The following is a 57671-nucleotide window of genomic DNA, read 5'->3' as shown; positions in this document are numbered from 1 at the left end:
AATACCATATTGATGGTATTCGTGTGGATGCTGTTGCTTCAATGCTATATCTGAACTATGCCAGAGAAGAGGGGGAGTGGACACCCAATGTCAATGGGGGAAATGAAAACCTTGAGGCTGTCGCATTTTTACGTAAACTCAATGAAAGTGTTTATGCCGAATTCTCTGATATTATGATGATCGCTGAAGAGTCCACGGCATGGCCGATGGTCACACGGCCTACAAGTATCGGTGGTCTTGGATTTGGGTTTAAATGGAATATGGGCTGGATGCATGATACGCTAAAGTACATGAGTTATGACCCTATTCATCGTCAGCATCATCACCATCAACTCACTTTTAGCCTATGGTATGCTTTTGATGAGCATTTCATGCTGCCCTTAAGTCATGATGAGGTGGTACATATGAAAGGTTCCCTGATCAACAAGATGCCGGGTGACACCAATCAGAAATTTGCCAATCTGCGAACGATGTATGCGTATATGATGGCACATCCGGGTAAGAAACTTCTTTTTATGGGAGGTGATATCGCTCAGTATTCCGAGTGGAACTTTGAGGAAAGCATTGATTGGCATCTTCTTGAAAATCCATATCACGCCAAACTACAAAAGATGCTAAGTGATCTTAATCTGCTTTATCGTAATGAACGTGCTTTGTACCAATATGATGAAAAGCATGCTGGTTTCGAGTGGATAGATGACGGGGACTATCAGCATAACTGTATCAGCTTCATGCGCAAAAGTGATGATCCGAATGAGACAGTGTATGTCGTGAGTAATTTTGCAGATGAGACATGGGAAAACTATAAGATAGGTGTACCTTATGAAGGTGAGTATGTGGAGATATTTAACACTCAGTCCAGTTATTATGAGGGGTGGAATATCGGTAATTCAGGACCTCTTAAAGCGATCAAAGAACCGATGCACGGACGTGCATATGCGATCAGTTTGACATTGCCACCTTTGGGAGTGATCTATTTGAAAAAAGTATAAAGAAAATTCAGATACCTGATAGAGGAACCTAAAAAAGTTTATTGACCATTGCCTGTGCTTCTTGTTGTATCTGTTTTAGATGCGCTTCATCGATGAAACTCTCTGCATAGATCTTGTAGATCGGTTCAGTTCCTGATGGACGGAGTGCAAACCATCCGTTCTTTGCGACCACTTTCAGTCCTCCTATAGCGGCTCCATTGCCCGGGGCATTGGTCAATATAGCTTCAATAGGTTCACCGGCAAGTACTTTTTCCTTTACATCATCTGGAGAGAGTTTTTTAAGGATACTTCTTTGTTGGGCATCCGCAGGTGCATCGATACGGGCGTAGATAGGAGCACCAAACTTTTGGGTTAACTCTTGATAATGAACACCAGGGTCTTTTCCTGTCACTGCCAATATTTCAGCAGCCAGAAGTGTCAGGATAATACCGTCTTTATCGGTACTCCACACCGAACCGTCTTTACGTAAAAAGCTTGCACCGGCACTCTCTTCTCCGCCGAAGAAGATACGTCCTTCTATAAGACCATCAACGAACCATTTAAATCCGACGGGTACTTCGATCACTTTTTTATGTAAGTCATTCGCAACACGGTCAATCATAGAACTGCTTACCAGTGTTTTTCCTATGCCCAGATCACTTTTCCACTCGGGACGGTTCTGTGCCAGGTAATGGATGGCGACACTTAGGTAATGATTAGGATTCATAAGACCGACACTTTTTGTGACAATGCCATGACGGTCAAAATCAGTATCATTTCCAAATGCAATGTCATACTTTTCTTTTAGTGCTACCAGTCCTGCCATAGCATAAGGGGAAGAACAATCCATGCGGATCTTACCATCCTTGTCACAATGCATAAAAGAGAATGTAGAATCCAATGTATCATGGAATACCTCCATATTGAGTCCGTAACATGTTTTGATCGCTGCATAATATGCCATACCTGAACCGCCCATGGCATCTGCACCGATGAGAATACCTGATGCAGCAATGGCATCCATATCTATCACATTTTCAAGATCATCGACATACGGAGTCACATAGTCGTATTGGGTAACATTCTTTGCATATAATGCCTCTTCAAGGGGTATTTTTTTGACATCTTGGAGGTCATTTTCTAAAATTTCATTGGCACGTGCTTCTATCCAGTCCGTTACATCTGTATCTGCTGGTCCACCATGCGGGGGATTGTATTTAAATCCTCCATCTGTCGGTGGGTTATGTGAGGGGGTGATCACGATACCGTCACAGAGCTGTCCTTCTTTTGTATTGTGTGTCAAAATAGCATGTGATATGACAGGTGTGGGTGTATATCCGAACTCTTTGGCTATATAGAGATCGACACCATTGGCTACTAAGACTTCAATGGCAGTGAGTTGTGCCGGATAAGAGAGTGCATGGGTATCCATCCCCATAAAGAGGGTACCCGAAATTCCTGCTTTTTTGCGGTAGTCACAGACAGCTTGTGTCACAGCAAGAATATGCATCTCGTTAAAGCTTTTATGCAGTGAAGAACCACGGTGCCCAGAGGTTCCAAAGCTGATACGATGTGCACGATTGTGTATGTCAGGTGTTTGCGTGTAGTACGCACTGATCAATTGAGGGACATTGATCAGTATAGACTTTGGTGCAAGTTTACCTGCATTTGGATGAAGACTCATGATTAACCTTTTTTATATGTATAGATATTGAATTATGATAGTATAACATCTGTTTAGGTACAAATATTACAGTACTATTGATTAAAATTGACGCAATATAATATATCTATGCTATGATTATTTAGATTATAATGGATGAAAATACTATGTAGGTAGAATTTACAATTCAAAGGTAAAATATGAATGTAGAGTCACTTGAATCTGCTCTTGAAAGGCATTTTGATCTTATTGATCAAATCATTCTGTCACGTCAAGATCCTATCACAGGGTTATTACCTGCGAGTACAGCGGTAAATGCCCATGGAGATTATACCGATGCTTGGGTAAGGGATAATGTCTACAGTATTTTGAGTGTATGGGGACTTTCACTTGCCTATCGAAAATTCAATCCTGACCACCATCGTACCTATCTTTTGAGCCAAAGTGTGGTCAAATTGATGCGTGGCCTGCTCACTGCTATGATGCGGCAGTCAGACAGGATCGAAGTATTTAAAAAAACACACAATTCCGTAGATGCACTGCATGCGAAGTATGGTACAAAAACAGGCTTAGCCGTGGTCGGAGATGAGGAATGGGGGCATCTGCAGCTTGATGCAAGCTCTCTTTTTTTATTGATGGTCGCGCAAATGACCGCTTCTGGACTACATATTATCTATACGATGGATGAAGTTGATTTTGTACAAAATATGGTGCACTACATCAGCCATACCTACTGTACCCCTGATTATGGTATCTGGGAGCGCGGAAATAAGATCAATCATGGAAATACAGAGGTCAATGGCAGTTCCGTAGGCATGGCAAAAGCAGCACTTGAAGCCTTGGACGGTTTTAATCTTTTTGCCGATCTGCCAAACCACGAAGCGGTGATCCATGTGGTTCCCAGTGATATCGCACGTTCTCGTTTCACGTTACAGGGATTACTGCCTAGAGAATCCAACTCCAAAGAGACGGATGCGGCACTACTGAGTATTATCGGGTATCCTGCCTATGCGGTTGAAGATACAAAACTGGTCAAGCGTACACGTGATAAGATCATCAAAAAACTTGCAGGAAATTACGGGTGTAAACGTTTTTTGCTCGATGGCCATCAAAGCAGTATCGAAGATGCAACCCGTTTACACTATGAACCTTCAGAGTTACGAGAATTTGAACATATTGAATCAGAATGGCCTCTATTTTTCACCTATTTACTGCTGGATGCACTGATACGTGATGAGAAAGAAGAGATCGAGCGATGGAAGCAAAAACTGCAACCGCTTTTTGTGGAACAGGATGGGAAAAAGCTTTTGCCCGAACTCTATATCGTTCCCAAAGAGAGTATCGCGGCAGAAAAAGAGGATCCTGGAAGTCAAAAACGTGTTGCCAATGAAAATATACCACTGGTATGGGCACAGAGCCTCTATATGCTCTGCGATATGATGATTGACGGTCTTTTGACTCCGGAAGATATAGATCCGCTCAAACGTCACCAACGTATCGGACACAGTTTCAATACAAAACCTCTGGTCCCGGTGATCGCTGAAAATGCTTCGGTGAAAGAAAAATTGGTAGCGCTTGGTTTTGAAAGTGAAACGATCGAAGAGATCAAGCCTATACGGATCTTACATGCTGATCAACTCTCCATGCTTCATACATTTTTGGGTCAAAATAAAAAACTTTCTTTAAGTGGTAGGGAATTGATGGTGGCTAGGACCATGACGACTGCAAGGGTTCACTTCTATGGAAGTGTAGAGATCGTTTTTCTTCCTTATTATTTTAATCCGCATGGATTTTATTTTTCAGCTGACAATCAATTATTAGTAGAACATTTTCGGGCATCATTAAAGTTCCTTGCTATGCAGTGGGATGCAAGAGGCAACCCTATCATACCGTTTTTTGTTCGTGAATCGATGTTTTCTGATGGTGAACGAGGTGCATTGGTTGAACTATTGGATGATATACAAAAAGAGCAGAGTGGTACGATTACTCTTCAGACAGGCCCATTGAAAGAATTATTGGGTCTAGCATGTATAGAACGTATACAAGATATTCACGGTTTTACATTTCAAGCTGCAGAAATTGTGTCAAATAATAGATTGGGCATCTGTTTGAAGGAAACTGAAATCCATACATACTTGAGTCCAGAGGAAATACAGTCTCTTAGAGATCAGGATGACGCGGTACTCATAGAGATACTTTTGGGTGAAAAAAATCGTTTATATAAAACCTATGCACTTGAAGAAATGTGGCAACGTAAGGGTGCAGATTTCGTATTTTCCGTGAAACAGGAAAATGTAACATTGTCACTCTTTGCTCAAAATCTTTATGAATTAGCTACCGTGTGTCATGAGTGGAATCTGGTACGGCGTATCGCTGATCTTACCAAAAAATATGATGACCGTATCGAAGATGTATTGCTTGATATAGTGATACGGCAAAAGCGTCTTGCAGTAGGACGGTCATACAGTGGAAAAGCGACATTTTCAAAACCGCATGAAAGTAGTGATATCGTTAAAACGATCATGGAATATTGTGGTAATAATACAGCAGAGAGTGTCTTGACACAGGAGATCATTTTACATCTTGGATATATGATCAGAAATGAACCTGAACTTTTTGAAAATATGCTAACGATTCGTACCTGGTACTTTATTCAGTTGCTTGTAGGACAGATAAGCAGGGAGGAGAACCTGCATATGGCCGATGCTTATGAAACGTTGCTCAGTTTAGCTCCTCACGCAATTTATGACCGTTTGCATAGGGTATTAAAATCATTTAAAAGAGAGGTCTCACTGTTTCTTGTTCATGAAAATTTACATGCATCGGGTACACCTTCCTTTGAATCGATGAAAGAAGGTCCGGCCGTTAGGGAGCTTGGCAAAGTCACTGACTGGTCGCAATGGAGATATGAAAGGGGTATGGTAGGTCCGCTTTCCCCTGTTTTCTATAAGGATATATGGTATTTGTTACATCAATGCAGCGGCTTGGTCATTGGAGATAAATATAATGTACAAAACAGGATCGGTTCGGAACTGACATTGGAATCAACAGCAGGTGAACAAAGTTTTGCCTTGAAGATCGATGCACTTTTGCAAAGTATCTATGCCCCTGATTACCGCCAGTTGAATATTGAACTGGTCGAGAGCCTGGCAAGACTTTTTAAGGAAAACCCTGACCTCCATCTTGAAAATGATCTCATTATGGATGTACTCATAGGTCATGCGGTACGAATATCTTGGGAAAAGGATAATGCTTCAAAGCATTATAATGAACATCGTTCAGAAGCTTGGAAAGCATTTTATCAACGTTCACCTGTAGAAACAGATAAAGCATTCTTGGAAGCCTTTATGTTTCTGTTATCACCGCAGGATTTCCTTGCATGATCTTACAGTATAGAAGTATAGGGAGTTAGCATGATTTTGGCAGGAGATATAGGTGGTACAAAAACGAATCTCGCACTTTTTGAGCACAAAGATAAGAGACTGAATGTCATAGCACAGCATCAGTTTTCCAGTAGGGAGTTTTCAGATCTTAATGAGGTGATCATGCTATTTAGGCAAAAGACTTCACTGCCATATGTAGATGCGGCATGTTTCGGTATCGCAGGACCAGTTATTGATGGGCGCTGCCGTACGACGAATCTACCCTGGGATATCACGACATCAGATTTGCAGGAACATTTAGGAATTCAAAAGGTACGTCTGCTGAATGATCTTGAAGCTACAGCCTATGGTATGTTGTATGTTCATGAAGATGAATTTGTGGATCTAAATCCCAAAGGTCGTCAGATGGATGGAAATCGGGCAGTGATCGCTGCAGGTACTGGACTGGGAGAAGCGATGTTGTATTATGATGGAAGTGTCTATCATCCTATCGGTTCAGAAGGAGGGCATAGTGATTTTGCACCATTGACACCGCAGCAGGATGCACTGTTGAAATGGATGCGTAATCGCTATCCAGGACATGTGAGTTTTGAAAGAATACTCTCAGGCCCGGGGATCTATACACTCTATGAATTTTTAGTGGAAAACGATTTCTCCGCACAGCCCGTATCTATGTTGAACATACCCGAAGGGAAAGACCGTAGTGCAATGGTGAGTGAGTGTGCACTGAAGGAACACAACCCGCTCTGTATGGAGGCATTGAGACTTTTTGCAGAGATCTATGGTGCTGAAGCGGGAAACCTAGCCTTAAAAAGCATGTCACTTGGTGGAGTATATATCGGCGGTGGTATTGCTCCCAAAATCTTACAAATACTTGCCAATAACCATTTCATGAACGGTTTTTTAAGTAAAGGCCGTTTTAATGAGATGTTACAGGCAATGCAGGTGAAAGTCTCTTTAAATCCAGAAACTGCATTATTGGGAGCTGCCTATTATGCACATGATAGACTTTAAGGGCATACCTTTTTCAAAACCTACATTGCATAAAATATAGGCAAAAAAATGATTATATATGATTATATTGGGTTATAATGATTGATAGATAGTAACGTGTTATAATAAAAACGTGGCCTAAGAATTTGATAGAACAGTGATTTTACGAAGAGCGTGAAAGGAAGGTGGATCAAATGGATACAATGGAAAGTTTATGTGATATTACAATTTTTGGAGGGCATGGGGACCTGGCATTCAGGAAGTTGATGCCTGCATTGTACCATTTGAGCAATAGCGGTTATCTGGATGAGAAGAGTCGTATTATCACTGCCACCAGAGTACCAATGAGTAATGATGAACATTGTGATCTGGTGAAATCCAAACTCAAGGAGTTTTTATCTGATGATGCTTTTGAAGAGGAAAAATTTGAGTATTTTAAGGCACAGCTTCATGTCGTAACCATTGAATTTGACATCTTAGAGAGCTATAGAGGGCTGAAAGCGTTACTAGATGAGTATCCGGAACGTCAGAGGGTCAATTATCTTTCTACGGCACCTGATTTTTTTGGTACGATCTGTAAGTCTATGAGCAACTTGGAGCTCGTTACACCGCAAAGCAGGGTCGTGCTTGAAAAACCTATAGGAAGAGATCTTCAATCCTCACGTGTGATCAATGTTGAAGTACTGAAGTATTTTACAGAATCACAGATCTACCGTATCGACCACTATCTGGGTAAAGATACCGTACAGAATATCATGGCACTACGTTTTTCAAATAGATTTTTCATGCCGCTGTGGAATTCAAACCATATTGATCATGTACAGATCACTGTGGCTGAAAGTGTCGGTGTTGAAGGACGCTGGGGATATTACGATGATTATGGTGCAATGCGTGACATGGTACAAAACCACTTGATGCAGCTACTTTGTCTTATAGCCATGGAGCCGCCTTGCTCACTTGATGCGGACAGTGTACGTGATGAGAAGGTGAAAGTACTCCGTTCGCTTCGTATGATGACACCTGCGGACATCGAACAAAAAACAGTACGTGCACAATATGCAAAAGGTTCAAGTGACGGCAAGCCTGTACCGGGTTATCTTGAGGGAGAAGGTGTGGAAGAAAGTACCACTGAAACCTTTGCTGCACTTCGTGTAGATATAGACAATTGGCGATGGAACGGAGTACCTTTTTATCTTAGAAGCGGTAAACGTATGAGACGTCGAAATTCTGAGATCGTGATTCACTTTAAAGGTGTGCCGCACTCTATTTTTGCCAATCAAGGTAAATGTATTTGGGAAAATAAACTTGTTATTGCATTGCAACCTAAAGAGAGTATCCATCTGCAACTGATGAATAAAGTTCCGGGTCTAAGTGAACAAATGATGTTAAAACCTGTTGAACTTGAACTCAATACCCCTTTAAAGGTAGCACATAAGCCAGATGCCTATGAGCGTTTACTTTTAGATGTGATCCGTGCGAATCCGACACTTTTTATGCGTTTAGATGAAGTGGAAGCAGCATGGAAATGGGCGGATGTGATCTTGGAGGGCTGGGCAGAGGATATGGTACCTATGAAAAGCTACAGTGCGGGAACCGATGGACCGAGCGCAGCAGTACAGCTGATCGCAAGAAGCGGCAGGAGTTGGCATGATGAGTAGGAGTGAACATCTTTTTAGCAACCAAGAAGCACTTATAGAGGCATTAAGTCAAAGTATACTGGCAAATCTTCAAAAAGCCATTGACGAAAAGGGAAAAGCCTCCCTACTTGTTTCTGGAGGCAGTACACCTAAACCTCTGTTTGAAAAACTTAGAAAAGCACTCTTTGACTGGGATAAAGTCACTGTAGGTCTTTGTGATGAACGATGGGTCGATACTTCCCAAGAAGAGAGCAATGAACATTTTGTCAAAAAATATCTGCTCCAGGAAGAGGCTGCTAAGGCTCACTTTATAGGAATGTATTGTAAAGATACGGATATCTATATGGCACAAAAGGTATGTACACAAAAGATGAAAGAGATACTTTCCCCTTTTGATGTACTCATCTTGGGTATGGGAACGGATGCACACACGGCGTCCCTTTTCCCGGAGAATATTAAACTTGAAGAGGCTTTTGATCTTAAAAATGAAAATTTCTGTATTACAATTGAACCCACAACAGCACCTTATACACGAATGAGTTTAACCCTTCATGCGATCTTGAGTGCCAAACATATCTATCTGCATTTTGAAGGAAAAGAGAAAATTGCAGTGTATGAAGAAGCGATTGGAGGAGAAGACATCTATACAATGCCTATACGCAGTGTATTGAACCAAGAGATTAAAGAGATAGAGGTATTTTACCGATGAATGAAGTTATACAAAAAGTGACAGAGAGAATTCGTGAACGCTCTTTAGAGAGCAGATCTATTTACCTGGACCGCATTGCTTCAGCCAAAGGACATGGTGTCAACCGTAATAAACTGGGATGCAGTAATTTAGCGCATGCAATGGCACCAATGGAAGAGGGTGAGAAAACATCGCTTGCTGGCCTTGAAAGCCCTAATATTGCTATCGTTACAGCCTATAACGATATGCTCTCTGCACATGAGCCCTATAAACTCTATCCACCATTGATCAAGCGTACATTGATGGATCTGGGTGCAACAGCACAGGTTGCAGGCGGGGTACCAGCGATGTGTGATGGAGTCACACAGTCACAGCCGGGTATGGAGTTGAGTCTTTTCAGCCGTGATAATATTGCCATGGGAACTGCCATAGCACTTTCGCATAATGTCTATGACGGTGCACTCTATCTTGGTGTGTGTGATAAGATCGTTCCGGGACTTGTGATCGGTGCTTTGGCCTTTGGACATCTTCCCGGTGTATTCGTACCAGCAGGCCCTATGCCTTCAGGTATCAGCAATGCACAAAAGGCAAAAGTACGTCAAGAGTTTGCCCAAGGGGAAGTGAGTGAAGATGCCCTGCTTAAAGTTGAATCCGCCTCGTATCACAGCAGCGGTACCTGTACGTTCTACGGTACGGCAAACTCGAACCAAATGTTACTGGAGATGATGGGCCTGCAACTTCCAAACAGCTCTTTCATAAATACCAATACACCATTACGTGAAGCATTGACCGCACAAGCCGCAAAAACAATTTTGACGATGACAGAGTTAAGCGGAGTCTATAAACCTATCGCCGAGATCGTTGATGAAAAGAGCTTTGTCAATGCCATCGTAGGACTGATGGCAACAGGTGGTTCTACGAATCATACGATCCATCTTATCGCAATGGCAAGAGCTGCAGGGATCATACTAAATTGGGATGATTTTGATCAGATATCCAAAGTGACCCCTTTGCTGTGTAATATGTATCCAAACGGACAGGCAGATGTGAACCATTTTAGGGATGCAGGCGGTATGAGTGTGGTGATCTCACAGCTTTTGGATGCAGGACTTGTGCACAATGATGTGGAGACGATCGTAGGCAGAGGTCTGAATGCCTATATCGCTGAACCCAGTATGTCCAAAGAGACTTTGATCTTTGAACCGGGTCCTCGGGTCTCACGTAATACAGAGGTAGTTTCAAGTATAGAAACACCTTTCAGTGAAGAGGGAGGGCTGAAACTTCTCAATGGGAACCTTGGACGCAGTGTCATCAAGACCTCTGCTTTGAAGCCTGAACAGTTTTTCATTGAAGCACCAGCGATCGTTTTTGAATCCCAGGAAGCTTTACAGGATGCCTTTCATAAGGGTGAGTTGGAAAAAGACTTTATTGCTGTCGTGCGTTATCAGGGTCCAAAAGCCAATGGAATGCCGGAGTTGCACGGACTGATGCCGCCACTTGGTTCACTTCAGGACAAGGGGTATAAAGTTGCCATTATCACAGATGGACGGATGTCTGGTGCATCGGGTAAAGTACCTTCAGCCATTCACTTTTCTCCTGAAGCACTTGACGGAGGACTGCTGGCCAAGGTCAAAACGGGTGATAGGATCCGTTTTGATGCGAAAAAAGGAGAGATCATGCTTTTGGTCGATGATAGAGAGTTAAAAGAACGTACCGTTGATAGACCGGACCTTAGTGGCAATACTCACGGATTTGGTAGAGAGCTTTTTGTTTCCGTACGTCAGAGTGTAGGTATGGCAGAAGAGGGTGCAAGTCTCTTTGATATTTCCGGTAAGGAGCGCGCATGACAGCTAGAGAAGTGATGCAGGTCTCACCCATCGTTCCGGTGATCGCATTGGAAAATATGAATGATGCTGTGCCATTGGCTGAAGCTTTGCTTGAGGGTGGCATCAATATCATGGAGATCACACTGCGTACGGATGCAGGACTTGGGTCTATAGAGGCTATCTCAAAAGCACTGCCGCAGATGCATGTTGGTGCTGGAACAGTACTCAATGCAAGTGATTTTAAAGATGCAGTGGACCATGGGGCAGCATTTGTCTTCAGTCCGGGTATCAGTGAGGAATTGATGCAGACTTCAAGGGAACTGGATGTTGCTTTGATCCCAGGTGTGGCGACTGCTTCAGAAGTGATGCTTGCAAAAAATAACGGCTTTGAACATTGTAAACTCTTCCCCGCAACACTTGCAGGAGGGTTTGAGATACTCAAGGCATTTGGTGGACCATTTCCGAGTATGAGATTTTGCCCAACGGGAGGCGTGAATCTTAGCAATATCAACGATTTTCTTTCAATGGAGAATGTGCTTTGTGCAGGTGGAAGCTGGATCGTTCCCAAACAGTGTATGAAAGAAAAAGATTTTAAACAGATCACAACGCTCTGCATAGAAGCGATGCAGACCATAAAAGGAAAAATATAACATGATAAAAAACAAACTCTATTTTAGTGCAATCAGTAAAAGAGCAGAAGAGAAGGCATTTGATGCCATTGTGGAAGAACAAAAGAGTATAGGATATTATGCTTTGCCAGACCAGGACATTGGTCCCATACTGGAGTATTGCAGTACGATCTCTGAAACCATAGAGACGATCGCGGTGATCGGGATCGGTGGAAGTTCTTTAGGTGCCAAGGCGGTCTATGAATTCATGAAACCGGTCAAAGAGCTCTCAAGGAAACTCTATTTTTTTGAAAGTACTGATCCTATAAATATCAATGAACTGCTCTCCAAATGTGACATGAATAAGACACATTTTTTGGTCATCTCCAAATCAGGAAGTACGGTAGAGACCTTTTCCATCTATAAATATATCTATTCTTTACAACAGGATCCCTCTTTTTATACTTTTATCACCGATCCGGGTTCTCCACTTGAAAAATATGCGCTAGAGATAGAAGCTTCTGTACTCTATCTTCCCGATAATGTAGGCGGTAGGTTCTCAGTGCTTTCAACGGTAGGGTTGGTACCTTTGGCACTATGTGGTATTGATATCAAGGATCTGTTAACTGGTGCACAAATGATCAAAGAGCGGTTCTTTGATAGAGGATATGTGTATGATATGCTGCTTGAAAAAGCGGTCTATTATGCTGAAAATCATGCACAGTACAGTATTAACTGTATTTTTGCCTATTCAGAAACACTGAAATACTTTTGTCAATGGTATGTGCAGCTCTGGGGAGAGAGTTTGGGAAAACACCAGCGTAACAGTGCTTTTCATGTAGGGCTTACACCTATCGGTCTGATCGGTCCTGAAGACCAACACTCTTTTTTACAGCTGATCATGGAAGGTACCAGAGATAAATCGGTCACTTTTATCAAGATCGAAGATTTTCATGACGATACCACAATACCAGACATTACACTACCGCATTTGGAAATGCTTGACACTCTAAACAATCTTCCTTTTTCTAAACTGATCAATATGCAGTGTGATTCTGTGATCGAAGCATTGTTGGATCAAAATAATATCCCTTTAGATACGATCACTATTCAAAGTGTGACAGAGTCCAATATCGGCTCTTTGATCTTCTATTATGAACTGCTTACATCTTTGGTGGGAGAACTGATAGATGTAAATACCTATGATCAGCCGGGCGTAGAAGCAGGAAAAATTATTCTGAAGAGTAAATTGCAAGAATTGTGATTAGCGTAATAAGTGTCAGGATCATACACTGTGTATTGTTTATAATTATATAGGATTATAAAAATAATTTTAAATTGTATATATATTAAACAATAATTTATGAATGATACTTTATTAATATGTTATAGTATGAGTATGAAACGATTAATATTTACCGATCTGGACGGTACTTTTTTAAATCATCATAATTACTCCTTTGAAGAGTCTTTCGAGGCACTGCAAAAAATCAAAGCAGCAGGGGTCCCTCTTATTTTCACAACCAGTAAAACGAAAGCTGAAGTTGAATATCTACAAGAAAAAGTTGGTATATCCGAACCTTTTATTGTTGAGAATGGCGCAGCACTTTTTATACCTGAAGGGTATCAAGGATTTGATCTGTCATTTCTAGAAAAGTATGATGATAAGAGAATCATGGTCTTTGGTAAATCCTATGCGAAAGTATTGGAATTCTATAGGCGCTACAAAGAGAGATGTAGTATGGCTGGTTTGAGTGATATGTCTGATGAAGAAATTGTACATTTAACCGGATTGAACCAGAGAGATGTGATCCACGCAAAACAGCGTGACTTTACAGAACCATTTATTCTCAAAGATAAGACAAAATTAGAGGCATTAAAGAAGTCGGCTCACACTTATGAATTAAAAATCACGAAAGGCGGACGATTCTATCACATTATGAGTAAATTTCAGGATAAGGGAATTGCTGTGATCAAAACTATAGAACTTTTTGAAGATCTATATCATGAGAGAGTCAGTTCGATCGCTCTAGGTGACAGCGAAAACGATATTGCTATGCTTGAACATGTGGATATACCTATTGTGATTAAAAAATATGATGGAAGCTACCTTGAAACGAATGTACCCCATATACAAAAGTCAAGCTATCAAGGCAGTAAAGGTTGGAATGAGATGGTATTAAAGTATGTCTAATAAAAAATTACTCACAGAGATCTATAACCAGGCACTTAAAGCGGTAAAAGCTGATACGATCATTCGAAAGAATATCACTCTGGATGAAAAAGATCTCACTATCTGTAATACTGTCTACCCTTTAAAAAAGATCAATAAGCTTTACCTCTTTTCAGTGGGGAAGGCAGGATTGGGTATGGCAAAGGCTGCAGAGAAGATCTTGGGTCCTCTTATCCAAGGAGGGATTGCCATTTCACATCAAGAAGGCGAATGCCGTTTCATTGAACATCATACTTCTACACATCCTTTGGTTTCACAAAAGAGTATAGAAGGTGCGGATAAATTGATCGAAGCAATGCAGGCAATGGGTAAAGATGACTTTTTCATCTTCTGTCTTTCAGGTGGGGCTTCAGCTATGGTCGAGAAACCCATTGAGGGCATTTGTTTAGAGAACTTTCAAAAAATTTCCTCCGCATTACTGGGGTCAGGTATTGATATTCAGACACTCAATAGTGTACGAAAAGCCATATCTCAGATCAAAGGCGGCAAGCTGGCCAATCATACAAAGGCTAAAGGAGTGGTTCTAGTATTGAGTGATGTGATCGGTGATGACCTTAATACTATTGGTTCGGCCCCGATGATGAACGGCAAAGTACCTCACCATATTATCGGGAACAATACGATTGGCTTAAACGAGGCAAAAAAATATATCAGATCCAAAGTGGATAAGGTCAAGATAGTCACCAATACACTTAATGGAACCTCTAAGGGGGCTGCTAAATATCTTGCTAAGAAAATAGAAGCATATGACAAGAAATATGATTCTTTTTGTTTGCTTTTTGGCGGAGAGACAACCACAGAGGTGAAGGGAACGGGTAAAGGAGGTAGAAACCAGGAATTAGCTCTAAGACTACTGAACAAAGTTTTGGTCTCGGAGAAGATATCGATCTTGATCGCAGGAAGTGACGGTATCGATGGGAATTCACCTGCGACAGGAGCCTTTTTAGAAACTGATATCTACAAAAAAATGAAAAAAAAGGGCTTGGATCCGAAAATCTATTTAAAAAACAGTGACAGTTACACGTTTTTTAACGCACTGGATGCTGACTTTTCCATAGGTCCTACAGGAACGAATGTTATGGATTTTATCATTATATTAAAAAATAAAGGAATGCAATGGCAGATTTTTTTCAGAACGGATTGATCACAACACTACAAAACCTCTCAAACAGAACACTTGAAGAGATGGAGGCTGAACTAGAAAAATTCTCACAAAGACACAATATGGTACTACTTCTGCCTGCGCTCTATTCTGAATTTGAAACACCTGCTATGAAACAGATCCTTAAAGAACTGAAAGGAGTCAAATATCTTTATAAGATCATTTTGGGTTTGGACAGGGCAACGAAAGAGGAGTTTGAGAATGTCAAAACGATCATGGCTACCCTTGATGTGAGGGTAGATGTACTTTGGAATGATGGTCCTAACGTTCAAAAACTCTACCATGAGTTTAATGATCTGGGGTTTAACAGTATTAAGATCAAAGGAAAAGGTCGAAATGTATGGACAATGTTGGGTTATGCCCTTGCAGATAAAAATGCTTTTGCCTTTGCACTGCATGATTGTGACATTGTTAACTACAGTCGTGAAGTGCCTGCACGACTTTTTTACCCGATCATTCACCCGGCATTGGATTTTGAATTTAACAAAGGCTACTACTCACGTGTGACAGACAAACTGCATGGACGTGTAACAAGACTCTTTTATACGCCGCTGATCAAAGCACTTAAAAATACCTATGGAGAGAGTGCCTATTTAAACTATATGGATAGTTTCAGGTATGCACTCTCAGGAGAATTTGCCTTTACACGTACACTTGCGAGGGGTATTCGTATCTCTCCTACTTGGGGCTTAGAGGTCTCAACACTTAGTGAAGTCTATGATAAAACCTCTGTACGACGTATTTGTCAGACAGAGATCATGGAGAGTTATGAGCATAAACACCAGGAACTCAGAGGAGAAAACCCTGCCCAAGAGCTTGAAGGCGGTGTAGCAAAGATGGCCATAGATATTGCCCAAACTATTTTCAGGGTTATGACGCAGAGTGGGGTGACATTTTCCAAAGAGTCACTCACCACACTACGAAGCTCATTTTTTCATGAGAGCAGAAAAGCCATCTCACGCTATGATGCTGTAGCGAAATTCAATGCTTTGAATTTTGATAGGAAAAAAGAGATAGATGCCGTTGAGACATTTGATACCGCACTCAAAGAGGCATGTGAAAGTTTTCTTGCTGATCCTCTTGGGGTGCCTTCCCTTTCAGCATGGACCAGTATACGTTCTGTATGTCCAGAGATATCGGAACGCTTTAAAGCAACTGTCAATAAGGATAATGCTTCATGTTAGAAAGAGATAGTAAAGAAAGATTGAACCTCATTAAATATTCTCTTGAGAATATTTACAGCCAAGCAGATGCCGCTTTGGCATATGATGCTGTAGTTACACTGATCAAGGAGTACCAAGGGAAAGTTGAAAGTAAACCTTATGTAATGAGTGAAAAAGATGTGATACTCATCACCTACGGTGATCAGATCTTTCATGAAGGAGAAACGGCATTAGCTACGCTTCACCGATTTTTAAAGGAGTATGTACAAGACTGCATTAACAGTGTACATATTTTGCCATTTTACCCATACTCCAGTGATGATGGTTTTTCAATTGTTGATTACAAGGCCGTCTGTCCCTTAAAAGGTTCATGGAAAAATATTAAAGCACTGAATCAGGATCACCGTCTTATGTTTGATGGTGTGATCAACCATATGAGCCAACTGAGTCACTGGTTTGAGAAGTTCCTAGCCAATGATCCTGAATATTATGACTTTTTTACCGAACTTGATCCTTCACTCGATCTATCGGCGGTGGTACGCCCCCGAACTACTCCTCTGCTCACCGAGTTCATTGATGATGAAGGGAGTATTCGTCATGTTTGGACAACGTTCAGTGCTGATCAAGTAGACTTGAATTATGCGAACTATAAAGTATTACTAAAAGTCCTCGATGTATTACTTTCGTATATAGAAAGAGGTGCATCGCTGATAAGACTTGATGCCATTGCCTTTATCTGGAAAGAGATAGGTACAAACTGTGTGCACCTGCCGCAGACCCATGAATTGATACAAATGATGCGCGAGGTGATCCATGCAGTGGCTCCTGAGATCATTATCATTACAGAGACCAATGTACCACACGATGAAAATATCTCCTATTTCGGCAATGGATCTGATGAAGCACATATGGTGTACAACTTTGCCCTGCCGCCGCTCTTGGCCTTTTCTATTTTATCAGGAGACACGACTAAATTGACAGCCTGGGCCAAGACATTAAAACTTCCAAGTGACATGGTCTGTTTTTTTAATTTTACAGCAAGTCATGATGGTATCGGTGTACGAGCAGTGAGTAATATCCTTGATAAGGATGAATTAAACTTTTTGGTCAACTCTTGCAAAGCACATGGTGGTTTAGTTTCGTATCGTAGTGTGGGTGGGGAGGAGAAATCTCCCTATGAGTTAAACTGTAGCTATATAGATATTTTAACCAGTCCTGATGAGGATGATACATTGCGACTCAAACGTATGATCCTTTCTCAAGCCGTTGTTTTGGCAATGCCAGGGGTTCCAGGTATCTATTTTCATTCACTTGTAGGATCACGAAATTATCATGAAGCAGTAAGAAAAACGAGACGAAACCGAGCCATTAATCGTGAGAAATTAAATTTTGACAATATCAAAGAGGAGCTGAGTGAAGAGGGGAGTCTACGAAATAATCTGTTTAAACGTTATAAACAACTTATTTCGATACGTATTCATGAACCCTGTTTTGACCCTTTTGCCAAGTTCGAATTTTTGGCACTTGGCAAAGAGATCTTCGCTATAAAACATTATGGTAAAGAGAGTAATGAGTTTCTTATCGCACTGCACAATTTCCAAAAAACGGAAGTTGAAGTGGATCTTTCACCCTATAAAGAAGGTGTCCTGATGGATATTATTTCTCATCGACAAATATTAGAAGGAAAATTTATCATGCAACCCTATGAGATATTGTGGCTGAAACCATTAAAAGAAGGAGAAAAGAAAAATGATTAAAAAATGTTTATTTCCGGCTGCCGGATACGGTACACGCTTTTTACCTGCGACCAAAGCCACACCAAAAGAGATGCTTCCTATCTTGACCAAACCACTGATACAGTATGGGGTAGAAGAAGCAAGTGATGCCGGTATGGATGTCATGGCGATCATTACAGGGCGTGGTAAAAGGGCGTTGGTAGAACATTTTGATATCTCTTATGAGCTGGAGCATCAAATCAAAGGAAGTTCCAAAGAAGATCTACTGAAGAGTACAAGGGAGATGATGGATAAATGTACCTTTACGTTTACCAGACAAAAAGAGATGTTGGGACTTGGCCATGCGATTTTAAAAGGTGAGCCTTTGATAGGTAATGAGCCTTTTGGTGTGATCTTGGCAGATGATCTCTGTGTGAATGAGGAGGGGGACAATGTTCTAGCCCAGTTGGTAAAGATCTATGAGAAGTATAAATGTTGTGTGGTTGCCATTCAGGAAGTGCCTAAAGAAGAGACGTATAAATATGGTGTGATCGATGGAAAAGAGATCCAGGATGATGTTTTTATGATCTCCGATATGGTGGAAAAACCAGACCCTGAAGATGCCCCTTCAAATCTGGCGATCATTGGACGATATATTCTCACACCTGATATTTTTCGAACCATCGAAGAGACAAAACCCGGTAAGAACGGTGAACTACAAATTACTGATGCTTTGATGAATCATGCCAAAAAAGGTATGGTTTTAGCCTATAAGTTTAAAGGGAAACGCTTTGACTGTGGGAGTGTCGACGGTTTTGTGCAAGCCACCAACTATTTTTATGATAAGTTGAAACAAGAAACTGAATGATTACTTCCCGTGAAGATTGTAATGCTGATAGCTCCTATTCATTATTGGTTAAAAGTATCTCTTGCAGTTCATCTGCAGACATAGGGTAAAAATAGTAGTGTCCTTGTACATATTTACACTTTTTACTTTTTAGAAAATTGATCTGTTCTATCGTCTCTACACCCTCTGCTATGACCTTAAGATTGAGACTCTTTGCAAGTGCTATGATAGAGTTAATAATAGTAAGATCCTCTTCATCTTCAGGGATATCTTCAATAAATGATTTATCGATCTTAAGTCTGTTGATGGGTAGACGCTTTAAAAGAGACAAGGAGGAGTATCCTGTTCCGAAGTCATCGATAGAGATATTGATTCCCAGTTTACTGACCTGTTTGAGTTTATTAATGATCTCCATAGCATTTTTCATCATATGGCCTTCTGTGATTTCCAATTCCAGCCACTCTGGTTTGAAACCATAACTGTCCATAGTGTTTTGAATTCTATAGATGAAATTAGGAGCTTCCAAGTGTTTCATGGAAATATTTAATGCGAGTTTCCCTGGGTCTAAACCGTCATGATACCATTTGGAAACCTGTTTCATAGTTGTATGCATTACCCAGTCATCAATTTCAAGTATCATACCAGTCTCTTCTGCCAATGAAATAAATTTTTTAGGTGTTAGCAGACCTTTGCTTGGATGCTGCCATCGCAACAGTGCCTCGATCCCCACCAATGTATCGGTAGCGATATCGACCTGCGGTTGATAGTGAATTATAAACTCTTCGTTGTCAATGGCTTGACGTAAACTGGTTTTCATCTGCATTTGTTCCAGAGCATGTTCAGTCATTTCAGGTCTATAGAACTGAAAATTGTTACGTCCGCTTTCTTTTGCCCTATACATTGCCGTATCAGCATACTTTAGAAGGTCTTTCTCATTTTTTGCATCCTGGGGATAAAGACTGATACCGATACTGCTGGTCATATATAATACATGCTCATCAACATGTATGGGGTCAGCAAACATATTGAGAATGGCATGTCCTAATTTAGAGACATCTTCTGAATAGGTTATATCTTCCATAATGATCGTAAATTCATCTCCGGCCAAACGGGCAAGTGTATCTTCTTTTCGGATGGAACTTTTGAGTATGGCCGTTATGATTTTTAGTACTCTGTCTCCCACATCATGACCCAAGGAGTCATTGATCTCTTTAAATTTATCCAAGTCGATAAAAAAGAGTGCCAACCCTTTCTCTTGTTTTTTTGCCTTTTTGATCCCTTGTTTTAAGCGAATGTTAAATAGTGCACGGTTAGGAAGTCCAGTAAGTGAATCATGATTGGCTTGGTGATGTAAGATATCTTTTTGTTTTTCTATTTCTTTTTCAGCTTCTGTACGTTCCTGTATATCTCTGGTCAACTGCTCTTTAGTGATCTCAAGCTCTTGCGTTTTCTTTAATAATTGTTGATTTATACTAAGAAGGTCATTGGTTTTTTGTTGGATCTTCGTTTCTAAAAACTTTTGATTGCTCTTTTTTGCTTTTAAAAGTATCTTTTGTTTTTGTAACTTCTTGAGATTCAGTTCACGGTACTTGTTGGTCAAGATAATTGTAAAGAAGATAATCTCAATAAAAGAACCTACAAGAAAAGCGTATCTATTTATGTCTGTATTGTCCAAGAGACCATTAAAGGTCAAAGTCATCATACCCATAGCAGGCATATAGATGATCAGTGCAATGAGATAGTATCTGGCACCGATAAGACCTTGATACAAGGCTTTGACCGCAACCACAAGGAGGAGGATAAAGAACAATGATGAATAGATGTTAAATGCTAAACAGGCAAAAGGGGTATCCTGTGATATCAGCAGTGCAAACAGTAAAAAAATGGCTGCAGATACTCTAAAGAGCTTATCGATCATTGGCATACGTGTTTTTAACTCCAAAAAACGGCCTGAGAATAGTACCAGAAAGAATACAACGATCGTACCTACGACATGCAGACCTTGACTCCAGCCGGGAAAACCGAACTCTAAGTAAAACCCACTTTTCATAGCGATAAAGACAATAAAAGAGAGTATATATGCGATGTAATAAGCAAAGATACGATTTTTAATGACGATCAGGTTATACATACTGAAGAGGATTATAATGAATAAGATAGAAGCATAGATTATGTAGATGTCGGTAATATCGATACGGTTGGGTCTAAAAAACTCGTCTTCAGTGAAGATCTTAAATTCACCAATATGTCCGGAAAGTGTCTGACCTTTTATATAGTATGTCACACTTTCACCCGGTAAGATATGTAGTTTATAGGCGGGATTATAGTTTTGAATACTTCTTTCTTGAAGGCTTACTTTGAGACCATTTTTTTGTATAGTCCATGTATCATTCATTTTGGTATAGAGATCAAGCGTTGACCAAAAAGGTTCTGTAAAATAAAGGACATAATCTTCACTGTCGCTATGATTTGTCACATTGAGTTTGAACCATGCTGTTCCCGAATAATATCCTTGAGAAAATTGATTGGGTATGACCTTTGTACACTCTATCTTTTCAATGTCATGAATACCCAGTGTATTGCTTTCATCATAAAAATAGTAGAGTGCAAAGTGGTCATATGTTTGTTTATCATTGGTAAGTGTAACGGTAGCATAGGATGTCACTGCAGATAAAATTAATACAAGGAATATTTTTCTAAACATGTTATCCCGCTATGTATAAGAATATGTATTGTTACTGAAAGCCCTTAAAATGATTATTATAGATTATAATATTTTATTCTTAACTTTAATGTATTTAAACTAAAGAGATGTTTGTGATTTTAAGTGGAAGTGTCTGTACAGACTCTAAAAGATGGTTTTAGAGAAAAAGTCTCTAGCTAAGATAAAGCAACTAAAGATGTATATTATGCTTTTCTATTCTCTTTTCTTCTCTCTGTACCATTGAATGTAGTAGAGGTTAGATCTCTAAAGTCATCATTGAGGCTCACACCTGCCATACTTTCAAATTCTTCAAAATCAGCAGATAATACGGTGAATGAAATTTCTGTAACATGAACCATGTTCCAATTTTCTGCAAATACCTCTTTTTGGAATGAAACATGAACGGATGTAGGATGATCTTCTTCCGTATCGACCGCTTTTCTCTTTTTTCTCTCGTAGGCATATCTTATAAACATCGGTACCAGTTCCAGTTCTTTGATCTGGTCTATTTTTTCCTGCTTTGCTTTGGCAATGGTCTCTTCATCTGCATAGACATCCTCACAGCCAAAATATCTTCCTGTGAGCACTCTATTGAAAGTTCTCCCAGGAGGATTCGGAACATCTGTTTGTTCCTTTTTTTTACCAAATAATTTTTTCAATATCTCTATCATACACCTTCCTTCGCTTTTAATATTATACAATATATTATAAATTTTAAGAATAGATGTCTATATTTTTTAAAAATAATGAAGACAAGTGTAGATATGAACGCTATTGGTTTGATATGCATCTTAAATTGTTATCTAAATCGATAAAATAATAGATTACAAATATAATTATTTGCTTTACAAATGTTACTTGTTATTAGATGGTTGCGTAAGATTTATTTAATTAAATATCCAATATAATGAACCACGAAAAATTACTTTTAAATAGTATTGATTGAGCCAAACTTGTTGTGAAGCAGGGACGGAAAGCTATGGGTCTTATGAAATAAGATCGCCAAGTTGCTACATTTTCATATGTTATGTACAGTTCTTCTTTCCTCTTTTATGCATAAATCTTATTAAATTTAAAATTATTTTTGTTCTAACAAAAATGACCCGTATCATAGAATGTATGACATTTTAGAATCATTTTTAAAAATGCAATATCTACAGTAGAGGATTATCATGTACGTAAGAAATGAGACCATAGAAGAAGAAAATTTAGATTGGGGTGAGCTTACAGAAGCATCAAAAGATAATCAAGATAAACTTATCGAAGATATGAAAGAGGAAGCTTCTAAAGACACTACTATCCCTCAGAAAAAGAAAATATTTTTGAATAACCATGCCAAAATTCAAAAAATAGGCGCGAAGTTTACTCTAAAAAATGAATTGACAGATCTTATTAAGCAAAATACCGAAATTTCTTTACTTTTGGTTATTTTCTTTCTCCCTTATATACTGGGATTTGTTATTAGTTACTTTTTATTTTATTTCTATGGTGGCATGTCGATCAATAACTTTCTTACTGTAGAACAGGTACCTACGACCATTGAACTATGGTCCATCGGTGCATATTTATTTGTAACTGTTGGTGCTGTTTTGGCTTTTTTTATTCCGTAGTTTGACATCGATTAATCATAGCATTATGCTGTTTGTATCATGCTATGAACTACACTTATCTAGCATATAGCTTTTAAAACTTTTCTATTGAGCTAATTTTCCACACAATTATTTTTTCTATTTTTACTACCAGTTCTAGATATATGTTTAAAACTAAGTATGATCGCTTTTTGTTTTATGTACTGGTAAGATATGTAAGGATTTGAAAATGTTAGATTTTTATGAGTATATTCCACCCAAATGAGGGTGGAATGAAGAGGTTTATCTAAGGTAATTCCGGATACTTATAAACTTCTGTAACCAATAGTTTCTTCGCATCACTCTTAGCTTGGTCAAGGAAACCAGTAGCTGGATCGACGATGAATTTACCATTAGCACCTTTTTGCATGTAATAGACTCTATATTCTACTTTGACATTCGTCTTATCTGTGATATCGTAAGTCAGTGTATATGTTTCAGTCTCATTAGGACTTAGGCGGTTATCTTTTTCAACCATCCATGAGTCAAATCCTGGACGTACAATAAAGGTATCGGTAGTAGTCTTACTAGGCTTACCATTTGAATCATACCTTTTACCTGTTTCATGTCCATAAATTCGAGTAAACGTAGTGTTATTACTATCTTCGACTATCGCGGCATTTGTTACAGTACCTGTTGTTACTCCACTATTATCTGTAGATTGAGTGTCGAAGCTTACTGTTGCATCTACCCCCTCAATAGTGTATGGTGTACCATCAAACTTTTGGCCACTAACATTTGAACCATTCAAGTCTGCCACCTTTCCAGGGAATTCTAGATTTTCACTTCCATTATTGGCAACTGGAACTGGAGTTAATGCACTTGAGTGAAGTACTTTACCAGCTAATGGTTGTACATCATTTTCAATATAGTCAAATGAAGAGTTACCAGTACTAGTACTAACAGGAACTAAACCTTGATCCGATGTTACAACAAGACGTGTCAATACACGACGCATTGGGTGTGCACCTGGGAACATGTGAGCAGTTTTATTTGTGAGTGCTGTGGTCACGGTTAATGTATTACCCTCAACTGACTCATTTACTGTCGCTTCAAATCCACTTTTTATTTTTGCTGTAGCACTTGCCTTTCTATCTGTATCTTTAAATGTTTTACTTGCACCTAAGAATGCATGTGAGTTCAACCAAGCAGCAGCAACTGGGTTTTCATCACCATGATTTTCTGGATCTTCAGGATCAAAGTGTGCCGTTAGATTAGGATTGTCTGCAAGTGTCCATAACTTGTCTGGACGTGCCCATTGGTGAAGTACCGTACCTTCTATTCTCTCCATGTGACATTTTTGACACTTCGGTGAACTTAATGTGTCATTTGAAGCTACATCATCACCTGTCGTCACAGCCATTTGTGTAGAACAGAGTTCCATAAAGTGACTTGCACCCTCTTCACCGCCTGGAACCGCTGCACCTGCAGAACGTTGGTGACATGAAAGACATAGTCCTTTACCGCTTTCTCCAAAGTGGTTGTTACCATTCATATCATAGTGTGGATTAACCTGTGCTGTTCTGTTTGTTTCATCTGTTTCATTTTCATTTGAGATACCTGTTACGCCATATGGTCCATAGAAAGGTCCACCAGTAAAGTGTACTTTGCCATCTGTTCCATTGATATCTTTACTTGCCATTGTGTAGCGTCCATCAGCTGTCTTACTTGGATCAGTTACATCAAAATTATCTTTTGGTGTATGTGCATTATCACTAGTATTATCATGATACTTCTCAGGTCCCCAAAGTCTAAAGAACTTATTCATATGAGCATTTGTTGCATCATCATTATATATGAGTGGTCCATCTACATCTGCATCATGTTTTATTGGTCCATGAGGTCCTACACGCATATCTTTAGCTAAAGTATATAAACCATTATCCATGCCATTCTCTTTCATCAGTCTAGGTGTCTCTATACTGTGACAGAATGCACAATTAATTCCTTCACGGTTTGCTTCATGTCCGATCTGGAAGGTAGCTTTATACACTCTATCTCTTTGAGGGTTTGCTGCAATGACTGCGATCTCTCCGTTTGGATCCTGTACTGCTGGCTCATGTAATGCTTTCAAGGCTTTTAACTCTGTATTATTAAGGTCTATTGCACTTCCTATATCAGTTACAGTGACTTTAACATCACCTGCATAGTATGCACCTGGCGCATGACATTTGATACATGTTTGTGCTGCACTGCTAAACATATTTTTAGTTCCTACACTATCACCATCAATAATATCTTTTTGTTGATAGAGTATACCATCATCAGTCGTAGCCAAGTTTCCATCTGAATTTGGGTGCTGTCCAATTTTTGCTAGGTGAGTACGTAAGAAATCCTGGAATTTAGATTGGAAAATTGGATCATTCCATGATTGACCGTGCATAGAACTTTTCCAGGTATCATACAGTTCATTATGACAATTCTGACATTTCTTATCTGCACTGTCAAATAGAGTATGATTAAAATCTACACCAGTATGATATTCTGCAGCTGCAGCTGATGGAGGTGCTATACGAGTGCCTCCTGTATAGTCCACATATTCTATGGATCCATCAGCTAATATAGTCTGATCTCCTAACTTCGGTTCTTCTGTTACTGCAGATGTGCTGCTACCACCACCACATCCGCTTAATGATAAAACAACGCCCATACTCAGTAAGAGCATTAATGATTTAACATTTAACTTCATTCTTCTTCCTTTTAGTCTAATGTTTATTAAGACACTTAGTGTCCACCATTAGATATTAGAATACTAATATCTCCCCCTATGGATTATTAAAAAACAATCCACATTAATTTTAAATTATAAGTGTTAAGTTAGTGTTAAATAAAACTTTTTATTATGATCAATAATATTGAAAAAGTAATATGATTATATTTTTCATATACAGAAAAAGATCAAGTATGACAATATGTCATATATTTGTCGATAGATTTTTACGGTCGATATAATTGAGATATATTTTATGGAGGTTGAACCTTTGTTTTTGCATATCGATATAGACAGTTTTTTTGCTTCTGCAGAACGTTCTGTAGACCATAGGCTTAAAGGTATACCTATGTGTGTAGGATCTCGAAGCAACCTTGAGATATTTAACAAAAAACGCACCTATATCAAGCTTATGAATGATAATTCAGGGGCCTTTGTAACTCCTGTATTCTACAGTGATAAAAAGAAAACCTTCGAGTCTTATTTTGTAGATGAGATAGAGGGAAAAAAAAAGATACGGGGTATCGTGACCACTGCAAGTTATGAAGCTAGATCATGTGGGGTGAAGACAGCCATGCCCATTGCCCAGGCTTTACAGCTTTGTCCTCAGTTAACGGTCGTGCCTTCGAACTATCCGCTTTATCATAAGCTTTCTCATAAGATACATGCATTTATCTCTTCACATATACCTCAGGTAGAGCAGTATAGCATCGATGAGTTTTTCGGAGATGTCAGCGGATGGAAGAGAGATGAAGAGGTGTATGTTTTCGCTCAAGAGTTACAGTCAAAGATACTTGAGTATTTTGATATTCCTGTTTCTATAGGTATTGCAAAAGCAAAATGGATCGCTAAACTGGCAACAGAATCTGCCAAGCCTTACGGTGTGTACGAAGTGAAGGATATAGATAGCTATATAGAAAAGATTCCTATCAAAGAGTTTCCGGGTATAGGAAAAGGATTTCAAAAGAGGCTTGAATCACATTATATCTCTACACTGGGCGATATAAAACGGCATAAAACACTTTTTGAATCATGGAAAAAACCCGGTATTCAACTTTATAGACGTGTCACCGGAACAGACAATGAAGGTATCAGCAGCAGAGGGGAGAGGAAGTCCATAGGGATCAGCCGTACGTTTGATGCCATACATGACCGTGATGAGATCAAGAGACGTATTATGATCATGGCAAGGCATATCATCTATATGGTGATGGCTATGGAGGTGAATCCTACAAGCTATTATTTGAAGATAGGGTATGAGTATGGTACTAAAGTAAAAAAGACTTTGACTGTAGATAGAGTATTCTCTGAAACACTCTTTAAGTCCATGCTTTCAGAGATGTATGAAGAGATGGTCCAGCCCAATAAAGGGGCCATAAAACTGACATTGAATGTTTCAAATTTTGCTTCACTCAAGCTCAAGACACTTTCATTGATAGACTTTAATGAAGACAGCAAAGCAAAACAGTTACATCAAAATATACATGCGTTAAGGGCACGTTTTGGGTTGGATATCATTAAAACAGGAAATGAATTTTAAAATAGCAAAAAACTATTCAAGTTGTTAGGGTTTCATGCTACAATGTTGTATGAATTTAAAAAGATTATTCTCGTCAATAAAAGAACTTCAAACGGTTGATGACTCTGTGATCATCGCACTCTATACACTTTCAACTAGAGCACTCCTGGTTGTTGTATTGTTAGCTATTTTAATCATTATAGCTTTATACCCAATACTTGATGGCAGTATTCTGGTATGGGCACTGAGTTTGATGCTCTTGACGGGATATAGACTTTATTCTGCCTATATCTTTAAACATAACCCTAAAAAATATGCTATGGCCTTATGGTATAAAAAGTTTGTCTTTGATGTCATATTGACTGCACTTATTTTCTCAACATTAGGTTTTATTTTTATTCATCAGGTGGATCACTATTATCAACTGTATATCGTTGCAGTGCTTGTAGGCCTCTCTTTAGGTTCTACAGTCTCTTTATCAGCAGATGCACGGCTCAACATTATGTATTCAGCCATTCTTTTACTGCCTCTTATTTCTACCATTGCATTTCTTTATGATACACCTTTGCATATCATACTTACGATTTCATTGATCCTGTATTTTCTTGCACAAGTGATCAACATCTCTAATATGTATCAACAAAAAAATGCTTTTAATACGTTGCAATCTGAGCATATGCTCTTAAACAGCCTGTTTAAAAATGCACCTCTTGGTATCTTTACATATGATAAAGACCTCAAGGTACTGGAGTGCAATGAACAGTTAAAGAAACTCTTTGAATATGAAACAGATGAGATCAGAGGTATGGATCTTCATCTCCTTCCGGATAGAGATATTGTAAAAGTATTGGAAAATGCCATTATAGAGGGAACAGAGTCTTATGAAGGTCCCTATGTATCTCTAAAGAATAAGTCTTTTTGGATTGATGCCAAAGTGTTTTCCTTTACCGATCTGGATAATGATATTTTGGGCGGCGTAGGTATGATAGAGGATAAAACGAAAGAACATACCGCCTTAACAGATCTTGAATATATGGTGCAGCATGATGTACTTACAGGTTTGTTAAATCGTAGAGGTTTTAGAAACTATATGGAGAATCTTGTAACGAGTCCAAAACATCAAACATATTTTTCCATACTTTTTTATCTTGATCTCAATCAGTTTAAAAGCATTAATGACTCTTTGGGACATCAAGTTGGAGATGATGTTCTTCTTGCTGTTTCTAAACGTTTGACCAGTCTTTTAGGAAAAGATTGTATGGTAAGCAGATTAGGGGGAGATGAATTTATCATTATCATTCCACATGTATCAGAAGATAAAAATATGGCAAATCAAGAAGCTGAAGAGTTTTCTAGAGAGATACAGGATCTTTTCTTAGAACCATTTATTATAAAAGAAATGCATTTACATATTAAATCAAGTATTGGTATCGTGCTTATGGACCCTGGTTATAAGGATATTGTAGAGATCATAAGACATGCTGACCTTTCAATGTATCAAGCAAAGATTGATAATGGACATATCGCCTATTATGATTCCTCTTTAGACAAACAACAAAAAGAGCTATTTATACTTCAGCATGATCTGATATATGCAGTCAAAAATAATCAGTTGAGTCTCTTTTATCAACCGGTAGTTTCAATAGATGAAGATGTAGTATGTTCTGCGGAGGCACTTGTACGTTGGGAACATCCGACAAGAGGGTCCCTCTCACCACAGGATTTTATACCATTGGCTATTAAAGCAGGTCTGATTTCACAGATTACATGGTGGGTTCTTGATACTATATGTCAGCATATATCTCACTGGAAAAAAGAGAATAGATGGAATCTTGAGTATATTTCAATGAATGTCAATGCACAGCAATTTGTAGAAAATGATTTTGCTAGAGGATTTCTCAAAAAGTTAAAAGAGTATGGACTAGAGACTAATGACATTATGATAGAGATCACAGAACGATCACTGATTGATAATTTTGATTATACAGAAGATGTCATCAATGAATTACGTAGACAGGGAGTAAGATGTGCCATCGATGATTTTGGTACAGGCTACTCTTCTTTATCTTATTTGAAGAAGCTTTCTTTCCATACATTGAAGATAGATAAGGAATTTATAAAAAATATAGAATCCAACCCTAGTGAAGTGCATCTTGTTTCAAGCATATTGGATATAGGAAGACAATTCAACTATAACATTGTTATAGAAGGTATTGAAAACGAACGGCAACTAGAGCTGCTTAGAGAGCTAGATCCAAGACTTAGGTATCAAGGGTATCATTTCTCCAAAGCTGTTAATGTAGAAGAGTTTGACAAACTGTGTTTAAAGAATGTTACTGAGATTCAAATATTATAAAATATTATCTAGATTTGGATCATTAAAGTTGTATCTAATTTTTGATGATATATAATGAATCTGTTATAGTAAAGAGACATTTTAAATATTATTTGTTGTGCCAAACTTGTTGTGAAGCAGGGACGGAAAGCCATGGGTCTTAATGCTAAGATCGCCAGGTTGCCAAATACCAATACAGAAGTGTATGATGTATTGTTCTGTTTTTATCTACTTGTGCTGCCTGCAAATTCTATTTAATTCAAACTTATTTTGTTGTGCCAAACTTGCTGTGAAGCAAGGACGGAAAGCTATGGGTCTTTAAGAGTAAGATCGCCAGGCTGCCAAAATGAATCTCATTTCTTTTGTGCAACATTCAATTACGCTAAGGATATTTATGAAAAGATTTAACACTTTGATCGGTATTATACTATCGTTCATCCTAATGACACTTATCTCTGGATGTGGAGGCGGTGGTACTTCATCCGACGCTACTACAGGTATAGTGAATATGAGACTAACAGATGCACCCATCGATGATGAGACTGTAGAAGGTGTATATGTTACTTTTACGGCATTGCGTTACCAATATAAAGACAGCAATGAGGGTTGGCAAGATGTAGATTTAAATGAGTCAAGAACGATTAACCTTCTCGCATTACAAGAAGGAAATACTACAATGTTAAATAGAGTAGAATTACCAGCGGGCGAGATAAGTCATGTCCGTTTTGATCTTAATATAAGTAACTGCTATATTACATTTAATGATGGTTCTCCAACACAAATGCTAACAATGGCAAGTGAGGAACAAACTGGATATAAGTCTACTAATGGATTTGTTATAGCTGCTGGAGGAACGACTAATATTACTGCTGATTTTGATGTAAGGAAGTCTGTGACGATTGCGAAAAATGGAAAGACACAAACATCAGAATACAAACTTAACCCTACTATTAGACTTATAGATAATATGGAAGTCGGTGAGATCAATGGTACTATGACTTTGGATGCAAATGTTTCTTCTAAAGTGATTGTATATGCTTATGAGGATGAAACGTTTGATAGCAATGAATCAAATACTACAAATAACTTTGGTAATGCAATCGTAAGTACAGATGCAACAGATGGAGATTACACATTGCCTTGGCTTGCTACAGGAGTCTATGATTTGGTTGTTGTTGAGATAGATAACTTAGGTGACTTTGTAACTATTTTAGGATATATCAATAATGTACCTGTTAATGTAGATGAAACAACAGTACGAGATATTACTGATGCTACATTAGAGGATACGCTACTCTAGCGTACATTTATCCCCACTTTTCTAAGTGGGGAATCTTAATAAATTAGTTTAACAAATTTAAAAAACGATCTGTCCATCCTGCTGCATACGTTTTATGATGTTTTTTGCCATCTCATGGCCTTGATAGGCTGCTTTTCTACACCACTCTATGGCTTTCTCTTTGTCCTCTTCACAACCTAATCCCATATCATATAACGCGCCTAGGTTAAACTGGGCTTTTGCATTGCCTGCTTGTGCTGCTTTATGGAAGAGTATAAATGCTTTTTTGTAATCCTGGTATACACCACGACCTTCTTTGTACATAGCTCCAAGGTTATTAAAGGCATCGATATTACCTCTTTTTGCTGCTTCTTCATACCAGAAGGCTGCCTCTGATTCATTCTTCTCACAACCTTCGCCATTTTCTAGCATTAATGCCACTTCAAATTGAGCCAAAGGTACTTCTCTGGTCGCTGATTCCAGATAGTAGTCAAAGGCTTTTTTCGTGTCTTGATTGACACCAAGCCCTCTAAAATAGAGGTATCCAAGGTAATAGTAAGAAACAGGGTCCTTTTGTTTTTCCAAAGCAGTGTAGAGTTCAAGAGCCTTGTCGTATTCTTTTGCGAGTAATGCATTATACGCTTCTTGTGCTAGAGGAGTCATTATGCACCAAACCCTGCAAGTTCATTTTGAACTTTTTCCATTTTAGTTTCTGCATCTTCCAACGCTTTTCTGTTCTCTGTAATGACTTGTTCAGGTGCATTGGCCACAAATTTTTCGTTATTTAGCATGCCACTGAGTTTTTGTATCTCTTTTTCGAGCTTCTCTTTTTGTTTGCTAAGTTTACCGATGATCGCACTTAAGTCGATCTCTTCAGTCGGGATATAGACTTCAAGGTTGTCAGATACGTCTGTTACAGAATTCTCTACTTTTGCATCTACAAATTCTATCTCTTCTACTTTTGCCAATTTCTGGATAAATGGTTTTGCTACATCCGTATCGATAGTTGTTCCAAGTTTGACATATGCCTTTGCGATCTTGGAGTTACCCATATCGATAATGACTTTGGCTCTTCTTATCGCAGTAATGGTCTCTTCGATGATAGCAAACGTCGCTTCTGCATCTGCATCCGCTTTAACCTCTTTAGGGAAGTTCATCACCATGACCGAGTCACCACTTTCCAATTCAGTACCAGAGAGTTTATGGTAGAGATGCTCAGAGATGAACGGCATGAACGGAGAAACCATCTTGAGCGTCTCTTTGAAGATCGCACCAAGTTCTGCAATAGACTCTTTACTTGATTTAGAGTATTCGATACCCCAGTCACAGAATTCATTCCATACGAAACGGTAGAGTGCTGTTGCTGCTTCGTTGAACTTATAGGCTTCCAGCGTTTCACGTACCTCTTCCACTGCACGAGAGAGGCGGCTTTGCATATATTTACCAAGCGGTGTCTTGATCTCTAACTCTTTCAGGTCAACAAATGTATCTACATTCATCTGCAGGAAATTCGAAGCATTATAGAGTTTGTTGGTAAAGTTTCTGAACTGCTCAAGATTCTTTGCACCAAGTTTAATGTCACGTCCCTGAACTGCAAGGAATGCTAGTGTAAACCTGATAATATCTGCAGAGTGCTCTTCAACCATATCAAGCGGGTCAATAACGTTACCCTTGGATTTACTCATTTTAGCTCCATGTTCATCACGAACAAGTGCATGCATATAGATATCTTTGAACGGAAGCTCACCTCTGAAGTGTTCACCCATCATCATCATACGAGCTACCCAGAAGAACATAATATCAAATCCTGTGATAAGTAACGAATTCGGGTAGAAGTCAGCCAGGTCACTGTCGTTGTATGTTCCTTCCATTTTACCGTTGTTACCCCAACCAAGTGGAGAGAAGGCCCAAAGTGCAGAAGAGAACCATGTATCCAGTACATCAGGGTCCTGGTGGATCTCTGTACTTGCACAGTGAGGACACGCTTTCGGGTTATCGTGTTTGTCAGCCCACTGGTGATCACAAGCATCACAATAGAATACAGGGATACGATGTCCCCACCAAAGCTGTCTTGAGATACACCAGTCTCTCAGCTCATCCATCCATGCTCTGTAAGAGTTGAGCCAGTGAGGAGGGTGGAACTGTGCTTCACCCGCATAGGTCTTTTCGATGGATTTTTTAGCGACTTCACTTCTAACGAACCACTGTTTAGAGATGTATGGTTCAACAATATTTTTACATCTATAGCAGTGTCCTACCTGGTGTTGGTGATCTTCAATTTTGACGATGTAGCCTTCTGCTTCAAGTTTTTCAACGATCGGGTTTCTGGCTTCAAGTCTCTCCATACCGGTAAACTCACCGCAGTATTCGTTGAGGATACCTTTTTCATCAAAGACTGTAATGAACTCAAGGTCATGTCTTTTACCTACTTCGTAGTCATTCTGGTCATGTGCAGGGGTGACCTTTACGATACCTGTACCAAACTCCATATCAACATGTTCATCAGCAATGATCTTTATCTTTCTGTCAGTAAGCGGAAGGATCACCTCTTTACCGATGATACCTTTGTAGCGCTCATCTTCAGGGTGAACCATGATCGCCGTATCTCCAAAATAGGTTTCAGGTCTGGTTGTAGCCACTGTCACATGGCCGCTGCCATCAGCAAAATGGTAGTTCATATGATAGAACTTACCATTTACCTCTTCATGCTCCACTTCGATGTCGGAAAGTGCACCGTCATGGGTACACCAGTTGACCATATAGTTGTTCTGTACGATCATCCCTTCGTTATAGAGGTGGACAAATGCTTCTTTGACCGCTTCTTTAAGGCCTTCATCCATGGTGAAACGCTCTCTGCTCCAAGCTGGTGAAACCCCAAGTTTTCTCATCTGGTGAACAATGGTACCACCAGAGTACTCTTTCCACTTCCATACCCTCTCAAGAAAAGCTTCTCTCCCTAGGGCTTCTTTGGTCGTTCCTTCAGCAAGCAGTTGCTTCTCTACGACATTCTGTGTTGCAATACCGGCATGGTCGGTGCCGGGTTGCCAAAGCGTCTTGTATCCGTCCATTCTTTTGTAACGTGTAATGATGTCTTGTAGTGTAAATGTAAGTGCATGACCGATGTGCAGACTTCCTGTGACATTTGGAGGAGGCATCATGATCGCAAAATTCTTGCCATCTTCTTGGATATCTTTGTTCCCCTCTATCTCAAAATAGCCACGATCTTCCCATATCTCGTAGTAATGGTCTTCTACTTCTTTTGGATTATATACTGCTTTTTTTTCGGTTGTTTCGCTCATAACTTCCATTCCTATCTATTATATTGCCGCGATTATAGCGTAATGGTGCTTTTTGTTTTATGGGCGTGTTTAAAAGAGAGGAGTTTTATTTTTTTTGTGCCATTGGATGATGGCCTTCCATGCTTCTTCTGCATTATCGACGTAAGTTATGATATCTAGATCATGAGGCTCAATGGCATCTTCTTCCTCTAAAAATTCAAAATCAATCATGCGATTCCAATACTCTTTACCAAGTAAAATAATGGGAATAGGGGGTGTTTTTTTTGTTTGTATCAGTGTTAATACTTCAAAGAGTTCATCCATGGTACCAAAACCACCGGGAAAGACAACCAGTGCTTTGGCACGTTGCATGAAGTGGAGTTTCCGCATAGCAAAATATCGAAATTGAAAACAGAGTTCGGGTGTAATGTATGGGTTGGGGAACTGTTCATGTGACAGTTCGATATTGAGACCTATAGATTTGGCACCTACATCAGATGCTCCACGGTTTGCTGCTTCCATGATACCCGGACCACCTCCTGTCATTAAGGTGACGTGCGCATCTTCAGGGCATTTACCGCTTTTTCCCACCAGTTGACCGAATTTACGGGCTTCATCATAGTAATGACTCTTTCTTACACTACTTTCCGCTTTTTTAAGGGCAACTAGAAGTGCTTCTGATTGAGGTGAACTCTCCAACTCTTGTTCGATCTTTTTCAATGCTTTTAAAGCCACATCAAATTCTACGATACGTGCACTGCCAAAGACAACGATCGTATGATCAACACCTTGCTTTTGCATCTTGACCTCTGCTTTGAGATAGTCAAGTTGAAGTCTTACGCCTCTGGCTTCATCAGAGTAGATAAAATTCTTATCTTCCTCTGCGATTTCATAAGATGCATCATTGATGATAGCTTTGATCTGTTGTAATGTTTCAGAATAATTATTGGACTTTTTTTTCATACGGATACCTCTAAAGTTATTATACATATTTTTTAACTGAATTACTTTGAATACTTTTAATGGTATAATTTTTTATAATCATTTTATAAAAGGCGTAGGATGAAAAATATAGCCATACTCTGTTCCGGTGGTGATGTTTCAGGAATGAATGCTGCTTTAAAGCGTTTTGTTGAATACAGCATTGGAAAAGGACTTAGACCCTATTTCGTTGATCATGGTTTTGATGGTTTGATAGATAACAACATCTATGAGGCATGTTACAGTGATGTTGCAGGTATTATTTCCAGAGGAGGTACCAAAATACACTCTTCCCGTTCAAAACGTTTTATGGAACAATCCTATCGCAAACAGGCAATTGATAACCTAAAATCTCATAACATAGGATATTTGGTCGTTTTGGGTGGTGATGGTTCATTTAAAGGGATGCAGGCATTGAGTGATGAGAGTGAAGGTTTAAGTTTTGCCGGTATCCCTGCTACTATCGACAATGATATTGCTGGAACAGAGTACTGTCTTGGGGTAGATACAGCACTCAATGTCATTAAGTATGCCATAGACTCAATCAGAGATACGGCATCATCCTTTAGCCGTGCATTTGTCATAGAAGCGATGGGTAGAGAGTCTGGATACCTGGCACTTGTCTCAGCACTGACCTCTGGGGCAGAGATGTGCTTAATACCGGAAATTCCCTATGATCTGGACAACTATAAATCATGTTTTCAAAAACAGAGGATAGAGGGAAGAGACTATTTTATCGCAGTGGTCTCTGAAGCTTTGAAAAACTCTGAAGAAGTCGCACAGTGGTTTGAAGAGGAGCTAGGAGTAGAATCCCGTATTACAGTGTTGGGTCACATACAACGCGGAGGGAATACTACCGTGTATGACCGCCTTATGGCTTTTCATTTTGTGACCCAGGCTATAAATGGATTGCTTGAGGGAAATAAGAGTTCAGTTATCTGTTATGGTGATGGTGGATTCAACCATAAAAAGATAGAAGAAGTAGCGTATAAAAAATACCAGATAAACCCGGAGTTGCTGAAACTCGGAAGAGAATTCGGTTGCCATATATAAAATATTATTTTCTAGTTCCTTTAGTATTACTGGTAAGTGCCTGTGCTTCCCCAGAGGGAAAGGTGATCGCACACATCCCGGAAGCTTCTGGTATAAGTTACTGCAGCAGCGATGATACACTTGTTGTTGCCAATGATGAAGGGACCTACTATAAGATCTCTCGAAAAGGAAAGATACTCCAACACACAAAGTTAGGAAAGTATGATCTAGAAGGTGTTGTATGTGAAGAGTCACAGATGATATTTGCAGTTGAAAATAAAGGAATGTTGCTTGTTGATACTCAGACAGGTGAAAAGAAGGAAATTCCTTTGGATACCATGTATCATGGAAAAAAGTTATCGCTGATTAGTAAAAAATCAGGGGTAGAAGGTATCACGAAAGTTGGCAACAGTATTTATCTGGCCAAACAATCCAACAAGAAAAAAAGATCATTCATTGCTGTAGTAAGATTGATGCCTTCTCCTTCAAAGATCGTTGATGTGATTGAACATCGTGTCGCTGATACTGCAGGACTTTGCTATCATGACGGATATCTTTATATGGTGAGTGATAAAAAGGATCTTCTGATCAAATATGATCTACAAAAGAAGAAAATCGTACAAAAAGTCAAATTAGCAAAGGGAGCCTGGGAAGGTATAGCCTTTGATGCGAAAGGCAATGTTTATCTTGCAGATGATGACGGACGCATTGTAAAATACAAGAAAAAGAGACTGGGGTTATAACACACAGTTTTTTTATATAGACCTTATCCTTTTTTCAATAGCCATAAATGTTTATAGCTTTGATAAAAAACAATATTTATCAAAGCACCTATCATTGCAAGTGCGGTATCTTTATGTGCATCCCAAACATCTCCCTGTGTGCCTAAAAAAGCCATACCGAGTTCAGGGTGGAGTATCACTGCTGCCAACCACTCAAGCATTTCGTAAAAAGTGGAAATAGAAATCACCATTGTCAATGTGAAGAGCAGGGCAGTTTTTAGTGTCGTAGCTGATGAACTGATCATTTCAAACAAAATTCTAAAAACCAGAAGGCCGAAAAGAAAATGTACTAAACGGTCAAAATGGTTTCTTTCAAATCCAAAAAAATGCGTGATGGCATTGAAGTGTTCCATTTCCGCATAGGTATAGTGTGAACCCAGAGAGTGTAAACTGGCAAATATCAGAAGTAATACAAGACTTGGCAGTGTATAGTGATATTTTTTGTCCATCAAGAAAATAAAAGGAAAAAAAATGAATACCAATACATTTTCAAGCAGCCAGTCCTGCGGATATTTTGGATTGATCGCCATGATGGTCCAAACAATAATATAGATGGTAAATACGACTTTATGTGATTTGGGCATAGCTTTCTCCTTCTCTCTATAGTATTATATATTAGAAGTTCTTATTTAAAGAACTTGCCAAAGAGATAGAACAATAGTGATAAAATAATACTGATCAAGATAGACGTTGTGATTGGAAAATAAAAGGAAAAATTCTCTTTTTTGAAGGAGATATCACCGGGAAGTCTGCCAAGGTTAAAAGGGAGTTTTTCACTAAAGAGTAGAAGTATACCTAGAATGATGATCACCACACCCATAAAGATAAGACTCTTCCCAATATCTGTCATGATAACGATGCTCCTTACTTTATGATATTATAGGGTAAATCTTTTTTAAAGGCAAAAGGATGGATAGGATCATTATCAAGACAGGTGATATTACAAAAGAAAAAGTCTGCGCTATCGTAAATGCCGCAAACAGTTCGCTCATGGGCGGTGGCGGTGTAGATGGTGCTATCCACAGAGCAGGGGGTCCCAAAATCCTTGAAGCATGCGAACAAGTTCGCCAAGAGAGTTATCCTGAAGGTTTGCCTACCGGAGAATCTGTAGCCACTAATGCAGGTAACTTGCCTTCAAATTATGTCATTCATACAGTAGGACCGATCTATCATCAGTGCGGTGAGGATTGCTTAGACCTGTTGGCCTCATGTTATAGAAAATCACTTGAACTGGCTCATAGACTAGGGTGTAAGGATGTTGCTTTCCCTGCTATTTCTACAGGCATATACGGCTATCCTAAAGACAAAGCGGCAATAATAGCCTATGAAGTGGTGAGTCATTTTTTGAATGAAAATAAGAACATGCAGGTGCATTTTGTGTTTCATAATAATAGTGACAGAGACTTATTTATAAAAGCCATAGAAGGTGTATCATGAAAGTATCCGCTAATCTATTGTCTGTTATGATAAGAACAGGTAAAAAATAAAAAAAGGAGATAGGTTGTACCTTTTTACTTCAGAATCCGTTTCGGCAGGTCATCCTGACAAGTGTGCAGATATCATTGCGGACAGTATCGTAGATACGCTGCTGCAACGTGATCCAGATGCTAAAGTAGCAACAGAAGTGTTTATCAGTGGAAAACATATCATTATAGGTGGTGAAGTAAAAACAAAAGTCGCTGTGAATGATGCTTTTTATGAAGAGATCGCCATCAAAGCACTTAAAAAGATAGGATATCCTGAAGCAGGGTTTGAGAGAGGTGAAACCTTTTTCCCTGATGAGGCAGAGGTACATGTCTATGTCAGTACACAATCACCAGATATCACAATGGGAGTGGAAAAGAAAGATCATGAGATAGGGGCCGGGGATCAGGGAATGATGTTTGGATATGCCAACACTGAAAGAGAAGATTATATGCCCAGTGCCTTTTCCTATGCCAGAGAGATAAGAGATGTACTCTATGCCTATGCACTTAAACATCCAGAGACATTCGGTGTGGATATGAAAACTCAAGTGGTCATGGACTATGAAACGAAGGATAATTTTGATCATTGCATGCCTCAGCATATTGCAAAGATCATCGTGGCTATTGCCCATAACAAAGCTATAGCACAGGAAGAAGTAAAGCGTTTGGTCAAAAAGATCATCACAGAGAACGTAAACTTTGAAGTAGGGCATTTTGATGAGAAACGTATAGAGTTTTATATCAACAATACAGGCAGATTTGTACAGCATTCACCCATTGCAGACTCGGGTTTGACAGGTAGAAAAGTCGTATGTGACACCTATGGCGGATATGCGCCTATCGGTGGAGGATCACAAAGTTCCAAAGACTATACGAAAGTGGATCGTACAGCACTTTATGCGGCTAGATGGCTTGCTAAACACATTGTTGCCGCTGGGCTTGCCAAGAAGGCACTGGTACAGCTCTCTTATGTGATTGCAGAGACCAGGCCTTCTTCAGTCACTGTCGACACCCTGCATACGGGGTTAACGGAGCTCAAAGACGAAGAACTCTCTCAGATCATCGCAGAGAAATTTACGCTGACGCCTAGATGGATCACCCAGAAATTTGGTCTGGATCGTCCAGGTCAAGAACGATTTTTATATGCCGATATCGCGGCAAAAGGCCAGATAGGCTATGCAGAGTATCCATGGGAAGCATTGGATGAACTGGATTGGTTTAGTACTTTAAAAGCGTAGCTACACACGTTTAAATAGCACAAGAGGCATTGATCTTATATTGACCGATGTCATTGCCTTTTATATCCATGACATGCACTGCACATGCCAGACAGGGATCAAAGGAATGCACTACCCGCAACACTTCCAACGGATTGGAAGGATCGGCAAGTGTGATACCGATAAGTGACTCTTCATAAGGCCCTCGGATACCTGAGGCATCCTTGGGTGAAGCGTTCCATGTGGTCGGAACAACGGCCTGATAATTGGATATCTTGGCATCTTCTATACAGACAAAATGTGACAGTACTCCGCGAGGGACTTCAAAGATCCCACGTCCTTTTGACTCTGAAGGGAGTGCTTCGAAGACATACTTTGTCCACGTCTCTTCATCATAGTATTTGATATTTTCGATAAGCTCGCTGCAAAAATCAAAGATATGGTCACAACAGACCTGAGACTCTACAGCACGCGCCGCATTGCGTCCCAATGTTGTAGAAAAATCTACAAGCTCGAGGCCTGTTGCATCCATAAAGTTCTGCATGTAAGGTTTTATGGTCTTAGATCCTTTGCTGTAGCCCATAATCATACGTGCAACAGGTCCAACTTCCATCGGTCTGCCTTTATAGCGAGGCGCTTTGACCCAGCTGTATTTACCCTCTGTTTTTAGGCTTCCATCATCATTCAGGTCCGTATAAAAAGGTGTGGTCTCTCCATCATACGGCGATAGGGGTGCATCTTGTTCGTACCAAGAACGTGAGGCTTCTTCAGTGATGTATGCTTCATCGAAATCGTCTATGGTCTTAAAATCATGCGCATAGATCACTCCACCTTCAAACAGCTGTTCTGACTTTCCGAAACTGTAACCACCGACCGCCATAAAATTACCGCTTCCTCTTCCAAAACCGGATTTTATCTCATGTTTATAAGCCTTTACTGCCATTTTGATATCAGGAATATAAGCACGCTCGATAAAGTCACGTGTTTCTTTGAGGATAAACATAAAGTCATTCAGCCGTTGAGGGTTAAGCATGTCTGCCACGCTTGTTACTCCGCCGACCACTAGGTTTTGAGGATGCGGTGTCTTGCCTGCAAAGATTGCAATAGCCTTACTCATCTCACGCTGGATGTTCAAAGCTTCGAGATAATGGCTCATATGTACCAGGTTCTCTTCCGGTGTGAACTTATAGGATGAATGACCCCAGTAACCGTTGGCAAATAGACCGAGCCGTCCTGCTTTGACAAATGAATCTAACTTTTCCTGCACACTTTTCAAATGTTCAGCTGAACTTAGATAGGGGTGCTCATGGTATGCTTTTGCGACCTGTGATGCTTTTTCTGGGGTAGCTTCAAGGGCGGATACCACATCCACATAATCAAGAGAATGCAGATGGTAATAATGAACAATATGATCTTGAACAAAAAGTGCCAGTGTCACCAAATCTCTAATGATCTCTGCATTTTTCGGCAAGGCGATATTGTACGCATCTTCTACCGCACTGATGGAAGCGCGGTAATGCACATTGGTACAGACCCCGCAAATACGCTGAGCGATCAGTCCGACATCGCGTGGATCACGTCCTTTCAAGATCATCTCTATACCGCGGAACAACTGTCCCGAAGCCCATGCTTCAGTGACCACATTGTTCTCATCGACTTCGACCTCGATACGCAAATGCCCTTCGATCCTTGTAATGGGATCTATCACAATTTTACGACTAGCCATCGTTGGCTCCTGCATCTTCTAAGAGTTTTTTTGTCTCATCGTCCACTTCTCTGTGGTTTGCCAAATGGTCAAATGCGATCTTTCCAAGTCCACAGCCGAAACATCCGTGTCCTGCCTGCACCGGCCAGCTTGTTCCTTCATTGAACTTTACCAAAGAGCAGTTCAGATGGGCATAAGGGCCCTTGCATCCCATTTTGAAGAGACACCAGCCTTTTTTTGCTCCTTCATCACCCCACTCCTCAACAAATTCACCCAGCTCATAATGGCCGCGTCTTTCACAATTGTCATGGATCCTGAAACCATAGGCCCACTCAGGACGGTTTTTCTCGTCAAGCTTCGGAAGTTCACCGAACATAATGTAGTGCAGTAAAGTCCCTACAATATTGATCGGATTGACCGGACAGCCCGGAAGATTGATGATGTCATCCCTTCCCAAGGCTTCCGCAACACCTACCGCACCGGTCGGATTGGGCTTTGCCGCTACAACACCGCCGTCAAATGCACATGAGCCTACAGCAAGTACGGCTGCTGCGTTTTGTGCAACACGCTTGAGCAAGTCATGTCCTGTCTCGCCCTTTGGTCCGATCCTCAGAAATTTTCCTTCCATCCCCAAAGGAACAGCGCCCTCTACCATCAGGATATATCTGCCTGCATCATTTTCAATAATACTCTGGAGTACCGATTCTGACCGATCTCCAGATGCCGCCATAAGAAGCTCATGATAATCCAAAGAGATATATTTCAAAATAAGGTCTTCTACCTTGGGGTGAGCGGATTTGATAAAGCCTTCTGAGTTTCCCGTACAGTCGGCCAGTTCCAGCCAGATGATCGGTATCTTGTTCAATTGTTCAAGACCTTGGCCGACCAGCTCTTCATATTCTGGTCCTAGACGCATATTTGCAGTGATCATGGAGACCCAGCTATTGTATTCCTTTTTCAGATCAAAGGCTTTTATTGCTTCTTGAAGGTTCTCACCCTCTATCTGGTTCTTTGGATGTAAGGCATTATATTTGTCAATACGACGCTGGACTTTTTTCAGTTCTTCTGCCTTTTTCCTTTCTTCTCGTTCAGCTTTGATACGTCGTGCCTCTTCGGGATCGACTGGAGTATCTATGATCAACTGTTCCACATCTTTCTTGCAACGTCCGCAGACCCGTCCAGCTTCACTAAAGGACTTTAGTTCTGCAAAATTCTCAACACAGTTGGTCTTTATGATATCAACAAGGTCGTTCTTATAGCTTCCTACACAGCTACAGATTAGTCTACCGCGCTTACTGACAAGACGATTGGAATAAAAAGAAGAGGTATCGATCTTTTTATCCTCTTCCATCATTCTTTTCAACTCTATCACATCAACGTTCGTATTGATGCCAATAAAACGGACCAGCTTATCCTTATTCATAATATACTGATCGATACGTTCTTCCTGCTTTGATGAAATCACAATATCTTCATTATCTTTATCTTTGGGATCATACAGTGTCGAGGTGACATCTGCAAGCAAAAAAGAACCAACTTTGAGTCCGTCAACCGTCACAAACTCTTTAAATCCCTCACCTTCGATCTCAAATATAGAATCTATAGCGGCATCTGCCTGAAGGGTACACTCTCTGACCCTTCCTGCGATATAACCATCCGGCATCTGTGCGACTTCGCCAACGGCATATATGTGTGGATCTGAGGTACGCATATGTTCATCCACAAGGATGCCTTTATCTATATCAAGGGTCCCTTTCGCACACTCAGTACTCGGTGTGATCCCCACTCCAAAAATAACAAAAGGATTATCTATAGTGTGTGATTTCATAATTACCTGTGTGATCTCATCGCCCTCGATCTTTTTATCGATGATCTCTTCTTCAAGCAATATCTGAACACGGGAGTCACTCTCTTCATAGATCTTCTTCATCATCTCTACAGCAACAGGAGTGAGTGCTTTATCATAAAGGTGCATACCGCGTGAGACAAGATAGATCTTTTCAGGCCCCTCCAATCCGCAAAGTGTGTCTAGAAGCTCCAGCCCAATAGGACCTACACCCATCATGACCACATTTTTGCCCTTGCTGCATTCAGCTATACATTCACTGTCAGCAGCACTTCTAAAGGTCCTGGCATTTTTTATACCCTCAATATCAAAGAGGGTTCTGGGATCAGAACCGGTTGCGATGATGAGAATATCATAGCTGAAACTCGAATTCTTTGTGTAGATTCGTTTGGCTTCTTTGTCTATTTGGATGACTTCAGAATCAAGTTCAAGTTGGACACCAGGAGGAAGAGGCAAGGCGATGTCTTTAATATCCGAAATACCATTGATCAGGGAGCATAGATGGATTCGATCATAGGGAGGATTTGATTCTTTTGATACGATCAATATTTCATACTTGCGCGCCTTCTCTAAAATCGAGTTGGCCATGTAAGCTGCAGCGATCCCACCGCCTATGATCACGATTCTCATAGTATCTCTCCGTTAAGCATATGCTATAGTTTACAGTAACTTTCTTAGATAATTATAACAAATAAAATATGTTACACTAATAGAGATGAAATACAGGAAACACAATGATTATTCCAGAGTATCCCCATTTTGAAACGATTGACTCCTTAGCCGAAAAAATGGAAATATCCAAAGAGGGATTAAGCAGTGACAGTGCACAAAAGAATCTTTCCATTTATGGTTTGAATGAGATCAAGGAAAAAAAGCATAATATCTTCATACTCTTTCTTTCTCAGTTCAAAAGCCCTTTGGTCTATGTACTGCTGGCTGCGGCACTGCTTTCTCTCTTTCTGGAAAATATACATGAAGGTATACTGATACTGATCATACTTCTGTTCAATTCGTTCATAGGATTTTGGCAGGAACTTAAAGCGCTTGGTTCCATTCAGGCACTTAAAAAACTTACAGAGAGCAAAACAAAGGTCAAACGTGATCATCAGGTACGTATTATACCTTCATCTGAACTGGTACCAGGTGATGTCATTCTTTTGTCTGAAGGTGATATTGTACCTGCAGATATACGTCTTTTTGAAACCAATGGATTTGTCATTGATGAGTCAATACTGACAGGAGAATCTCTACCTGTGGATAAAGATGCGAAACTTACATTGCCCAGAGACACACTCCCCTATGAAATGGACAATATGGCTCTCTCCGGAACCACGGTAACCAAAGGGAATGCAGAGGGTTATGTGGTTTTCACTGGACAGGAAACCTACTTGGCATCTATTTCATCCAAAGCTGAAGAAGAATCGCGGGATACGCCTTTGAGCAAAGCACTGGAGGCGTTCATTAAAAAGCATATGTTCGTCGTTATGATCCTGATCTCTATCACGGGGCTTCTCACATTTTTTGAAGGTAAAGAGATTGTTGAGATCATTTATCTGGTCATTGCTTTGCTGGTCGCCTCTGTACCTGAAGGACTGCCGATTGTGATCACACTGGTACTCACCATAGGAGCCATGACGCTAAGTCTTAGAAAAGCCTACATACGTCATTTGCCTTCGGTTGAAACGTTAGGCAGCACAACTGTCATCGCTTCGGATAAAACTGGTACCATCACACAGGGAAATCTTAAAGTAGAAGAGGTCTTTTTGCTTCATGATACTTTTTCACATACCGTTTCATCCCTTGCGAACGAATCCATAGAAGGTAAGGGTGATCCCGTTGACACGGCCCTTGCATTATGGGTAGGGGAGTCCTATAAGGATATACGTGATAAATATCCGCGTGTCAATCTCTATCCTTTCGACACGAAGCATCGGCTGATGGCAAGTTCAAATATGATGGAAAAAGAGCATAAGATCTTTGTCAAAGGTGCCTTTGAATCCCTAAAACAGTTTGCCACAAACCTGGATACTCTTGAAACACTCCAAAAAGAGCATGACAGACTGGCTTCCCATGGATTGAGAGTGATAGCTTTGGGTATGGGAGAACATACAACAGATGAGATAGAAAAATGGGAAATTGAGATCGTTGGACTTGTAGGATTCATTGATCCTCCCAAAGAAGGGGTTCTGGAAGCGGTGAATAAGGCACAAAAAGCGGGCGTAAAAGTGATGATGGTCACGGGGGATAATGCCCTGACTGCGACAGCTGTTGCTAGATCTGTGAATATCTACAAAGAGGGAGATCTGGTCGTTACGGGCAAAGAACTTAATGAGATGGATGATGAAGCACTTACAAAGATCCTGCCAAAGGTCACTGTATGGGCAAGGGTACTCCCTGAACATAAGTACCGTATCGTAAAGGCACTGCAAAAAAATGGTGAGATCGTTGCCGTGACAGGAGATGGGGTCAATGATGTCCCTGCACTCAAAGCAGCTGATCTTGGCATCGCTATGGGGGAGGGAACGGATGCAGCAAAATCTACTGCCAATATGGTGCTTGCAGACAACAATCTTTCTGTCATTGTTGAAGCGATCAAGCAAGGGCGTTCCATAGCAAACAATATCCGAAAAACGATCTATTTTCTGCTCACTACCAGTCTGGATGAAGTGATCCTCATCACCGGGGCTATTTTAATGGCATTGCCGCTACCGCTCTATCCTATACAGATTTTATGGATCAATCTCGTTGCCAACAGTGCTTTGGATAAAACATTTCCATTTTTAAAAGATGAAGAAGATGTGATGAAACGAGCACCCAGTAAATTACATGAACAGTTTTTGGATAAAGTTCAGCTTTTACGTGTATTTTATGTCGTTATAGTGATTAGTATAGGAGCACTTTTTTTATATGCTTGGATGTTGGAACACTATACTAAGGAGAGTGCTATCTCCACATTGTTCACAGCTTTTATCATTGCTACATGGGTGAATGGTATTCAGTCACTCAAAGAACATGAACCTTTTTTAAAAAATATTAAAACATCATTGCAGATCAATCCTTATATTTTTTATGGGATAGGTATAGGAGTAGCCCTGCAGTTATGTGCCATTTATCTACTTTCTGATCTCTTCCATACTCTGCCACTCAACAGTGGTTCATTAACGATCATCGGTATCATGGCATTGTGGGTATTTGGAATGATAGAAATACGAAAATGGAGTGAATATATCTGGAAGAATAGAAAGAATGAAGAGGAAATCAGTATGGATTGATCATACTGATTTACTTTTAATAAACAACCATTTATCTCCCTCCATCACAGCAACCAATCCCAAAGCGATCATAGCAAGTTCCAACCACATGTTAAACGAGACTGGTTGTGTAGAGAGTACGTTTTGCATAAAAGGGATATACAAACATGCAATATGCAATAGCTGCGTAAAGATGACCCAAAAGATTAAAAACATACTGCTTCTATAGCCGACCTTGTGCAGATAATTGGTTTCTGTTCTGGCATTAAAAACATGTACATTCTCAAAGAGTACCATGAGAAGCAGTATAATGTTTCTTGCACTCTCCTCACTCTCTCCGTTTTTCAGTAAAATATAAAAAAGTACGAAAGAGGTAACACCTATATAGAGGCCACCAATGAAGATACGTCTAAGCATAAGCCGGTTAAATATCGGTTCTTTGGGTGATCTCGGTTTTCTTTGCAGGAGTCCGGGTTCTGCTTTTTCCAGTCCTAGCATCACATCTTCGATACCATTGGTGACTAGGTTAAGCCATAAAAGTTGAACAGGCAACAGTGGTAGAGGAAGTCCTGTGAGAAAAGAGAGCATGACCAGAACCAACTCTGCAAAACCGGTCGATATCAGTAGATACACCACTTTTCTGATGTTATCATGTGCGCGTCTTCCTTCCTCAATACCATTGACAATCGAGGTGAAGTTATCGTCTGTTAGAATGATATCACTGGTTGCCTTGGCTATATCTGTACCGCTTTTGCCCATGGCAACACCGATATTGGCATGTCTTAGCGCAGGGGCATCATTGACACCGTCACCGGTAACGGCAACATAATGTCCAAGGGACTGATAGGCCATGACAATCATCATCTTTTGTGCAGGTGTCACACGGGAAAACACTGATTTGTCTTTCAGTGCCTCTGCCACAGCACCGCCATCTTCCCATGCCAGAAGCTCTTTTTCACTCATTACCTCCTCACGTGATGAGGCAATGCCAAGCTCCTGTGCAATAGAAAATGCTGTATTGGGATGATCTCCGGTGATCATGACCACTTTGATACCTGCTTCTTGTGCCTTTTTTATCGCTTCAGGGCTCTCTTCCCTGACAGGATCAATGATAGCCACAAAGCCAAGATAGGTAAAGTTTCTAAGATTGATAACAGACTCATCAGAAGACTCTTTATAGGCAAGTGCAATGGTTCTGTAGCCTTTGAGTGCCCAGGCATCCACTTCATTGAGTATCTCTATTTTCTCTTCCTGGGTCACATTGCAGTGTTCCAGTACCGTTTCTGGTGAACCTTTGCTGAACTGGAATATCAACTCATCCAATTCCATCATCACTGCAGAAAAACGGTTGATAGGCTCATAAGGTATCTCATCTATCTTTCTATAGGATCTAGAACTGGTGATATAGGATTCGTCAGCATTTGCAGCAAACTGCGCCAGGGCAATATCTACCTGGTCCCCATAAAAATCCACACCGCCTTCTTCAGACTCCTTATAATGCATTTCATTGCACAATACGGAAGCCAGGTAGACCATATCATGTACATCATCCAGTGAATCTGTATCATACACCATATGCGGTGAGATAAAATACTCTACACTGAGTCTGTTCTGTGTGAGTGTACCTGTTTTGTCGCTGGCTATCAGTGTACAGGCACCCAGCCCTTCAATGGCAGCCAATTTCCGTATAATGACATTTTTTCTGGACATGGACAAAGAAGCGGATGTCAGGGCAACCGTAATAGCCACAGGCAGACCTTCAGGGATGGTAGAGACAGCAAGTGCAACAGCAAAAAGGAAAAGTCCATAAAACTCCATATCTTTGAGCACACCTACTGTAAAAAGTATGATGACCATTATTGCAATGGCAATGGAAATAGTAAAAGAGAGCTTTTCCATTTTTTCAACCAAAGGTATCTTGGCTATGCTTTTTTTACTCAGTAACTGTGCTATCTTACCGGCTTCTGTCTCTTTACCTATAGCTGTTACGATACCTAAACCTCTACCACTGGAGATATAGGTACCTGCAAAGAGCATATTTTTACGCTCAGAGATGAGAAGATCTTCGTTCGCACTGACAAAGAGTGCATCTTTATGTACATCAATGGACTCTCCTGTAAGCAATGACTCATCAACCATCAGGTTGTTGGCTTCAACAATCCTCACATCGGCACTCACTTTCGTACCGGGTTCAAAGATCAGTATGTCCCCTGTCACAATTTGACGGCTGTCCACTTCCTGTAGTTCACCGTCTCTCAGGACCATGACATTGGTTTTGATAAGGTTTTGCAACAGTTTTGCTTTTTGCGATGCAGAATACTCTTGATAAGTCCCTATCACTGCATTCAGAAGTAAGACAAGCAGAATAAATCCTGCATCTGTGTACTCTTGGATGATGAGTGCCATGAATGACGCTATAAGTAGCACATAGATGATAGGACTTTTAAACTGTTGAAGAAAATGTTCTAAAAATGACATTTCCGGTTCTGATGGCAGAATATTGAGGCCATATTTCTCTTGACGTGCATACACTGACTCTTCTGTCAAACCGGAATGATCTGAATCTAATAGTGAAAATGTCTGTTCGATCGTTTTGGTATGAAAATGGATGTTCCACCTCTTTTTGTAACTAAAGATATAGTACATGGTTAGTTCACATATAATCTATTTTACACTCTTTATTTTAACAATTTCATTAATACATTTAAGTCGCACTATTAAGTTTTTTAATAGTAGAATATAAATAGCTACATAGTATCTATGTGTTAAAATTTCTGAAAGAGGGGTAATCATGAAAGAATTAAAAAGAATACTGGTAGGATTGGATGTCACTGAGAAATCAAATAATGTTTTAAAAAGAGCATTAAGTGTAGCCAATGAACACAAAGCTGATCTGTTTATCGTTCATGCTGTACAGACACCTTGGCTTGGTGTACCTAGTTATTTCGGTGGTAAAGATGTTGTCATAGATCATCAGAGCATCGCTCAAAAGATAGAAAAAAAGATCAAGCCGTTGAACCGTGAGTTTAAAGTCAACTGTTTTGTCTTTGTAAAAGAGGGTAATCCCCAGGATGTCATACTCTATGAATCAAAATTAAATCAAATTGATATGATCATCATCGGTGCACACAGTAAGGCAAAAGGGAAAAAAGGTTTCTTGGGTACGACAGCACAAAAAGTAGCTCACTTAAGTCATTTACCTGTCCTGATCGTTAAAAACAGTGCAAAAACCCCATATAAAAACATCATAGCACCAACAGACTTTGGTATGCAATCAAAGCAAAGTATTTTATTTGCAAAAGATATTTTTCCAAGTGCAAAGATCAATGTAGTCAATGCTTTTGATACCATTTATATGGAAGGACCCTATGCTGTAGTGGGTCGTGATCTATCGCAATATAATGATGTCGCAAAATCTTGTGCCAAAAGCGATTTAAAAAATTTTATGCAAGAGTTATCTGTCAAAAAAGGTAAAGTGATCGATGGTGAACTCTATACGAAAGAGACACTGGTCAATTATATCAAGGAGGGTCAATATGACCTTGTGGTTGTCGGATCTCGCGGTACAGTAGGGGTGAATGCATTGTTGGGAAGTGTGGCAAATTATATTTTAAGAGAAACATCAAAAGATGTCCTGGTCTATGTACCGTAGAACCATACCATGATAACTAGTTATTTAAACAAAGGAGTAGAGTATGAAAATGAGAGATGATCTGGACTTGAATGAATTTGAGAAAATATTAAAAGAAAAATTAGCACATATAGAAAGTAATATTGAACAGCTTCGATCAGAGCTTGAAAGTGTAGGAAGTGACGATGGGATCAATGATATGGAAGATCTGGCCTCACTTCAAAGTCTCAGTAGTAAAGACAACACGATTTTAGATCAGCAGGAAAATGAGCGAAAAGAGACGCTACATGCACTTGCAAAAATAAAAAATGGAAGCTACGGCATGTGTGAAGAAAGTGCAAAACCGATACCTGAGGAGCGATTAAGAGTCAACCCTATTGCCAGAACCAAGGTATAGTAGACAAAAAAAGGGCGCATGATAATCAATGTGTTTGTTTATGGTGGTCCATGTCATGCATATGTGAATCTACTTTAGAGAGAAGGGAGATCTTCAGGTGAAAATTGGTATTCCAAAAGAGATAAAGATCAAGGAATATAGGGTAGGAATGATCCCTTCTGGTGTGAGATTGCTTGTTGAGGGTAGACATAAAGTCTATATCCAAAAGGACGCTGGAGAAAAAAGCGGGTTTTCCAATGAGGAGTATAAGCAAGCTGGTGCTGTGATTCTTGATGACCCTAAAGAGATATTTGAGATCTGTGAAATGATCGTAAAAGTAAAAGAGCCTCAGCCAGAGGAGTATGAACTTTTAAAACCTGGACAAATACTCTTTACCTATCTACATCTTGCTCCCAATAAAAAGTTGACAGAGATACTTCTTGAAAAAAAAGTGACGGCAATAGGCTATGAAACAGTACAAGAAGGTAGAAGGCTGCCTTTACTTGAACCTATGAGTGAGATAGCGGGTAGAGTGGCCCCCATGGTTGCAAGCTATTTTCTTGCAATGCATAATAATGGTATGGGTGTCTTGATAAGCGGTTCAACCGGCATACTTCCCTCTAGAGTCCTGATCATCGGCAGCGGGAGTGTAGCTAAAAACGCGGCTAAAATTGCTTCAGGAATGGGTGCGGATGTTATAGTGATGGGAAGAAATCCACTGAGTATGAAATCCATTGAAGAGTCTATGGAAGTAAATGTCTCAACCCTTTACTCCAATGCCTATAATATGGAAAAGATTTTACCTACAGTGGATATTGTTATCGGTGCAGTCTATGTCACTGGTGAAAAAGCACCACAACTCATTACAAGGAAGATGCTATCCTACTGTAAGAAGGGAACGGTATTGGTTGATGTTGCTATTGATCAGGGAGGATGCATAGAAACATCCAGACCTACGACACATGATGACCCTGTTTTTGAAGTGGATGGTGTGCTGCACTATTGTGTTGCCAATATACCGGGGGATTACCCCCTCACTGCTACACAGGCATTGGCAAATGCAACGATACCATATGTAAAGAAGATCGCAGATATGGGGTGGAAGACTGCATGTTTAAAAGATGAAGCAATCTACAGCGGGGTTAATGTTGCAGGTGGATTTGTGACTGACGAAGCTGTAGCCAATGCACATGAAATGGAATATAAGATGTTAAATGATATGATCTACCATTGTCCTGAATACGGAGAGAGACTATGATAAAACCACTTGCGACCGATAAACTTTATAACCATTGTGACTTGGCATTATTTGATTTTAATACGACTGAGGAACTGAAAGATCCTAATGAGATCATAGGACAGGACAGAGCACTCAAAGCGATCAGTTTTGGTATAGGTATCAAGAAAGAGGGATACAACCTTTATGCCATGGGAAGGGTTGGCAGCGGTAAACATACAGTAGTAGAAAAGTTTATACAGAGCCAGGCAAAAGATGAAAAGAAACCGGGTGACTGGTGTTATGTCAATAATTTTGAAGACTCTAGAAAACCGATCTATCTCAAGCTTGAATCATCTATGGGCGTACAGCTTAAAAAAGACATGGAAGAGCTGATAGAAGAGTTACAAACGGTCATCCCCTCACTCTTTGAAAGTGAAGAGTATCGTATACAAAAACAGGCCATTATAGATAAGCTGACCGATGCGAAAGAGAAATCCCTAAGGGAAGTGAAAAGAAGAGCCAAAGAGGAAAATATCTTTATCAATTATACGACTGCAGGCTATACATTAGCACCTATGAGCCATGATGGAAAAGTACTTGCAAAAGAAGAGTATCAAGCATTAAGTACGCAAGATAAAGACCAGATACAGGAGAAAATACTCAAATTCAGGAATGAACTGGAGAATATAGTTCAAGATATTGTGATCGAAAGTAAAATACAGCAAAAAGAGATCCGGGAACTTGAAAGAAAAATGACTAAAAAAGCTGTAGACACAAGTATCAACGAATTAAAAAGAAAGTATCAGGATTATGAAAAAGTCGTAGCCTATTTAGAGAGTGTGGAAGAAGACATTATAGATAATTCACAGGATTTTTTAATTTCTGCGCAAAACAGTCTTGCAATGATGGGAGCGAATTATGCTAAACAAAGCGGTATATTTAACCGATACCATGTCAATGTCATCGTAGCACATAAAGATCAAGAGGGTGCTCCTATTATTTATGAAGATAATCCAACCTATACAAATCTGTTTGGTGAGATCGAACATATTGCCCAAATGGGGACACTTTTGACCGATTTCAATCTAATCAAAGCTGGAGCATTGCATAAAGCAAATGGAGGATATCTAATATTGGATGCTTCAAAGGTTTTAATGCAGCCTTTTGTCTGGGAAGGACTTAAAAGGATGCTGAGATCTTCTGAGATCCGTATAGAACCGCTTGCACGTTCATTAAGCTTGATCAGTACACTTTCTTTGGAACCTGAGACCATTGAACTGGATATCAAGATCGTACTTATAGGCGACAGATTTCTTTACTATCTCTTATATAATTATGATCCTGAGTTCAGGGAACTCTTTAAGATCAATGCTGATTTTGAAAATGAAACAGACAGGAATGATGAAAATATTCAGCTTTATGCCAGAATGATAGGTATGATCGCAAAAGATAATGGCCTTTTGCCATTGGATAAACAGGCGGTCGGTAAGGTGATCGAATACAGTTCCCGTATGGCAGAGGACAGCCAGAAACTTACCACACATTTAGGAGGTTTGAGCGATCTGTTACATGAGGCTGACTTTATCGCTTCACAAGAAGATATGGACCATATTTCAAAAGCTCAGATAGATCAAGCCATTATGGAAAAGATAGAAAGATCAGACAGGATCAAAGATAAGATGTATGAAGCGATTCAGAGAGGAACGATCCTCATAGAAACCGAAGGATCTGCTATAGGTCAGATCAATGGGGTTGCTGTACTTGATCTAGGAAACTTTTCTTTCGGCCATCCCTCAAAGATCACAGCATTGACACGACTGGGTAAAGGCGGTGTGATCAATATAGAAAGAGAAGCAAAACTAAGCGGTCCGACCCATGACAAGGGGATAATGATACTTTCATCTTATTTGGCTGCTACCTATGCAAAAGATTTTCCATTAAGCATAACAGCTACACTGGTTTTCGAACAATCATACGGAAAAATTGACGGTGACAGTGCATCATGTGCAGAGCTCTTTGCTTTACTCTCTTCATTGAGCGAAGTAGCGCTTGATCAGTCTATTGCAGTGACCGGTTCAGTGAATCAAAACGGTCAGGTTCAGGCAGTCGGAGGGATCAATGAAAAAATCGAAGGCTTTTTTGATGTCTGCAACTTGGTCAAGAGCAAAAAACACCATGGGATCATTATACCTGCATCCAATGTCAAACATCTGATGTTGAAAGAAGAAGTGTTAGAAGCTGTAAAAGAGAATAGATTCAAAATCTATGCGATTGAGAGTGTGGATGAAGGCTTGGAGATACTTACAGGTAAAAAAAGCGGTACAAAAGATGCGAACGGTCATTTCCCAAAAGAGAGTATCAATTATCTTGTAGAAGAGAAATTGAAACTTTTTGCCAATAAAAGCAAACAAAAAAAGATATGAGAAGCATATGATCATCTGTAGCTGTCTCCTCCATCTTGAATTGCCTTATGTCCAATCACTCAAAGGGCGCAGAAGTGTCACAAACAGTATGAAAGAGAAACTGAAAGCATTTAATGTCTCTGTGATGGATATCAGTGGTGAGTATGCCAAAGAGGCTGATATCGCTTTTGTTTTTCTCTCTCCAAATGCACTTAAAGCCACACAATACCGTGAAAAGATCGAACAAATGCTTGAAAGGAATTTTTCAGAATACCACTTTGAACTGGAGTATGAAGAGATCTGAATCTATCAAAAGAATATTTTTATCATTTCATATCTGCATGATCAGATCGGTAAACCGTGTAAAGAAAAACACCTGTACCTATCAAAAATCCTGTGAGAAACAGTATCCATGGAAAGTCTGTAGGCATATTCTGATCAAGTATGGATGAACCGGGTATCATAAAAGAAACAATAATGAGCAGTGCTGAAAACAACTCAAAGAGGATAAACATTCTGTCAAAATGTAAAAATCGTTTTTTCTGATGATAAAACAGTAGGGTCGTACCGGCATAGACGAACCCTATGGATACTAGTACAGGTGCCCAGACGGGTCCAACCCAAGGTGCAGGGATAAGAAAGAGTATATCCCATGTGTTCAGACTTTCAGGCCAATCAAGAAGCAGTTTTAAAAAAATATAGTAGAAAATATCCCACAGTCCAAAGAGTAGGAAAAAAGCTGCAAAGCGGCTTTGCAGTCTGTTGTATGCCAGAGATACGGTCACCCAGATCAAGAGCAGTGTTGCTGCTTCACGAAGCAGTTCGGTCAACAGAATACGATCCTCTATTATGACCAAAGGAAATGAAAAACCTTCAGGATAATAGATATCACGTAGATAAACAACCACAGCCGCCTCCATATATCCAAAGACAACACCCCATATGGTCAACCATAATAGCTGTTTTAACATCATCATCCTTTATTGGTTAAGATTCCAATACCTGGTCCAAGTAGGCCTTCATATGTCGGTAATGGTCACCCCGCCAGTAGATACGGTCACAGCTAGGACAGTATTCAAAATAATCAAAATACTTTTTGACCTTTTCAGGCAGACGATCCAGCACCTTCTCTTTTTCAATTATCTGTAGTGGAGTGTTGCAGACGATACATCGGCTGAAGGGAGAAGGTTGCACTTTTAGTTTATAGTGGTCTATCACTGTTTTTAATTGTGCTTGAGTCTCTTTCTCCTCTAAAAAAAATACAGGAGCTTTTTTACGTTGTGAAAGAGAACGATCTTTGGTAAGAATCGTACGATCCTCATCGTTTGCTATTCGCAGTAGCTCATCATCTTCTATATGTGGAAAGTAAAGGGTGTCAATACCCAGAAGTCGAAGATATTTTGCCAGTTTACCTAAATGGCAATCAGCGATAAACTTTATGCTGCTGTTTTTAGCAAAATGATGGGAATATTGCATTACTTACGAGGTGTTTCCTCGGAGACAACAGTCCATTCTGGAAGGCTTGTTGGGAAGTTTTCAAGCTCATTTCTAAATCTATCCCATTCAACATAGTCTGTATTAAATGTGGCAACATCTTCAGCAGCCTGTTCTGCAGTTTGATATTCACCAAGCAGTTCTTCACCTATCCAAAGCTCGTACTGTAAAAGACCTTTCTGAACGATCGTAAATGTCCCCACGTCAGAATTATAAATGTAGTTTTCCATATACTGCCTCCATGCATGTATAATATAAAGGAATGCATCCAAACCTCTTGAACTCTGCAGCTTTGTATAGCTGCCTTTTACATATTTTAGCACAAAGACATTGACATTTCTTTTATTTATTTGTTAGTATAAGTATTAGTTGTCCTTTATATTGATGAGAGGTATATACGATGAAGCGCTTATTTTTTTTACTACTTATCATATTTTTTCCGATTATCGCCAGCACTTCAACGGTCATAAAATTAGAGATAAAGGGTGCAGTAGGGCCTGCAAGCAGTAACTATCTTAAAGAAGGTATGGCAGCTGCAGTGCAAGACAATGCCCAGATGGTATTGATAGAACTTGATACACCTGGAGGCCTTTCTACTTCTATGAGGGAAATGATACAGGAGATCACGAACAGTACTTTGCCAGTGATCACCTATGTCTCTCCCAAAGGTGCACGGGCTGCAAGTGCAGGGACCTATCTTCTTTATGCTTCTCATGTGGCAGCCATGGCGCCTGGAACCAACCTTGGTGCTGCAACTCCTGTTAGTCTGATGCCCACGCCTATGGTTGCAGATTCAAATGCAACCAGTCCCACTGCGCTTGAGAAAAAAGTGATTAATGATGCCATCGCTTATATCAAAAGTCTCGCTGAACTCAATGATCGTAATATTACATGGGCAATAGAGGCGGTTAAAGAGGCTAAAAGTATTTCTGCCAAAGATGCGTTGCGTTATCATGTGATCGATCTGATGGCTGAGAATAGCACTGAACTATTGAATAAACTTGATGGAACAACACTTACTGTTTCCGGGAAAGAGATTACACTCAGAACAAAAAATGCTGTGATACAAACATTTGAGCCTGACTGGAAAATACAATTCTTAATGACTATTACCGACCCAAATATTGTCTATATACTCTTGATCATAGCCATCTACGGGATCTTTTTTGAATTGATGAACCCAGGTGCCATATTCCCAGGAGTGATAGGAGTCATATCGGGTGTGATTTCATTGTATGCATTAAATATGCTTCCTTTTAATTATGCTGGATTGCTGCTGATACTCTTGGGTATTGCTTTTATGGTTGCTGAAGTGTTGATCACAGGATTTGGTATATTGGGGATCGGCGGAGTGGCTGCTTTTGCCTTTGGATCACTGCTTCTTTTTGATACCGATACACTGGGAAGCGGAGTCTCCATTCCACTTATTATTGCCTTTACCTTGGTAAGTCTGGCTTTTTTCATCTTTGTGATACGTTTTCTTATTAAATCAAGGTCTGTCAAAATAGTCACAGGCGTAGATGAGATGATAGGTTCCACTGCTGAAGTCCTTGAATCATCTGAAAAAGGATATCGTGTCCGTTGCCATGGTGAAGTATGGTATGCTGAATCTGAGAGTGTGCTCGAGATCGGTCAAAAAGTGCGTGTAGAGAGTCTATCAGGACTTGTGCTGCACGTCAATCCAATAAAGGAGTAAATAATGTTACCTATACTACCAATGACAACTGTCTATATCGTGATGATACTGATCATTTTTTTGGCATCTGCCATTCGTATCTTACGTGAGTACGAACGTGCAGTGGTGTTTACACTTGGACGCTTTACCGGGGTCAAAGGCCCAGGTCTGATCATATTGATACCGTTTATACAGAGAATGGAACGGGTGGACCTGCGTATCATTGTTTTGGATGTTCCAGAACAAGATGTG

Annotated in this window: 44 protein-coding genes and 3 riboswitches (2 of these 47 running past the window's edge); of the genes, 29 read left to right on the top strand and 15 right to left on the bottom strand. The window is 39.9% G+C overall.

Going from position 1 to position 57671, the window contains the following annotated elements; all coding sequences use genetic code 11:
- Nucleotides 1-992, top strand: partial view of a 1,4-alpha-glucan branching protein GlgB gene (glgB, locus tag SULAR_RS03750; RefSeq protein ID WP_008243128.1) — the 3' portion only. 928 nt of this gene lie to the left of the window's left edge; 992 of the gene's 1920 nt are visible here — the last part of the coding sequence; its start codon lies beyond the left edge, outside the window; it ends in the stop codon at nucleotides 990-992.
- Nucleotides 993-1020: 28 nt separating this feature from the next.
- Here the strand turns inward: glgB and pgm are convergent, their stop codons facing one another.
- Entirely contained in the window at nucleotides 1021-2655 is a 1635-nt protein-coding gene (gene pgm, locus SULAR_RS03745; protein ID WP_008243127.1) for a phosphoglucomutase (alpha-D-glucose-1,6-bisphosphate-dependent), read from the bottom strand.
- 179 nt (nucleotides 2656-2834) lie between these two features.
- On the opposite strand from pgm, the gene SULAR_RS03740 reads away from it, so the two are divergent.
- From SULAR_RS03740 to galU, 12 genes are all read left to right on the top strand, one after another.
- A complete protein-coding gene (locus SULAR_RS03740; protein WP_008243125.1) occupies nucleotides 2835-6017 on the top strand; it encodes a glycoside hydrolase family 15 protein in 3183 nt (1060 codons plus the stop codon).
- A gap of 30 nt (nucleotides 6018-6047) precedes the next feature.
- Nucleotides 6048-7031, top strand: a complete 984-nt coding sequence (gene glk, locus SULAR_RS03735; RefSeq protein WP_008243124.1) for a glucokinase — start codon at nucleotides 6048-6050, stop codon at nucleotides 7029-7031.
- Nucleotides 7032-7204: 173 nt separating this feature from the next.
- Nucleotides 7205-8668, top strand: coding sequence for a glucose-6-phosphate dehydrogenase (gene zwf / locus SULAR_RS03730; RefSeq protein WP_008243121.1), 1464 nt, complete (start codon nucleotides 7205-7207; stop codon nucleotides 8666-8668).
- A complete protein-coding gene (gene pgl / locus SULAR_RS03725) occupies nucleotides 8658-9356 on the top strand; it encodes a 6-phosphogluconolactonase (protein ID WP_008243115.1) in 699 nt (232 codons plus the stop codon). The genes zwf and pgl overlap by 11 nt, the downstream gene beginning before the upstream one ends.
- Nucleotides 9353-11182 carry a phosphogluconate dehydratase gene (gene edd, locus SULAR_RS03720; protein WP_008243113.1) on the top strand — a complete coding sequence of 610 codons (1830 nt, stop codon included), beginning with the start codon at nucleotides 9353-9355 and terminating at the stop codon, nucleotides 11180-11182. The genes pgl and edd overlap by 4 nt, the downstream gene beginning before the upstream one ends.
- Nucleotides 11179-11811, top strand: coding sequence for a bifunctional 4-hydroxy-2-oxoglutarate aldolase/2-dehydro-3-deoxy-phosphogluconate aldolase (gene eda / locus SULAR_RS03715; RefSeq protein WP_008243110.1), 633 nt, complete (start codon nucleotides 11179-11181; stop codon nucleotides 11809-11811). The genes edd and eda overlap by 4 nt, the downstream gene beginning before the upstream one ends.
- 1 nt (nucleotide 11812) lies before the next feature.
- Complete coding sequence (locus tag SULAR_RS03710; RefSeq protein ID WP_008243107.1) at nucleotides 11813-13033, top strand: glucose-6-phosphate isomerase; 1221 nt, start codon at nucleotides 11813-11815, stop codon at nucleotides 13031-13033.
- A gap of 135 nt (nucleotides 13034-13168) precedes the next feature.
- A complete protein-coding gene (locus SULAR_RS03705) occupies nucleotides 13169-13963 on the top strand; it encodes a mannosyl-3-phosphoglycerate phosphatase (protein WP_038000052.1) in 795 nt (264 codons plus the stop codon).
- Nucleotides 13956-15146 (top strand): glycerate kinase, encoded by a 1191-nt coding sequence (locus tag SULAR_RS03700; RefSeq protein ID WP_008243102.1) that lies wholly within the window; start codon nucleotides 13956-13958, stop codon nucleotides 15144-15146. Before SULAR_RS03705 ends, SULAR_RS03700 begins: the two co-directional genes overlap by 8 nt.
- A complete protein-coding gene (locus tag SULAR_RS03695; RefSeq protein ID WP_008243100.1) occupies nucleotides 15119-16348 on the top strand; it encodes a glycosyl transferase in 1230 nt (409 codons plus the stop codon). The genes SULAR_RS03700 and SULAR_RS03695 overlap by 28 nt, the downstream gene beginning before the upstream one ends.
- Nucleotides 16342-18084: a sugar phosphorylase gene (locus tag SULAR_RS03690; RefSeq protein ID WP_008243099.1), complete on the top strand. Its 1743-nt coding sequence runs from the start codon at nucleotides 16342-16344 to the stop codon at nucleotides 18082-18084. Before SULAR_RS03695 ends, SULAR_RS03690 begins: the two co-directional genes overlap by 7 nt.
- A complete protein-coding gene (gene galU, locus SULAR_RS03685) occupies nucleotides 18077-18910 on the top strand; it encodes a UTP--glucose-1-phosphate uridylyltransferase GalU (protein WP_008243097.1) in 834 nt (277 codons plus the stop codon). Before SULAR_RS03690 ends, galU begins: the two co-directional genes overlap by 8 nt.
- A 34-nt stretch (nucleotides 18911-18944) precedes the next feature.
- On the opposite strand, the gene SULAR_RS10870 is transcribed toward galU, so the two are convergent.
- Nucleotides 18945-21593: an EAL domain-containing protein gene (locus SULAR_RS10870; RefSeq protein ID WP_008243095.1), complete on the bottom strand. Its 2649-nt coding sequence runs from the start codon at nucleotides 21591-21593 to the stop codon at nucleotides 18945-18947.
- Between the two features lie 203 nt (nucleotides 21594-21796).
- Nucleotides 21797-22264 carry a hypothetical protein gene (locus SULAR_RS03675; RefSeq protein ID WP_008243093.1) on the bottom strand — a complete coding sequence of 156 codons (468 nt, stop codon included), beginning with the start codon at nucleotides 22262-22264 and terminating at the stop codon, nucleotides 21797-21799.
- Between the two features lie 265 nt (nucleotides 22265-22529).
- A riboswitch (cyclic di-GMP riboswitch) is annotated at nucleotides 22530-22608 on the top strand.
- Nucleotides 22609-22765: 157 nt separating this feature from the next.
- Here SULAR_RS03675 and SULAR_RS03670 point away from each other — a divergent pair.
- Complete coding sequence (locus SULAR_RS03670) at nucleotides 22766-23203, top strand: hypothetical protein (RefSeq protein WP_008243091.1); 438 nt, start codon at nucleotides 22766-22768, stop codon at nucleotides 23201-23203.
- A gap of 265 nt (nucleotides 23204-23468) precedes the next feature.
- Here the strand turns inward: SULAR_RS03670 and SULAR_RS03665 are convergent, their stop codons facing one another.
- Nucleotides 23469-25910: a multiheme c-type cytochrome gene (locus SULAR_RS03665; RefSeq protein ID WP_008243090.1), complete on the bottom strand. Its 2442-nt coding sequence runs from the start codon at nucleotides 25908-25910 to the stop codon at nucleotides 23469-23471.
- Between the two features lie 292 nt (nucleotides 25911-26202).
- Between SULAR_RS03665 and SULAR_RS03660 the strand changes: the two genes are divergently transcribed.
- The 3 genes from SULAR_RS03660 (at nucleotide 26203) to SULAR_RS03650 (ending at nucleotide 31085) form a co-directional block, all read left to right on the top strand.
- Nucleotides 26203-27471 carry a DNA polymerase IV gene (locus tag SULAR_RS03660; RefSeq protein WP_038000073.1) on the top strand — a complete coding sequence of 423 codons (1269 nt, stop codon included), beginning with the start codon at nucleotides 26203-26205 and terminating at the stop codon, nucleotides 27469-27471.
- Between the two features lie 49 nt (nucleotides 27472-27520).
- On the top strand, nucleotides 27521-29806 hold the full coding sequence (locus SULAR_RS03655; protein WP_008243084.1) for an EAL domain-containing protein: 2286 nt from the start codon (nucleotides 27521-27523) through the stop codon (nucleotides 29804-29806).
- Between the two features lie 89 nt (nucleotides 29807-29895).
- Nucleotides 29896-29973, top strand: a riboswitch (cyclic di-GMP riboswitch).
- Nucleotides 29974-30052: 79 nt separating this feature from the next.
- A riboswitch (cyclic di-GMP riboswitch) is annotated at nucleotides 30053-30131 on the top strand.
- A gap of 48 nt (nucleotides 30132-30179) precedes the next feature.
- On the top strand, nucleotides 30180-31085 hold the full coding sequence (locus SULAR_RS03650; RefSeq protein WP_008243083.1) for a DUF4382 domain-containing protein: 906 nt from the start codon (nucleotides 30180-30182) through the stop codon (nucleotides 31083-31085).
- A 57-nt stretch (nucleotides 31086-31142) separates the two neighbouring features.
- On the opposite strand, the gene SULAR_RS03645 is transcribed toward SULAR_RS03650, so the two are convergent.
- The 3 genes from SULAR_RS03645 to SULAR_RS03635 form a co-directional block, all read right to left on the bottom strand.
- Nucleotides 31143-31727, bottom strand: coding sequence for a tetratricopeptide repeat protein (locus SULAR_RS03645; RefSeq protein ID WP_008243079.1), 585 nt, complete (start codon nucleotides 31725-31727; stop codon nucleotides 31143-31145).
- On the bottom strand, nucleotides 31727-34363 hold the full coding sequence (locus SULAR_RS03640; RefSeq protein ID WP_008243077.1) for a valine--tRNA ligase: 2637 nt from the start codon (nucleotides 34361-34363) through the stop codon (nucleotides 31727-31729). Before SULAR_RS03640 ends, SULAR_RS03645 begins: the two co-directional genes overlap by 1 nt.
- Before the next feature lie 69 nt (nucleotides 34364-34432).
- A complete protein-coding gene (locus SULAR_RS03635; protein ID WP_008243075.1) occupies nucleotides 34433-35305 on the bottom strand; it encodes a TIGR00730 family Rossman fold protein in 873 nt (290 codons plus the stop codon).
- Nucleotides 35306-35404: 99 nt separating this feature from the next.
- On the opposite strand from SULAR_RS03635, the gene SULAR_RS03630 reads away from it, so the two are divergent.
- A complete protein-coding gene (locus SULAR_RS03630) occupies nucleotides 35405-36376 on the top strand; it encodes a 6-phosphofructokinase (protein ID WP_008243073.1) in 972 nt (323 codons plus the stop codon).
- On the top strand, nucleotides 36364-37098 hold the full coding sequence (locus SULAR_RS03625; protein WP_008243071.1) for an SdiA-regulated domain-containing protein: 735 nt from the start codon (nucleotides 36364-36366) through the stop codon (nucleotides 37096-37098). Before SULAR_RS03630 ends, SULAR_RS03625 begins: the two co-directional genes overlap by 13 nt.
- A gap of 23 nt (nucleotides 37099-37121) precedes the next feature.
- Here SULAR_RS03625 and SULAR_RS03620 read toward each other — a convergent pair whose 3' ends face one another.
- Nucleotides 37122-37721: a DUF2238 domain-containing protein gene (locus SULAR_RS03620; protein ID WP_008243069.1), complete on the bottom strand. Its 600-nt coding sequence runs from the start codon at nucleotides 37719-37721 to the stop codon at nucleotides 37122-37124.
- 41 nt (nucleotides 37722-37762) lie between these two features.
- The gene (locus tag SULAR_RS03615) at nucleotides 37763-37987 is read right to left on the bottom strand and encodes a DUF2905 domain-containing protein (protein WP_008243067.1); all 225 of its coding nucleotides are present in this window, start codon (nucleotides 37985-37987) and stop codon (nucleotides 37763-37765) included.
- Nucleotides 37988-38046: 59 nt separating this feature from the next.
- Here SULAR_RS03615 and SULAR_RS03610 point away from each other — a divergent pair, with 59 nt between their 5' ends.
- Complete coding sequence (locus SULAR_RS03610) at nucleotides 38047-38574, top strand: O-acetyl-ADP-ribose deacetylase (RefSeq protein ID WP_008243066.1); 528 nt, start codon at nucleotides 38047-38049, stop codon at nucleotides 38572-38574.
- A 64-nt stretch (nucleotides 38575-38638) separates the two neighbouring features.
- Nucleotides 38639-39841 carry a methionine adenosyltransferase gene (gene metK, locus SULAR_RS03605; protein ID WP_008243065.1) on the top strand — a complete coding sequence of 401 codons (1203 nt, stop codon included), beginning with the start codon at nucleotides 38639-38641 and terminating at the stop codon, nucleotides 39839-39841.
- Nucleotides 39842-39851: 10 nt separating this feature from the next.
- On the opposite strand, the gene SULAR_RS03600 is transcribed toward metK, so the two are convergent.
- Both SULAR_RS03600 and SULAR_RS03595 read right to left on the bottom strand, forming a co-directional pair.
- Nucleotides 39852-41546, bottom strand: coding sequence for a nickel-dependent hydrogenase large subunit (locus SULAR_RS03600; protein WP_008243064.1), 1695 nt, complete (start codon nucleotides 41544-41546; stop codon nucleotides 39852-39854).
- Nucleotides 41539-44001: a hydrogenase small subunit gene (locus SULAR_RS03595; protein ID WP_008243063.1), complete on the bottom strand. Its 2463-nt coding sequence runs from the start codon at nucleotides 43999-44001 to the stop codon at nucleotides 41539-41541. Before SULAR_RS03595 ends, SULAR_RS03600 begins: the two co-directional genes overlap by 8 nt.
- 104 nt (nucleotides 44002-44105) lie before the next feature.
- Here SULAR_RS03595 and SULAR_RS03590 point away from each other — a divergent pair, with 104 nt between their 5' ends.
- Complete coding sequence (locus SULAR_RS03590; RefSeq protein WP_008243062.1) at nucleotides 44106-46643, top strand: cation-transporting P-type ATPase; 2538 nt, start codon at nucleotides 44106-44108, stop codon at nucleotides 46641-46643.
- Here SULAR_RS03590 and SULAR_RS03585 read toward each other — a convergent pair whose 3' ends face one another.
- Entirely contained in the window at nucleotides 46644-49268 is a 2625-nt protein-coding gene (locus SULAR_RS03585) for an HAD-IC family P-type ATPase (RefSeq protein WP_008243061.1), read from the bottom strand. It lies immediately after the preceding gene.
- A gap of 145 nt (nucleotides 49269-49413) precedes the next feature.
- Between SULAR_RS03585 and SULAR_RS03580 the strand changes: the two genes are divergently transcribed.
- From SULAR_RS03580 to SULAR_RS03560, 5 genes are all read left to right on the top strand, one after another.
- Nucleotides 49414-50274 (top strand): universal stress protein, encoded by an 861-nt coding sequence (locus tag SULAR_RS03580; RefSeq protein ID WP_008243060.1) that lies wholly within the window; start codon nucleotides 49414-49416, stop codon nucleotides 50272-50274.
- A 43-nt stretch (nucleotides 50275-50317) separates the two neighbouring features.
- Entirely contained in the window at nucleotides 50318-50650 is a 333-nt protein-coding gene (locus tag SULAR_RS03575; protein WP_008243059.1) for a hypothetical protein, read from the top strand.
- Between the two features lie 97 nt (nucleotides 50651-50747).
- Complete coding sequence (gene ald / locus SULAR_RS03570) at nucleotides 50748-51887, top strand: alanine dehydrogenase (protein ID WP_008243058.1); 1140 nt, start codon at nucleotides 50748-50750, stop codon at nucleotides 51885-51887.
- The gene (locus SULAR_RS03565; RefSeq protein ID WP_008243056.1) at nucleotides 51884-54271 is read left to right on the top strand and encodes a Lon protease family protein; all 2388 of its coding nucleotides are present in this window, start codon (nucleotides 51884-51886) and stop codon (nucleotides 54269-54271) included. The genes ald and SULAR_RS03565 overlap by 4 nt, the downstream gene beginning before the upstream one ends.
- A gap of 7 nt (nucleotides 54272-54278) precedes the next feature.
- Nucleotides 54279-54554 carry a DUF503 family protein gene (locus tag SULAR_RS03560; RefSeq protein WP_038000067.1) on the top strand — a complete coding sequence of 92 codons (276 nt, stop codon included), beginning with the start codon at nucleotides 54279-54281 and terminating at the stop codon, nucleotides 54552-54554.
- Between the two features lie 22 nt (nucleotides 54555-54576).
- Here the strand turns inward: SULAR_RS03560 and SULAR_RS03555 are convergent, their stop codons facing one another.
- The 3 genes from SULAR_RS03555 to SULAR_RS03545 are packed head-to-tail and all read right to left on the bottom strand — an operon-like array spanning nucleotide 54577 to nucleotide 55974.
- Entirely contained in the window at nucleotides 54577-55221 is a 645-nt protein-coding gene (locus tag SULAR_RS03555; RefSeq protein ID WP_008243051.1) for a hypothetical protein, read from the bottom strand.
- Nucleotides 55222-55237: 16 nt separating this feature from the next.
- Entirely contained in the window at nucleotides 55238-55726 is a 489-nt protein-coding gene (locus SULAR_RS03550; protein ID WP_008243049.1) for a Mut7-C RNAse domain-containing protein, read from the bottom strand.
- Complete coding sequence (locus SULAR_RS03545; protein ID WP_038000065.1) at nucleotides 55726-55974, bottom strand: hypothetical protein; 249 nt, start codon at nucleotides 55972-55974, stop codon at nucleotides 55726-55728. The genes SULAR_RS03550 and SULAR_RS03545 overlap by 1 nt, the downstream gene beginning before the upstream one ends.
- A gap of 170 nt (nucleotides 55975-56144) precedes the next feature.
- Between SULAR_RS03545 and SULAR_RS03540 the strand changes: the two genes are divergently transcribed.
- Nucleotides 56145-57440, top strand: coding sequence for a nodulation protein NfeD (locus SULAR_RS03540; protein ID WP_008243045.1), 1296 nt, complete (start codon nucleotides 56145-56147; stop codon nucleotides 57438-57440).
- Between the two features lie 3 nt (nucleotides 57441-57443).
- Nucleotides 57444-57671 carry the 5' portion of a slipin family protein gene (locus SULAR_RS03535; protein WP_008243043.1) on the top strand. The gene runs 534 nt beyond the window's last position, so the window shows 228 of its 762 coding nt (coding positions 1-228); its start codon is at nucleotides 57444-57446; its stop codon lies beyond the right edge, outside the window.

The organism is Sulfurovum sp. AR, assembly GCF_000296775.1.
GTDB classification, from domain to species: domain Bacteria; phylum Campylobacterota; class Campylobacteria; order Campylobacterales; family Sulfurovaceae; genus Sulfurovum; species Sulfurovum xiamenensis.
The sequence above is the reverse complement of the archived record's forward strand: the minus strand, read 5'-3'. Positions and strand labels throughout refer to the sequence as shown.

What these genes read in the sequence shown, in the direction of transcription:
- pgm (WP_008243127.1), bottom strand. Translation starts at nt 2,655, where the DNA reads ATGAGTCTTCATCCAAATGCAGGTAAACTTGCACCAAAGTCTATACTG.
- SULAR_RS03740 (WP_008243125.1), top strand. Translation starts at nt 2,835, where the DNA reads ATGAATGTAGAGTCACTTGAATCTGCTCTTGAAAGGCATTTTGATCTT.
- glk (WP_008243124.1), top strand. Translation starts at nt 6,048, where the DNA reads ATGATTTTGGCAGGAGATATAGGTGGTACAAAAACGAATCTCGCACTT.
- zwf (WP_008243121.1), top strand. Translation starts at nt 7,205, where the DNA reads ATGGATACAATGGAAAGTTTATGTGATATTACAATTTTTGGAGGGCAT.
- pgl (WP_008243115.1), top strand. Translation starts at nt 8,658, where the DNA reads ATGATGAGTAGGAGTGAACATCTTTTTAGCAACCAAGAAGCACTTATA.
- edd (WP_008243113.1), top strand. Translation starts at nt 9,353, where the DNA reads ATGAATGAAGTTATACAAAAAGTGACAGAGAGAATTCGTGAACGCTCT.
- eda (WP_008243110.1), top strand. Translation starts at nt 11,179, where the DNA reads ATGACAGCTAGAGAAGTGATGCAGGTCTCACCCATCGTTCCGGTGATC.
- SULAR_RS03710 (WP_008243107.1), top strand. Translation starts at nt 11,813, where the DNA reads ATGATAAAAAACAAACTCTATTTTAGTGCAATCAGTAAAAGAGCAGAA.
- SULAR_RS03705 (WP_038000052.1), top strand. Translation starts at nt 13,169, where the DNA reads ATGAAACGATTAATATTTACCGATCTGGACGGTACTTTTTTAAATCAT.
- SULAR_RS03700 (WP_008243102.1), top strand. Translation starts at nt 13,956, where the DNA reads ATGTCTAATAAAAAATTACTCACAGAGATCTATAACCAGGCACTTAAA.
- SULAR_RS03695 (WP_008243100.1), top strand. Translation starts at nt 15,119, where the DNA reads ATGGCAGATTTTTTTCAGAACGGATTGATCACAACACTACAAAACCTC.
- SULAR_RS03690 (WP_008243099.1), top strand. Translation starts at nt 16,342, where the DNA reads ATGTTAGAAAGAGATAGTAAAGAAAGATTGAACCTCATTAAATATTCT.
- galU (WP_008243097.1), top strand. Translation starts at nt 18,077, where the DNA reads ATGATTAAAAAATGTTTATTTCCGGCTGCCGGATACGGTACACGCTTT.
- SULAR_RS10870 (WP_008243095.1), bottom strand. Translation starts at nt 21,593, where the DNA reads ATGTTTAGAAAAATATTCCTTGTATTAATTTTATCTGCAGTGACATCC.
- SULAR_RS03675 (WP_008243093.1), bottom strand. Translation starts at nt 22,264, where the DNA reads ATGATAGAGATATTGAAAAAATTATTTGGTAAAAAAAAGGAACAAACA.
- SULAR_RS03670 (WP_008243091.1), top strand. Translation starts at nt 22,766, where the DNA reads ATGTACGTAAGAAATGAGACCATAGAAGAAGAAAATTTAGATTGGGGT.
- SULAR_RS03665 (WP_008243090.1), bottom strand. Translation starts at nt 25,910, where the DNA reads ATGAAGTTAAATGTTAAATCATTAATGCTCTTACTGAGTATGGGCGTT.
- SULAR_RS03655 (WP_008243084.1), top strand. Translation starts at nt 27,521, where the DNA reads ATGAATTTAAAAAGATTATTCTCGTCAATAAAAGAACTTCAAACGGTT.
- SULAR_RS03650 (WP_008243083.1), top strand. Translation starts at nt 30,180, where the DNA reads ATGAAAAGATTTAACACTTTGATCGGTATTATACTATCGTTCATCCTA.
- SULAR_RS03645 (WP_008243079.1), bottom strand. Translation starts at nt 31,727, where the DNA reads ATGACTCCTCTAGCACAAGAAGCGTATAATGCATTACTCGCAAAAGAA.
- SULAR_RS03640 (WP_008243077.1), bottom strand. Translation starts at nt 34,363, where the DNA reads ATGAGCGAAACAACCGAAAAAAAAGCAGTATATAATCCAAAAGAAGTA.
- SULAR_RS03635 (WP_008243075.1), bottom strand. Translation starts at nt 35,305, where the DNA reads ATGAAAAAAAAGTCCAATAATTATTCTGAAACATTACAACAGATCAAA.
- SULAR_RS03630 (WP_008243073.1), top strand. Translation starts at nt 35,405, where the DNA reads ATGAAAAATATAGCCATACTCTGTTCCGGTGGTGATGTTTCAGGAATG.
- SULAR_RS03620 (WP_008243069.1), bottom strand. Translation starts at nt 37,721, where the DNA reads ATGCCCAAATCACATAAAGTCGTATTTACCATCTATATTATTGTTTGG.
- SULAR_RS03615 (WP_008243067.1), bottom strand. Translation starts at nt 37,987, where the DNA reads ATGACAGATATTGGGAAGAGTCTTATCTTTATGGGTGTGGTGATCATC.
- SULAR_RS03610 (WP_008243066.1), top strand. Translation starts at nt 38,047, where the DNA reads ATGGATAGGATCATTATCAAGACAGGTGATATTACAAAAGAAAAAGTC.
- SULAR_RS03600 (WP_008243064.1), bottom strand. Translation starts at nt 41,546, where the DNA reads ATGGCTAGTCGTAAAATTGTGATAGATCCCATTACAAGGATCGAAGGG.
- SULAR_RS03595 (WP_008243063.1), bottom strand. Translation starts at nt 44,001, where the DNA reads ATGAGAATCGTGATCATAGGCGGTGGGATCGCTGCAGCTTACATGGCC.
- SULAR_RS03590 (WP_008243062.1), top strand. Translation starts at nt 44,106, where the DNA reads ATGATTATTCCAGAGTATCCCCATTTTGAAACGATTGACTCCTTAGCC.
- SULAR_RS03585 (WP_008243061.1), bottom strand. Translation starts at nt 49,268, where the DNA reads ATGTACTATATCTTTAGTTACAAAAAGAGGTGGAACATCCATTTTCAT.
- SULAR_RS03580 (WP_008243060.1), top strand. Translation starts at nt 49,414, where the DNA reads ATGAAAGAATTAAAAAGAATACTGGTAGGATTGGATGTCACTGAGAAA.
- SULAR_RS03575 (WP_008243059.1), top strand. Translation starts at nt 50,318, where the DNA reads ATGAAAATGAGAGATGATCTGGACTTGAATGAATTTGAGAAAATATTA.
- SULAR_RS03565 (WP_008243056.1), top strand. Translation starts at nt 51,884, where the DNA reads ATGATAAAACCACTTGCGACCGATAAACTTTATAACCATTGTGACTTG.
- SULAR_RS03560 (WP_038000067.1), top strand. Translation starts at nt 54,279, where the DNA reads ATGATCATCTGTAGCTGTCTCCTCCATCTTGAATTGCCTTATGTCCAA.
- SULAR_RS03555 (WP_008243051.1), bottom strand. Translation starts at nt 55,221, where the DNA reads ATGTTAAAACAGCTATTATGGTTGACCATATGGGGTGTTGTCTTTGGA.
- SULAR_RS03550 (WP_008243049.1), bottom strand. Translation starts at nt 55,726, where the DNA reads ATGCAATATTCCCATCATTTTGCTAAAAACAGCAGCATAAAGTTTATC.
- SULAR_RS03545 (WP_038000065.1), bottom strand. Translation starts at nt 55,974, where the DNA reads ATGGAAAACTACATTTATAATTCTGACGTGGGGACATTTACGATCGTT.
- SULAR_RS03540 (WP_008243045.1), top strand. Translation starts at nt 56,145, where the DNA reads ATGAAGCGCTTATTTTTTTTACTACTTATCATATTTTTTCCGATTATC.